Origin of the sequence: Evansella vedderi, from assembly GCF_030813435.1 — a bacterium.
GTDB lineage: Bacteria > Bacillota > Bacilli > Bacillales > Salisediminibacteriaceae > Evansella > Evansella vedderi.
In genome coordinates, this window is sequence record NZ_JAUSUG010000019.1 from 1 (window position 1) to 57,671 (window position 57,671).

A 57,671-nucleotide genomic window follows, 5' to 3' on the forward strand; every position below is an offset into this window, starting at 1 on the left:
TTTAAAAATTCATTGACGGGATATTCGATCGGTCGTATAAATACGACGTTCATATCCCACTTCGCTTGGCTTTTTGTTTAGTTTTCAAAGGTCAAAATGTCAATTTGTTGTTTTAGCGACAACTCTTATATTATATCAGGATAACATTTTGTTGTCAACAACTTTTTTTATTTCCTTTGCGACAAAATCTATTATATCAAATGATCTGGTTCTGCGCAACTTATTTCTTTTAGCTGAAAGCTAAAAATATAAAATTAATTTATCGCTTTTTAGCGACAAGAATTATCATAACACAAATAATAACAAACCGCAACATTTTTTTCAAAAGAATTATTTAGTTCCTTTCGTTAACGGCATGAATATACTATAGCACACTTTAGTAATTCCACGCAACTACTTTCTAAAAAAGTTATATAACCGTTAATTGTCCTCACCAACCACATATAATATTCCACAAATTCCGAACTTAAAAACATTCAATGAACAATTTTCTCAAGAGTTTTATCGTAAAATCAGAAGATTACCCAAAATTCATTTTCGTCTTAAATTGCTATTCCTAAACCTTTAACCTAAAAAGTCTTATATAAGCAAAAAAACAAGTTTCAAGGAGAAACTTGTTTTAGTAATATCAAAATTGTTCCGGAAACTCTTGCTGAGCACGATAAAGTAATTCTATCATAATCGTTTCATGAACGGCTAACTGCTCACTTTCCAGAATTCTTTTATATGCCTCCAATTTATTTCCTTCATTAAATAAGCATTTAAATTCTAAAATCTCATTCAGCCATTGTTCATGAAAGGATACATTTCCGTATAGCTCGTCTTTTGTTAACTCAAGTGCAATTTGAGCCATCTCCTTTGCTTCTTCAAGGTCAAACATTGTAAGTAAATAGGATAAACTTAAGTAACTCCTCTGCCGTTAAATTTTCACCAGTAATGTCATATAAGGTGTAATTAATTAACCACACGATAAATAATAAGATTGTTGTTCCTGTGAAATATGTAAAAATTAGAAAGATACTAAACCTTGTTTTTAATCGAAACAATTTCATTCTCCCTCTAATTAAACCAATAATGGAATATATAATGAAAGAAAACAAAATAGCTAGCCCTATTAATGAAACAACCGTTCCCCACATGGCACTTAGAAGGAGATAACTTCCCACTAGTATTAGAATTGTAAAAATGAAGCTAACTATTAATAAAGAAATAGAACGGATGACCCCCATCAAAAAACTCCTTCGTATTACGTTACAATCTTTTAATCTATTTTACCATTTTTTATCCAAATTTTTCCGAAACTATTTCTATTTAGTTGTATAATTAAGATACAAATAAGCGCCCATTGATAAATTTTTGCCAATGGACGCCTTTTTGTTTATTATTCTTTTGATTGAACACCTTCCTCTACCGACTGGACGATGATAAATCCTTCTCCGGAAAACTCCATTTGGAAAGACTCACCACTTCCTCGACCTAGTAAGGTGCGGTAGCTTATATCGGTTCTGATTTTAGGCTCTAAATGGCCAGACCAAGCAACAGTAGCCTGTGGGTCTGTCATAACGGGAATCCCCGGGCGAACAAGTAAAGTCAACGGTTCGTAGTGGGAAGTGATTGCTACCATTCCCCGTCCAGACAGGGTTATATTAAACAATCCCCCGGACATCATCCCAGCTATTTTTTTCATCATCTTAATATCCCAATCAATTCCTGGCTCAAAAGCTAACAAATCATTTCCATTAACCGTTATAGTATCATTATCTAATTCCAGTATGGAAATTTTTTTACCTTGGTCCGCTAAATATAATTCTCCATTCCCTTGGGCTTTCATTAATTGAATTCCTTCATTAGTGAAAGCCTTCTTTAGCATGCGGCCAACCCCATGCTCCAATATACCTTCCCTTTCAAATTTAATTCTTCCATTATATGCGACCATGGAACCCATTTTTGCCCAGACCTTATCTTTCAAATTCACCTCTAGAATTCTTGGCGTTTCTAACTCAAAAAACTCCGTACTCCGTTCATTCTGTACCGTCTGCCTTATAAATTCATCAATCGAATATTTACTCATCTTCCCTACTCCTCTCTTAAATTTACCTGATCAATTCTACGTTTAGTTTCAGGAAAAGTTTCATACCTTATGGATCTAAAAATGCAAAAGGAATAGTATACACCCGCCATTTATTTTTCCCCTCAAATGGGAAGTTTAAGGATTTTATTATTCTATTCGCAGTATATCTTGATTTAATGTTTAAAAAAGCCCTTAGTTGTTTGACGGTTATAGTACGTCCATAAATAAGAGCATAATCTTTTATAGCCTCAATATGAGTAATCTTGGATTCGAAATGACATTGATGATTGCTGCAGGTCCAAATACCTTTACTTCTAATCATAGGAATAGCCTGGCATTTAGGACAATGAACCCCCTTTTTTAGCTCTTCCTTTTGGATGTTGTATTTAGTTAGTAAATCTGGGATATGGGGAGTATGTTGTTTAAGTAGACAGCTTGTTAATCCGCGGAGATCTCTTTTGGAGAGCTTTTCATTATGGTGGATCTTTTCATATTGCTTAATTTTTTCATAAATTTGACTACTTTGGATTACCTTTTTGGAACATTCATCATAAGTTGGGGATCTGGAAATATGGGTATTGGAATTTGTATTTACAACGTGGGACTCAATAGGAATTTGGGCAAATTTGTTTTTGCGCAACCATCTATTCAGCTGAACAACCTGATTTTTCACCTGAATGATAGGATCAGCATAGGTTTTCTGATCACCATCGACCCGCTGTACAAGCTGTTTAATTACATCATCGAAATAAAGCTCCCCTCTCAAATTTTTAGCTTCGAGGTTTAATAGAAAATAAGGTGATACTAGCAAGGTATCCATTTGAAAAAAATATTTTCCGTCCGCCGTAAGCCGGAGACCGTGAAAAATGAGATAATCCTCCTCTGGTAAAAAACTCAAAATGTAGTCTAAAGACGCCTCACCTTTTTGTCCCGATAACCGTTTTCTTAAATCTTCCTCAAGCTTAGCTCTCATTGGATGGTGGTAGGGTAACCTGCGAAGAATAGCTTGAAGTTTACGAATGCTAAGAGGCATTGTACGGGGTTTTTTAATCAAAATAACACACTCCTTCTATTTTTTGTTTTAATTCGAGGTTTTAGGTTACGTTTCCTATAGAAATTTCCCCTAATTGTGAACAAAATTTGTCTTTTTTGAGGATTCCCTATAATTTTAGTTTTTCTATGTGCGATTTCGGGCTGTATATGTGCGATAAACTTAGTTCTATGTGCGATAACATATTTTCTATGTGCGATTTTCCACCTCCTATGTGCGATTCGATGAAATTAGTCAAAATTCGACCATAAAAGCCAAGTTTCCCGACTGACAATCCCTCCAACCGATTTTTCACAAAATTCTTGCTGGTGATGCTGGTCACATCCTCAGGCTCAACTCCATGATAAGATTTAGACCAATAGAGGATATAAGGGGGGCTAGCCATGAGCGAAATGATAAATAATCGTGAAGTGTTAACAACGGAAATAACGGAAAGACAGCAATTGTTAAAGCAAATTCTTAAGGAACTTCACTCTGGGGTGGATCCTGATGAAGTGAAGAAGCGTTATGATGGAAAAATAGATAAAATTTTGATAAGTGAACTTTCCAAAATGGAGCATGAGCTTATGCAGGAAGAAGGGATCAGTCCTGAAGAGGTTCGACGAGTTTGTTCGGTCCATACGGAATTTTTCAAGGAAGCTTTCGGGTTTGCTGAGACGAAAAAAGAAAAAACGGAGCCTCAATACCAGGTTGGTCATCCTGTACACACATTTTTTCTAGAAAATAAAGAAATAGCGAATCTCATCAATAACAGGTTAAAACCACATACGGATCAGTTTAAAGAAAAGGACAAAAAGGAAACCATCGAAAGCCTGTATACCGATTTAACTGACCTTTTGGAAATCGATAAACATTATAGTCGGAAGGAAAATCTACTCTTCCCTTATCTCGAAAAATACGGCATTAACGGTCCCTCCAAAATGATGTGGAGTATTGATGACTTTATTCGAGGGGCAATTAAAGACTTGAAAAAGCAGCTGGAAACTGGTCAATGGACGAAAGAGGAAGTAATCAAGTCCTTACAGTTCATCCATGATGAGGTCCTCCTAATGATTTTTAGAGAAGAAAATATTCTTCTGCCTATGTCCATAGAGAAACTTACGGAAGACGAGTGGATCAAAATTGCTAATGAGGAGCATGTAATTGGCTATACCTTTATTGATCCTCCTGCAAAGTGGGAGCCTCGACGTGCAGATTTTTCCGAAGAGGGTATCGTAAAGGATGGGACAATACAACTAGAAACTGGGGTATTGAAGGTGGAACAGCTGGAGCTGATGATGAATCATCTTCCTGTAGATATTACGTTTATAGATGAAAATGATGTTGTCCGCTATTTTTCACACGGGAAGGAACGTATTTTTCATCGTACGAAATCAGTCATTGGTCGAACCGTTCAGAACTGTCACCCGCCGCATAGTGCCCATATTGTAGAGGCATTACTAGACGACTTTAAGTCTGGAAAAAAAGAGTCGGAGGACTTTTGGATTCCGTTTAAAGATAAATATGTGTTGATCCGTTACTTTGCTGTTAGGGATGGAGAAGGTACTTACCGTGGCACACTAGAGTTTACGCAAAACATAAAGCCTATTCAAGAAATCACCGGAGAAAAACGATTGATGTCATAAAAGGAAAGAAGGAGTGCCCGTGGTTGGGCACTCCTCATTTTTTTCCCCCTATAATACCATCAATAATCCCATAATCTTTCGCTTCCTTGGCTGATAGGAAATAGTCCCTGTCCGTATCTCGATCTACTTTTTCCAAGGGCTGGCCGGTTCTTTCTGAAATAATCTCGTTGAGTTTTTCCCGGACCTTGAGAATGCGTCTTGCGGAAATTTCTATGTCGGAAGCCTGCCCACGGGCACCACCTAATGGTTGGTGGATCATGATCTCGCTGTTCTGGAGAGCGAAACGTTTTCCCTCTGTCCCTGCAAGAAGGAGCATAGCCCCCATGGATGCAGCGATCCCAGTACAAATGGTACTAACATCCGGCTTAATAAATTGCATCGTATCGTAGATGGCAAACCCTGCGGAGGTAGAGCCGCCAGGACTATTAATATAAAGAGAAATATCCTTTTCCGGGTCATCAGCAGCTAAAAATAGTAACTGAGCGACAATACTATTAGCCATATGATCATTGATTTCATCACTGACCATCACAATACGGTCCTTTAACAGCCTCGAATAAATATCATAGGAACGTTCCCCACGGTTGGATTGCTCAATAACATAAGGAATGGTATTCATTTTATTTTACCTCCCACATTCTTTTACATTTATGCTGCCATGGAGAGGGAACAATTATGGAAGGAGTGTGACTGTACAGATTTGTTCTGTTGCAATAGCAGACTTGGTTCAGATGACGCAGGCTTCAATAAGCTTGGAATGATTTTTATTAGCTTTGTTGGGTCCTGTTCTTTTAAGCATTTAGCGAGAACCTCAGGCAATATTTCTTCTAGCTCCTTTGTCCACTGCGATTGGACCTCCGTTATTGGTGCTAGATCTTCATAGAATTGAGTCTTCAATCTAACCCTTGCCCTTTTTAAAGCAGCTTTCACAGCTGGTTCCGTCATACGAAGGATGTGGGCAACTTCTGAAATCTTATATTGAAAGGCTTCCTTCAATGTAAAGACAATTAACTGTTTTGGGGTTAGCTTTTGTACAAGGTCTTGGACCAAGAAATTGGTCGCCTCCATATGGAATGCTCTATTCACTATTTGCTGCTCGGAGACCTCACCAATAACTTCTCTAGCCATTTTTCTTGATTGATCTACCCAATGGTTGTAAGCAATCCTCTTTAGGAGGGCTCCATTCAGTTCTTCCGGTACTTGCCCATATTGCTTTATCGCTTTGTAAATGGATTCCTGAGCTAAGTCTTCACCGCTCCATTTATCACGGGATAAAAAATGGCAGTAGCGGATCAATTGCTGATAAAGCTCCTTCATCTGGTTTTGGTTTAAGTTCTCCTGCTCTTGTACATTACGGTCACTTTTTTTCGTTATTTTAACAGACAATCTACTCACTCCTTTGTTCCTCTCACCTCTTAAACGATCGAGAGGCAAAAAAAGATATGGGGAAGGTTCATTTTTTTATTTAAAAGTGAATTTCTGTAACCTTATTATATGTTTTTAACATTTTATGTTAAACAATTGGCTCTTAATTGGGGGGAGATAATTTATATGTGCAATTCTAATGGGGCTATGTGCGATTTTGGCCCCTGTATGTGCTATTTCCACGCTTATATGTGCGATTATTAACCTCCTATGTGCGATCAGACCATTTTCGACAAAAAACAACAAAATACCACCAAATAAAATACGACTAACTTATAATAAGTTAGCCGTATTCCCAATTGCTTAAGGTAATACATTTCCTGCCGAACGGTAAAGTTCATACCATTCTTCCCTTGTTAACTCAATACCTGATGCTGCTGCAATAACCTTTAGTCTCTCAGGATTCATCGTTCCAACAACTGGCTGCATTTTTGCAGGGTGACGTAAAAGCCAGGCAATAGCTATGGTAGAATCAGTGACTCCGTATTTTTCAGCCATTTCCTGCAATTTAGCATTTACCTCTGGGAAATCAGCATTCCCTACAAACGACCCCTTTATCATTCCATATTGGAAAGGTGACCACGGTTGAATGGTAATGTTGTTCAACCGGCAGTATTCCAGTACCCCACTGTCACGAACAATGGATGGATCGTTCTGCATATTGACGTTCAAACCTGCATCAATCATTGGTGTATGCATAATACTTAATTGAAGCTGATTAACGATTAAATCCACATCCAAATATTTTTTCAACAATTCTATTTGCATTGGATTTTGGTTACTAACACCAAAATGACGGACCTTACCACTTTCCTTCAGTTGAGAGAAAGCTTCCGCAACTTCTTCCGGTTCCATTAGAGCATCTGGGCGGTGAAGAAGTAAAATGTCTATGTAATCGGTCTTTAATCGCTGCAAACTGCCATCTACTGAATTTAGAATATGCTCCTTAGAAAAATCAAAGAATCCCTTGCGAATACCACATTTCGTTTGGAGTATCATTTTTTCACGAACAGATGGAGTCATTCCCACGGCATCGGCAAAAACTTCTTCCGATTTCCCACCCCCATAAATATCTGCGTGGTCAAATAAATGGACCCCAACCTCCAAAGCGGTTTCAATAACATGGGCTGCCTCTTCATTCGAAAGGCTTGCCATCCGCATGCAGCCTAATGAGATTTCACCAACCTGTAAATCACTGTTACCTAACTTAATTTTCTTCATCTAAATGAATCCCTTTCTATGCCAATTTTTATTTAGGCTAGTTTTTCTCTAGATGCCACGCTCGTCGTTGGAGTCGCCGCCTTCCGCTTCTCCAAGCTTATTAAAAGCTTCACTAACTAAATGATCGGATGCCCCTATTTGTACACCGTTCTCTACTAAATGGCTTAAAAAAGCGGACAACTCCTCTTCTTCTTATTAGCTATCATCATAAGATATTGATTTGGCTAAAACAAATTATCTGCTCCGTTACTAGACGAATGTTAACACTCACAATGGAAACAATAAGTACGATATTTTATATACATATTATAGATCAAAGGAGAAATATCATGAGTTCTCAGAACTACCGTACAGAAAAAGATCCTTTAGGAAAAATTCCACTTCCTGAAAAGGCCTATTACGGATCTCAAACCCAACGTGCTCTAGATAACTTTCAAATTAGCGGTAGAAGATTTCCCCGTTCCTTTATCAAAGCCCAAGGGATCATTAAAGCTGCTGCTGCAAAAACAAATATGGAATTAGGCTTGCTTCCTGATGCCGTTGGACAAGCAATTATAACCGCATCAGAAGAAGTAATAGAAGGAAAATGGGATGAACACTTTGTTATTGATGTGTACCAAGCAGGAGCAGGAACCTCCCAGAACATGAATGCCAACGAAGTGATTGCGAACCGTGCTTCAGAAATCGCAGGTGGTGCAACTGATACTGGCCGAATTCATCCAAACGACCATGTAAATATGTCCCAATCCACGAATGATACCTTTCCATCAGCATTAAATATAGCTGCGGTAGAAAATATCGTCCATGGTTTGTTGCCTGCCTTATTTGAATTACAACAATCGCTCGAGAAGAAATCCGAAGAATTTAAAGATGTATTAAAAAGCGGACGGACACACCTACATGATGCTATTCCCATACGTTTAGGGCAGGAGTTCTACGGCTATGCAGGGACAATTAAGGAATGCTATGAGCAAATTAATCGAACAACAGACGCATTGTATGAACTTGGTTTAGGTGGAAAAGCCATTGGAACATTAGGAAATTTAGATCCTAATTATCCTCCGAAAATAATAAAGGAGATTAGCAGTCGAACGAACCTTCCTTTCCGGGAACCGGAAAACATGTTTAGCTTTATGCAAAATCGAAACGCTCCTATTCGTGTAATGATGGCCATGAAAGAATTGGCCGTTCATCTAATAAAGATAACCAGTGATTTGCGACTATTAAGCTCAGGTCCACGTACGGGGTTAGAGGAAATTACTCTCCCTTCTGTACAACCGGGTTCTACGATTATGCCAGGAAAGGTAAATCCGGCCATACTAGAAATGACTCATATGGTATGCTGTCAAATAATCGGTGCGGAAGCCTCTGTAACAACAGCTGGAACAGCAAGCCAATTGGAGATCAATGTGATGATGCCTGTTATAGCCCATACGTTTTTAGATTCCATTGAAATATTAACGAATGCCGTTGCCACACTAGTGGAGAAGTGTATCGCAGGGATACAAGCAAATGAAGATACGTGTAACCACTGGATGGAAGCAAGCCTTGCTTTAGTGACAGGGTTAAGTCCAATCCTTGGCTACGATAAAGCTTCACAAATTGGTATGCAAGCAGACGAAGAAAAGAAAACACTGAAGCAAGTCCTAGAAGAAAAAGGCATGTTGTCGAAAAAAATAGAGAAAGCCTTAGACCCAAAAGGATTCATATAATTAGGTGGTAGCTTTACAAGGAAATATTGTCCTATAAAGTTACCATCTATTCCATTTAATAACTTACTTTGTCCTTATTTAATAAAGGAAAATCAATATATCTAGATACTAATCGTTTCAGAAGAACGGTATCATGACTAATAATAATAATCCCTATATTACGATTTCTCACTATATCCATTACCCCATGCCAAATTTGTGCTTGGGTAATAGTATCAAGCATCGTTGTCATTTCATCAGCGATGAGAAACTGGGTACCGGGACCAAGGGCCCTTGCTATACAAAATCGCTGCAGCTCTCCCCCTGATAATTCATTCGGCCAACGTTGGAGCCAATTTTCCTGTATACCTAGTCGTTCCAGAAGTTCAACATCTAAATTCCCCGCTTCCTCTAATACTGCTTTCATAGGCCATTTTGGGTTGATTGCCTTTTCTGGATGTTGAAATACAAGCTGAATAGGATGATAACCTGTTTTTGGTAACGGGGCATCATTAAATAAAACTGTCCCGTTACTGGGCTTTTCATATCCTGCTAGTATCCTCGCTAATGTAGTTTTACCACACCCGCTTGGACCGGCTAGTCCTACCACTTCACCAGGTTGAACAGTAAGATTTATATCACGAAAAAGCCATTTTTTTCTCCTGTAACGAAAACTTACATTTCTAGCTTCAAGTTGCATGAATACACCTCACCATTCCATTTCGAAGTACTCTTTTTTCTGGCAAGTGTTCAAGGCATTCCGTTGTGGTCATGTCACATCTTGGTGCAAACAAACATCCCCTTGGCAATTCATCCCCTTTTGGTTGAGAACCTGGGATCGGGCGAAACTCATTTTGTGGCAGAGCTCTCCATAAAGCTTTAGAATAAGGATGTCTTAACCTTTCTCCACTACCAGTGAAGTCTTCAACTGGGGCAACTTCAACTGTTGTCCCAGCATAAAAGACTGCAATTTTATCTGCAACACTTAAGGCCGATTGAATGTCATGGGTAATGAACATAACAGCAGTTCCATTGTCTGCAAATGCCTTAAAAGAGGATAGTGCCTCCTTTACTACTGTTTGGTCTAGGCCAGGCGTTGGTTCATCGGCGATAATGAATTTTGCCTTATTGATTACTGCTGTTGATACAAGAATACGACGAGCCATTCCCCCAGATAACTGGAAGGGATACAGCTTCTCTACGTCGGTAGATAAATTATATTTCTCAAAAATCTCTTTTTGCGTTTTAAAAGAGTCTTTACCCTTTAACGCTCCCCTTACCTGTTTCTCCACTTCCATTAATGGATTTAAAAAATTTACTGACTGAGGGACAAAAGCTAGCTCCTTCCCACGTAATTTCTCTTGTAAAGAAGGGGTAAGTTCTTTACCATCATAATGGATTGTTCCACTAACATTTGCGTTTCTTGGTAAAATTCCAAGTATGGCATGTGCTAGCAAGCTTTTTCCGGAGCCGCTAGATCCTACAACAGCAACAATTTCTCCTGCGTTTATAGAAAAACTTAAATTATGAATCACCTTTACCTCTTTATGTTTGAATCCCTTTGTATACTGTTTAAAGGAAACGGATAAATCATCTACTTCTACTAGTGGCATTCTTTTCTCCCCCATAAGATTAATTTAGTCATGAGCCCGATGGGGATCCAATCTGGATCGTAGATGCTCACCAATGATATCGAACGACCGTACAACAAGTAATAAAGAAAGTCCTGGGAATATGGCGAGCCACCACATTTCTGTTGATAAATAACGCATTGACTCCGAGAGAATGATACCAATAGCTGGTTGGTGTGGAGATAAGCCCATCCCTATAAAAGTAATTGCCGCTTCGTGAAGAATAGCATGAGGAAACAGTAAGAATAAACCTACCATTAACTGTGGAGCAACATGGGGGAAGAGATGCTTCCTTCCAATAAACCATCGGGATTTCCCTAAGCGTTTCGATACTTCCACATATTCAGCAGACCTCAGCTGCATTACCTCTGCCCGAATCACGCGAGTTAAGCTTGGCCAATGGGTAAGGGCGAGTCCAATGACTACTCCTTTTATTCCTCCTCCTAAAGCAAAGGAGATTAACATTAACATAACTAAATGAGGAACACTTAAAAATAAATCCACTAACCATGAAATAATGCTGTCCACTACTTTCCCCATCGTTGCAGCCAGCATCCCTAAAATAAGAGCAATGGTTACACTCGCTGCAGCAGCCGTTAACCCCACACCAATACTTAAAGTCAGCCCTTTTAGGGTACGGGTAAGCATATCCCTGCCAAGCCAGTCTGTTCCAAAGGGATGGGCAAGGGATGGGCCTAGATTACGATTTCCTAAATCCGTTGCAATTCGTTCATTACTTAATACCAATCCCCCAAGAATAACACATAATAATAGAAGGGATACGATTACCAATGTCATAAAAGAGCGCTGTCTTCCATTTAATGAAATAAAAGGTTGTATACTAAACTTCACCATTTTCATCATACTACTCATATTGCTTCCCTCTCTTTAGTCCTCGGGTCCACAACAAGATAAATAAGATCCGCAAGAAGATTTCCAATGAACACAAATAAGGTACTAAAGATGACTAACCCTAGCAAGAGAGGCACATCTCCTCTTAAGCCAGCTTCCACAGTTGCTTGCCCCAATCCAGGATAGGAAAAGACCAGTTCCACTAGCACCGCTCCCCCAAACAATTCACCAAAAGCGGCAAACTGTAATGTGAGGGCTGGCAAGGCAATGTTACGAATTCCGTGTCTCCAAATTAATGAAAAACCTTTCTCCCCTCTTGCTCTTGCGAACAACACGTAATCACTTTGAAGGACATCTATAAGCTTCTGCCTCGTATGGAGTGCCACATTAACCACACCAACTATACTTAATGTAATTGCTGGTAAAATAAAATGTCTAACCCTGTCTATTACAGTTACCTCTTCTGTAAGGACACCAGCAGGAACTCCAAGCCCAATTGGCAGCCACCCTAACCCGACAGCAAAAATTAAGAGTAGGAGAATTCCTATCCAAAAGGCAGGTGTAGATGCCAATGTGTAGCAATAGAGTTTAATTAGTCTATCAATCCATGAATCTCTTTTTACTGCTGCAATAATTCCCAGTAAAAAACCAATTACACCAGAAAGAATCCAAGCTGCAAGCATTAGGGCAAAGGAATAAATAAATTTATCTTTAATGACATCTAATACAGGCTGCCTATATATCATAGATGTACCAAAATCCCCCCGCACAATCGCGGAGCTCCAGTGGTAAAACTGTTCCACTGGAGTTTTATCTAGACCCCAATGCTCGGCAATTTTTTCTCGCTGTTCTGGTCCAACCCTCATCATATCTGCACCAACATAAGCTTGAATAGGATCTACAGGTGACTTGTTTACAAGGAAAAAAGAAAGGATACAAACAGCAAATAAAAGGGAAGCAAGGCGAATAAATTTTTTTAGAAAAAGCAAAGGGAGGAGCAAGTTCTTACCTCCTACTCTTTCCATTTCCACTCTACTATATTGTCTGTAATAGGCCAACCGTGGGCGTGAGGCTGAATTTTTTGCTGGCCAATATCCAATTTCTCATTTACTAAGAACAGGTGATTAATATTCACAAGCCATGCCCAAGGGGAATCTCCCTTTGTACTAAAACCCGTTTTACCATCCCATTGGGCTTTTTTCCAATAGTTTATAGCTTCTTCTTCACTAGTGGCAGCTAATGCCTTCAGAAAATACTGGTCCACAGTTTCATTTGAATAATAGCCTGGGTTAAACCACTCTACACCCATCATTTCTCCGCTGTATACATGGTACATCTCTAAAGGATCATGACTTCCCCAGCCCATTAAAACAGCATTGGCGTGCATAGAGGATTGAATCTCATCCCAGCTCTTACCTTCCACAATTATATTAATTCCTAAAGGCTTGATCATATCAGCAACAGCAATAGCGAGAGATTGTCTCGTAGAATCACTTGCAGGATAAAGAAGGGTAAACTCTGCCTTTAAGGAATCCTTCTGGAGAATTCCATCACCGTTCACATCTTCCCATCCATCCTCTTCTAAAATGAGAGACGCCAGTTCCATATCATTGTCTACAATAACCGTATCTGGGTTCCACCAAGGAAGCTGATCAGCGATTGTATAGGCCGGTGTTCCGTGACTTTCTAAAACTCCTTCAACTAATGCTTGTCTATTAACAGCAATATTAATGGCTTTACGAATGGCAAGGTCTGCTGTTACGTCATTTCCGATAGCATGACCCTCTTCCGTTTGCTGCCCACTTGCTTTATATGGAAACATTATTCCCCGGTTATCCACACTATTGATAGATTCTAAGCGCATTCCTGGTACGTCTTGAAGACTAAAGGTCGCTGGAATAGAAGCCATATCCACCTGCCCAGACCTAGCTGCCCCGAAGGCAGCGTCTTCGTTTAAAAACAAGAATGTAACCTTTTGGAAAAAAGGAAGACTATTATAATAGTAAGGATTAGCTTCCACAATAATTTGCTGGCCTTTATCCCATTGCAAAAGCTTGTATGGTCCTGAACCAATCGGATTTTCAGCATAGGTTTCATCATAAGCATGTTCCGGAACTATCCCTAGTGTAATTAAAGAGTCAATAAAAGTAGATTGTGGTTTTTTCAAATGAAAATAAACGGTGTAGTCATCTTTCACCTCTATGCTGTCAAGAATCGTAAGGTCTAAAATAGATCCGTTCTTTAAAGCTGTTTCAAAAGTAAATTTCACATCTCTCGCAGTGAGAGCTTCTCCATCAGAAAATACTACATCATCCCGGAGTTCCACTGTCCATACGAGACCATCGCTGCTAATTTCGTAGTTTTCAGCCAAGTCCTTTTTCACAGCTAAGTTATGGTCCCGTTTTAGTAGTGTACTTTGAAACAGTGGGGAACCGTAGCGCCCCCAACCGGTAGTAGGATCAAAGCCTGTTTCCGGCTCCGCCCCAATTGCCAGAATTAATTCATCCCTTTTATTTTCTATTAATGATGCTTCACTCTCATTGGAGTCTCGTGAGCATCCGCTCACAAGAATAGCTGCAATGAATAGTAAAAAAATAAGGAAACGTGTGTTTTTCATTATGTGTCTCTCCTTGTACAATTTTATTTTCTTGTTTGACTTAACGAATGTAAGAATGTTATTTTTCAAGAATAATTCGACTATTCCTATAAATCTTAAAATATTGTATTTAGTATATACATAGAGAAATGGGTGAGTCAAAAGGTTGTTTAAACCTCTTCACCCACCCACTATTAATTATTATTGTTTCGATAATACTTCTTTAAAGTTTCTAACTACGTTTTCAACGGTAAACCCGTATTCCTCAAGGAGCTTACTAGCTGGTGCTGACGCTCCAAACTGGTCAATAGCAAGGACCGCTCCTCCATCGCCTACATATTCTCTCCATCCAAGGGAGGAACCCATTTCAATGGCAAGGCGTGCTTTAACATCTTTTGGTAATAGTTGTTCCTTATATTGTTGGGACTGTTTATTGAAACGGTCCCAGCTTGGCATACTAACAACTGATACGAATATATTTTCTTTCTCTAGTTCTTTTTGTGCTTCATAAGCTAGGGGCACTTCTGACCCGGAAGCAAGTAATATACCATCTGTATCTCCTTTTGCTTTAGAAACTACATAAGCCCCTTTCTTAACTCCCTCATAAACAACTTCTTTATCATTCGTCAATGTAGGTAAGTCTTGACGAGTTAATACTAGTGCCGTAGGAGTATCGGTGCTTTCAATGGCTAAACGCCATGCCGCCACTGTCTCATTGGCATCAGCTGGACGTATGATGGAAAGTCCCGGCATTGCCCGTAAAGATGCTAGCTGTTCAACCGGTTCATGTGTCGGACCATCCTCTCCAACAGCAATGCTGTCGTGTGTAAACACATAAATGACAGGAAGCTTCATTAATGCTGCTAAACGTATAGCCGGGCGCAAGTAATCAGAGAAAACAAAGAACGTAGCACCGAATACTTTTACCCCTCCGTGAATTGCCATTCCGTTAATAGCAGCACCCATGGCAAATTCCCTTACCCCAAACCATATATTTCGTGCTGCAAAATTATCGATACCATAGTTTTTTTCAGAGGTTAATAAAGTTTTATTTGAACCTGCTAAGTCAGCAGAACCACCGATTAATTGTGGAACAGCATTGGCAGCAGCATTTAGTGCTTTTCCAGAAGATGCTCTAGTAGCTAATGCTTCTCCTTCTTCAAAAACAGGTAGTGCATCCACCCAATTTTCAGGAAGCTCTCCTTTAATTGCTTTTTCAAATTGTTCTGCTAGTAGAGGATAAGCTTTTTTATACTGGCTAAACAGTTCATTCCATGCTTCCTCTTTTTGCTGTCCAAGATCGGATAACTCTCGGTAATGATCAGCTACTTCCTCCGGAACAAAAAATGGTTCTTGTTCATGCCAATGATACGCTTCTTTTGTTAATTTAACTTCGTCCTTCCCTAGTGGAGCACCATGGGAGGCAGATTTACCAGACTTATTAGGAGACCCGAAACCAATCACCGTTTTTACTTCAATTAAAGTAGGACGATTTAAATCAGCCTTCGCTTCTTGTATTGCTTGCTGAATAGACGATGTATCATTTCCATCCTCTACTCGAATAACCTGCCAGCCATATGCTTTAAAACGGTCTTCTACACTTTCGGAGAAAGATAAATTCAAATCTCCGTCTAAAGAAATATCGTTGGAATCATACATTACTACAAGACGTCCTAGCTTGAGGTGACCAGCAAGGGAAGCTGCTTCTGCTGACACTCCCTCCATTAAATCTCCATCACCGCAAATAGCGTAAGTAAAGTGATCTACAATATTAAATTTTTCCTTATTGTAGGTTTTCGCTAAATGTCTTTCTGCCATTGCCATACCAACAGCCATCGCGATTCCTTGTCCTAAAGGACCCGTTGTAGCTTCTACTCCAGGAGTGTGACCAAGTTCTGGATGTCCTGGTGTTTTACTCCCCCATTGGCGGAAGCTTTTTAAATCTTCCATTGTTACATCGTAACCAAATAGATGAAGCATACTGTACAATAACATGGAACCATGCCCAGCTGACAAAACAAAACGGTCTCGATTAAACCAATCTGGGTTTGCTGGATTATGGTTCATCTCCTTTGCCCATAGAGTATACGCCATCGGAGCTGCTCCCATTGGCATACCAGGGTGTCCAGAGTTCGCCTTTTCAATCCCATCGATAGATAATGTTCGAATCGTGTTAATAGCCATTTGTTCCAGTTGTTTTTCACTTAGTACCTTTTGCATAAAATGAAATCTCCCCTCGTTCACTTTTAATTATTTTTAAATGTAACTTTGTTATCTTGAAGTATAAGTAAGCCTGAATTTTTTTCACCCTCTACCCACTGGATCAGCACATCTGCAATTTTGTTAGCTAGAATTCGATCACTGGCAGTAGGGTGCATCCCACTACATTGCGCCTCATTAATTTGGGTTATTTTCCAGGACAGATCCAGTTGTGTAGCTTCTATTAATTCTTCTAATCGTGTTAATTCCGTCATATCATCAAAAATTAGTAAAGAGTGGTTTAGTCCTGCATCTATTTTTTCACGTAATATATGGGATAAACGATCTGGTGAATCCACATCTAAATAACGAATTACATCTCCCGCAGCATCGGCCACATCCTTTTCTAACAAACTCCCTGGCTTTCCAGGCAACTGAATACCAAAAAGACGGAACTGATCATACCTGCACGATGATACAGTATCTTCTACTTTAAAAATGTCTTCTATGGCTGCATTTAGTGCAGAATCGTATCCAAGAGATCTTGGAGACTCAGGTATTTCGTTATAGATGGATACAGGAATAAATAATATCTTTATATTATTTATATCCCTAAGCTGTTTGGAAAAACGAAGTGCCTCCTCTCCCCCCATTACAACGACTCCATCCAGTGAGGAAACTTGAATTTTATTTAATTTCTGTGCATCCTCCAAGGAAATACTACGAAGTAAATTTCCTCCAAGTTTTTTCCAATTGTACAAATCTTCTTCACCGAACGGTCTGATGGTTTCTTTTTCATCAAATCGATAAAACTTATGTTTATGAAGATTTTTTTTCACTATTTCATAGGTTAGTTGATTAACAATAGAAACACCTGCTTCTATTGTTATCAATCCAATTTTCACGATCAACTACCACCTTTTTGGCTCTATAATTTAGTCCTGCATAAAGACTTTATGTAGACATTTTATTAATTAATTTGTTTGATAAACAAATTAATTAATTGTAGAGTATCACTATTTTGTTTATTAGTCAATCCTAATCGGCCAATAGTTAAAATTCTCTTACTTTTTCTTCAAATAAATAAGGGTGAGTCAAAATGGTTGAAAACCATTCTTTGACCCACCCTATTAGAAATCCCTTTTAATTATCTAGCTATTCTCCTAATATATTAGGTAAAAATAAGGTAAGTTCTGGAACAAATGCAACGATAAATAAAATAACAAGCATTACTATATAAAATGGTAATAGACCTTTGGTAGATTCTTCAATAGATATTCTGCCGATTGCTGACCCAACAAACAAAACTGTACCAACTGGAGGAGTAATTAATCCAATGGCTAAACATAGAATTAAGACTACCCCAAAATGTACAGGGTCCATCCCTACCGCAGTTGCTACTGGTAATAAAATTGGCGTTGCAATTAAAATTAACGGTGCCATGTCCATGATCATTCCTAATGCTAATAGGATAATAACAATTAGTAAGATTGTTACGATATCATTTGGTGAAAGACTTATTAATGTGTTCGACACCATTGCAGGTACTTTTAATAAAGCCAACAGCCATCCAAATGCAGAAGATGCAGCAATTAAGAATAGTACCATGGAAAGGGTTTTAAATGTACGCTGTAAAATAACTCCCATTCTAGTGATCTTTATATCTCTATATACAAAGAAAGTAATGATAAATGCGTACAATGTTCCGATTGCAGCAGATTCAGTAACAGTAAAAAAACCGCTAATAATACCACCAAGAATAATGACTGCAGTAAAAAGACCTAACAAACCTTCCCATACAATTCTGGGAATATCTTTTGCTTGAACAGCTTCTCCTTTTGGATAGTTTCTTTTAACTGAAAGAATGTAGGTAATTACCATTAATGCAAAACCAAGTAACAACCCTGGAACTAGTCCTCCCATAAATAGAGCCCCAACGGATATACCACCAGCAGCTGTTGAGTAAATAATCATGTTATGACTTGGAGGAATCATAACTCCTTGAGCAGAACTAGAAATGGTTGTAGCAACAGCAAAATTGGAATCATAACCTTGCTTTTTCATCATAGGAATCATAACGGAACCTACAGACGATGTATCAGCGATAGCAGAACCTGAAATACCGCCAAAAAAGGTACTAGCCAATACATTCATCATTGCGAGACCGCCCCTGATCTTACCGATAATAACGTTAGATAAATTTATTAACCTTCGAGAAATTCCACCCTCATTCATTATTTCCCCTGCTAAAACAAAGAAAGGTATCGCCAATAAAGAAAAGGAATTTAATCCCCCTACCATTCTTTGCATAAGGGCAGCTAGATTTATATCCATATAAAGTCCTGTAATTAAGGAAGATAAAATAAGGGCAAGGGCAATTGGAACTCTAAACATAATTAATAGTAAAAAACTGCCTAATAAAATTAAAACATCCATTTTCTCACTCCTCGATTACGTCATCTAGCTTCTGATGCATCCCTTTTCTAAATAACAACTCTATTCCATTGAAAGTAACAAAGGCTCCCGCTATAGGAATGACAACATATAACATACTAGAAGGCATTCCTGTACCTGGCATCGTAGAAGTACTAGTCAAGACAGTAAATTGCCATCCGTAGTGAATCATAAGAATTCCAAATCCAATGACCAATATTTTTGCAAAATAATCGAATGCATCCTGTACTTTTTCAGGAAGCTTATTGACCACAAGACCAACACCAATATGGACTTTTTCTTTAAACCCGTAAGCAATACCTAAGAAGCTCACCCATACAAACAGTAAGCGTGAAACTTCCTCACTCCATGCAGGTGCCGTACCAAGAACTTGCCTAGAAAATACTTGATAAATAATAACCACTACCATTGCCGTTAGCAGCGTTAAGGAAGATACTAAAAGTATGCGGTCAAGACCGGTTTTGATCATTTTTACAACCTTCATCGTTGAATCCTCCTTCATATAAACAGGAAAGTGGGAATACATCCCACCTTCCACTTTCAATAAATATTTATTGTGTTAATCTTTCAATCCATTCTTCAAATTGAGCACCGTATTTGTCATAAACAGGTTGAACTGCTTCTCTCCATGGTGTAATATCATCCACTTCAATAAGCTCACTTCCTCCTTCAACAACTGCATTTTTAGCTTTCTCCGTTAGCTCAGCCCATGCTGCACGTTGGACAGCGACTGATTCTAATGCTGCTTCGCGGAAAATTTGTTGATCTTCTTCACTTAATTTGTCCCATAAGCTTTGTGATGCTAACAATACTTCAGGTGTTCCCTGGTAACCATTTACTGTAAAATATTTAGCAACTTGATAATGGTTGGTTGTGTAATAGCTCGGGAAGTTATTTTCCGCTCCATCAATTACGCCTGTTTGTAGTGCCGAATATACCTCACCAAACTCCATTGGTGTTGCTGAACCGCCTAGAGCTTCTACAATATCAATGGCAAGTTCAGATGACTGTACGCGAATTTGCAACCCTTTCATATCTTCTGGAGTGCGAATTGGACGCTCCGAATTATAGAAGCTTCTTTCTCCTGAGTCATAAAAGGCAAGTCCTACTAAATTAGATCCATCAAGTGTAGCCAAAAGATCTTGACCAACTTCCCCGTTTAGCTTTTCCCATTTTGCTTCTTCATCATCAAATAAGTATGGCATGGAAAGAACTCCAATTTGGTCGGAGAACTGCGTTAATGGAATAGCGTTAACACGTGCAAGCTCAATAGTCCCTAGCTGTACTTGCTCAAGGACCTGTGATTCTTGTCCTAATTGTCCACCTGCATATACTTCAATTTTATATCTACCGTTTGTCTTTTCTTCTACCAATCTAGCAAATTCTTTATTACCTATTGTAGTTGGATAATCTTCAGGGTGATTTTCAGCTAGTCTTAACGTTACCGTTTCGACAGCTTCTTCTGTCCCTTCCGATGTTTCTTCATCAGCGCTTCCGTTTCCATTATCAGTTTCAGTGTCATTTGCTGGTGAATCATTTCCTCCACATGCTACTAGCACGATTGCTGCTAAGAACAGCATGGATAATAAAGTAAGTAACCTTTTCTTCATCCTTTAATCCCCCTTGATAATTATTAATCTCAACATTATAGTTTGTTTGGCGAACAAACTATAATGTAAGTCTATTATAAATGTAACCGCTTTACCTTTTCAAGCTTTATTTTAAATTTTTAAAAAATATTATTTTTTTGATCCTAAATCTCTTTCCCTATCAATTCTGCTTGGATAATATATCGGTCCGGCGCATTACCAATAAAGTTAAATGGATAGCAGGTTGTTAAAGTTAATATTGCATTATCTTTTCTAACAATAACTGTACGATCTTCAGCATCCGTTATCCATATATCTTTTACTTCATATATATAATGTACACCATCATAAACAACGGTAATCTCGTCACCTTCTTTTACATCCCCTAACTCTCGAAATACAGTATCTCGATGGCCGCTTACTACTGTATGGCGAAGCTGGTCAGGCGTTGTTGTCCATTCACTAACATACATACCTACCCCTTGATCTAAAGTGTCGTCATCAGTACCCCAATACACGGAATAGGATTTTCCAATTACCGGTATACGAAGTTCTGCCATTTCCTCACCTTTGTAAAAACGACTCATTTCATCACTCATAATTGGAATGTCAGGGAACGAGATTTCCTCGCGGTTTTTATTTAATTGTTTGATAGGTTTTGCTTGCACTACAACTTCTTCTGCTGCTATATTTTTCACCGCTTTCCTACCTTCATACCATTGGAAACCACTGTAACCAGAAACACTTAACCCTATCACTATGACAACAATAAGGAGTTTATTCATATATCCTGCCCCATTTATTAATAGGATAGGGGGACCTAATTACAAGTTCCCCCTTCATATACATTTAGACTAACCCTATCGAGTCTACTTAGTTTCTAAACTTGTAGTGCACGCTTACGTCTATAGAACAACAAACCACCAATACCAGCTAGAGTGATTAAGAGTCCTATTAAAACCATATTAGGGTAATTAGTAGAAGTATCCGGAAGTCTACCCCCTACTTCATCACCTTTATTCTCTTTCTCATCTTTATCTTTTGCTACCTTTTTAGTGTCTTTTCCATCTTTTCTATCTTTTCCATCTTTTCCATCTTTTCCATCTTTTCCATCTTTACCGTCTTGGCCATCTTGACCATCTTTACCGTCTTGACCATCTTGGCCATCTTGACCATCTTGGCCATCTTGACCATCTTGACCATCTTGGCCATCTTGGCCGTCTTGACCATCTTGGCCATCTTGACCATCTTGGCCATCTTGATCCTCTTCATAGGAGAGACCAAATCCATACAAGTACTGATCACCAGCAGAGTTAGTATAAGCATAAGATGGATCTAGCTCATTATTAACGTATCCAGGAATATCTCCTGCAGCGTTTGCAATTGCTTCTGCACTTGAAGGAATCGTGAATGGTAATAAACCTGTTGGGTTATGATGGCCTCGGACTACATCCCATAATGCTTCAGCTTTAGTACCATAAGTTCCAATAACAGCTGCAGCATTTTCTTCAATTGACTCAAATAGCCATGGGCTTGTCAAATTAATAGCTGTAATTGTTGGAACTGTTTGTTGAATTTCTACGATTCTATCAACATCTTCAATGCCAGTTCCTGGCCCTACTGTGATCGTAACATTATTGTCCCACATAGCTTGAACTGGTTCTACCATCAGTAAAGCATGAGTTGCTTCTTCAAGATCCTGAGTTATTGTGATAGCACCATCATAAGTCTTAAATAATTCGATTAACCCTTTTGTTGCTTCAGTGTCATCATCCCTATGAGAGATCCTTTCAACGTAGAGTACAACTTCATCAGCAATATCATCACTTAATGGTAATATATTGTCCTCATTTTTCATTAGTGTAATAGCCTGACGGTGTGCTTCATCTGCTCTTTCTTGGGCTTCTGGTCGGTCTACAACTTCAAGTGCATTCAATGGATCTACGTAAGGGTTTTCAAATAAACCTAATTTAAACATATCTGTAAGTAAGCGAGATACAGCTTCATCAATTCTTTCTTCTGAAACTAATCCTTTTTCAACTGTTTCAACAATAATGTCTGGATTAGAATTTCCAGAAATAATATCTGTTCCTGCATTAATGGCTATTGCAAATCTTTCTACTTCTGGTAAATGTTCGAGACCAAAAGCTCTTCTATTAACGGCACTTGTATCAGAGTTAATATATCCTTTAAAGCCCCATTCTTCACGTAAAAGGTCATTGATAAAGGCTTTATTAAACGTAAACCCTACTTCTTCAAACTGCTGATTTTCACTAAACCAAGGCAGTCCTTGATCTGCACTTAGCTCATTACTTGGAAATGAGTAGTAAGGCATAAGTGAGCTAACACCAGCGTTAACAACTGCTTTAAAAGGTACGAGATGGTAATCTAGTAAACTTCCTGGAGTTGGGTATGGATTTCTTTGTCCTTCTGGGAAGTGCGGGTCAATACCATCTTCACGAGCCCCTCCACCTGGGAAGTGTTTTACTGTTTTAGCAATACTATGTGGACCAAGTTCTTCTCCTTGGAACCCTTTTACTAATGCTACCATCATATCTGCAGCAAGGTAAGGTTCTTCACCGAAAGTTTCCTCAATTCTAGACCATAACGGATCTGTTGCAAGGTCAGCAGTATATCCATAAATTTTGCGGATTCCCATCGCTCTCCATTCTTCCCTTGCAAATTCAGCAAACTCTCTTACAAGTCCTACATCACGTGTAGCTGCTAAACCTAATTGTCCAGGCCAATAAGAGTGTTGACCCGGCTCATCAACAACATCTGTATAATCAGTTGATGGATGGTTACGCGGGTTGGATGTAACCACTACTGGAATCCCCAGTGGTTCACTCTCTGCCAATTCTTGTAGCTGGTTCACATATTGTGCTACTATATCAGCCCTTTCCGTTGTACGGAAGATCGTATGTCGCATACCTCGATCGATGATTAAATTGTCATCATCAGCTACAAACTTTCCTGGTCCAAGATCATGATTCATTCGATGGGTATTAATGTTCATTAATGATGCTTTTTGTCTAAGAGTCATTTGTGATAGTAAGTCTTCGACACGCTCTTCAATTGGTAGTCTCCAGTCCTCGTAAGGATCAAGTACACCGTTACGATTTAAATCCTTGAAAGGTAGTCCATCGGAAGAAATAATGATGTCTTCATCCGCTATACCAAGTGTAACTTCACCACCGGCATTTAGGTAAATGATTTCATCGTAAGTAAAACTATTTTCTCCACCAGACTCACGCTGTTCAGGAGGAACGTAACCAAATTCTTCTCTCCAATCAGCACTAACGGACATGTACGGTACAAATAAGGACACAGCAAGAGTAGATACGATAACTTTTTTCATCTGTTTCTTAATTTTCGTTATTTTTTGTTTGTTAAAAAACTTCATCTCAACATTCCTCTCCTTTAATGGTTATTCTATTTATTACGAACTGATAGAACTAAAAATCGTCACCTCCTTAAAATTAAATGATGAGTTTTGTTTTATTAAAGAGATATTTCCCCTTTAAAACCCTTTAAAAGCTCGTAAAAGTCTTATTATCGTGATAAAGAGGAAACACTCATTTAAACCAACTAAAAACATACGAAAACTAGTATTTAATATTAAACCAATCCCATTTCCAACTATTATTGTTAATGATTTTTTTCAGTAAATTATAAATATACTGAAATATAATAATAGAACTGCAGAAAATATTTTTATTCTAACAATTAGTATTAGAAATTTAAATTCTGAGAAACTTAAATATTCCCAAAATATGTATTATAATAAAGTGATAGAGAATTAATACAACGAGAGATCATAGATTAAGATTATATAAAAAACTTTTTATTTTAAGCTATGTTAAACTTTGATGTTGATTTTCGCTGCAGATACTTGCTTTCCCCGGGCAACGCTTCAGCCGTTGCATTTCGAGGCCACTGAATAAGGACGTTTTTTCCCTTTTTCAGTGGCCTCGAAGCAATCAGCGAAGCCGTTGCAAGTTTTTAAAGCCTGCTATGAGTGGTTTTTTCATAGCCGGCGCGCAACGCGCGGAGCGATTGCTATTTTCTCGGCGAAAAATATAAGACTTTTTCAGTGGCCTCTTGCATTTCCCGCAGGAGTCTCGTATCTTCTGCTCAAATCAACAGTGTAAAAAAATCAACAGTATCCTTTAAACATAGGCTTATTTTAAAGAAAGAATTTTAAATCTAATTAAGATTTTATTAGATTCCATTAGTTTGTTTGAAAAACAAACAATCTATGACCTTATATTAAATGTAAACGCTTCATTTTTCAACTGTTTTTTTGTTTTTTTTACACTTTTTTAAAAAATCCTACTTGTTCGACAATTTAAGTGCTATTTATTGAATATTCAACTCCCTTCCTTCATACCACTGGCAACCACTGTAACATGAAAAGCCCTTTTTATAAAAATGTGTGAGGTTGTAGATGTGAAAATTTTATAAGTTTTAGAAGATAGATTTTATTAGGTTGTTCAAGCGTTTTTTGAATTAATTTTCCGAATAATATTAATCAGACTTTTATCCTGTTACTCTATTTTTAAAATTTCACATATTATACGTAGATTGTACTAAAATCAATAGTACTAAACACACAAAAGTTAAAATACATTTAAAGTTTCATGGCTAAATAAGTATTTTTTCTCATTTTAAATTTAAAATAAGATTTTGAATAAAAACAGCCTTCCTAACAACTTTTTCAAGTCCCTGGAAGGCTGTCCATTCTTTTATTTATCTGAAAGATCTGCAGCAATTTTTTCAAATTTTTTATCATCTAATGTGTAACCAAATTTAAAGATAAGGAAGCAGATAAGACATGCAATGGCTGGAAAGAGTACCATCATGACTTCAATTCCTATTAACGTATCAAGAGTTTGCTCTACATTAGGAACATAACCGATAACAGCTAGCCCCATTGCAGCGACAAACCCAGCGGCTGCTTGAGACATTTTCCTCATAAAACTGTACATTGAATAAGTTGTCCCTTCTTGTCTGACTCCCGTTTTCCACTCTCCATAATCAATAACGTCAGAGATAAATGCCCAAACGAGCATATTCGGAACCATTATACCTAACATACCGATAACTAAAAGGGTGAACACGGTTAAAGGAGTTGTTGGTAAAATAAATAAGAGAGCCATCGCAATCGTTCCAACTAAAAATCCAGCTAATGTAATTGTTTTCTTACCAAACTTCGCTGCTAACTTCGGTATAAAGAGGACGATGACTACTGTACCAACGATATTTAGTACATTGTATATTGGAAATAGCATTTGATTCCCTAAATTATAAGTGAAGTAAAAAAGTCCGACTGATTGGTTTATTAACATTGCCATTAAAATGAAAAAGGACATAATGGATAAGGCTAAAAACGGACCATTTTTCACTACTCGGGTAAACATTTTGAAGTTCATTTTTTCAGGCTTAGCTGATTCAACAGGTTTGATTCGCTCCTTCGTATTCTTATATGTCACAAAATAGCAAATTACAGCAACTACCCCGAACATAGCTACAACAGCAGGATAACCTATTTGTTCAGAAGGAAACAACGAAACAAGAGGAATGACTAGCACCCCAACTGCAAACATACCTACCATGGAACCTAATCCACGGAATGAAGATAAAGCAGAGCGATCCACTGGATTTCTAGTCATAACCGAAGCAAGTGACCCATAAGGAATATTTATTGCTGTATATGCCATACCGAACAAAATATAGGTAATATAGGCATAAATTAGTTTTCCAGTATAGGGAAAATCTGGTGTAATAAATAATAATACAGCCATCACCACTACTGGGATACCAGCCCATTTCATATAGGGTCTGAATCTTCCCTCTGGATTATTTCTACCATAGCGGTCAATTAATGCCCCCATCATTGGATCATTAACAGCATCCCAGATCCTCGCAACTAAAAACAATGTCCCTACCGCTGCAGCGGTTATCCCAAATACATCTGTATAGAAAACTAACAGGTACGTTGTCACCATCGCAAATGTTAAATTATTTGCCGTGTCCCCTATCGCATAGGATACTTTCTCTTTTAAACCTAACCTTTCTTCTGATTTATTGTTTTCTATATTTTCCATAGTAATTACCTCTTTCTGACTTTGCAATTAAATCTCCCCCTGACTTGCAATCGATTTCACAATTGAATTATACTAAATCAGTAGCATTTTCATTAGGATAATATTATCATTTTACGGACTTATAAAGCGCTTTATTTAAATCGCTTTCAAAGATCGTGGGGGGAGGAAATTAAAAATGGAACAACCATATCTTATCGAAGCCGCAATGAAAATATATCATTTAACAGATTTGAATACGTATTTAATTAATGGTGATGGGAAATTAACCTTTTACCATGAACAAATTACAATTCCCTCTTTCATGCCAGGAGCTGATCAGGAAGATATCTTTTACCTCCATAAACAAATGCTTCATAAAGATTATGATTTGTATTCCTATTCAAACAAATGGGGCTTAAACTATTTGGGATATTCCTTTATTTGTAAAGAAGGGAGTAAGTATGCTATTATTATCGGTCCTTATTTAGAACTAACAGTTAACGTTTACAACTTATCTAGAGAATATTTACTAAATAGTAACGAAAGTGAAGAGATACGGACTTTCTGTAATCAAACGAAACTTCTAAATGTAGAAAAAACCCTTAGCTTTGCTAGTGTTCTTCAACATTTTGACAGTATGATTGAAAAAGAAGTTTCAATGAAACACATTCGTTCACAATATAATGAAAGTACTCTATTTGAATCGGTAAATAAGGAAAGTACAGAAAAGATAGAGGTAATAAATTTACGGTATAAAGTTGAATCAGATTTCTTACATGCGGTGGAACAAGGAGATAAAGAAAATGCTATGAAATTAATAAAACATAAAGATCTTTTATTTTCCTTTTCTGACCGATTCCCTAGCCAACCACTGCGCAGAGTGAAGAATTTAGCAATTGTCTTAAATACATTGTTAAGAACAGCTGCAAAAAAAAGTAAGGTCCCTGCAATTATATTGCACCGAATATCAGAAAAATATGCTTTACTAATTGAATACTCGAACCAGTTGTCTGAATTAAAACAATTATACGATGAAATGATCGTCGAATATTGTGAAATTGTGAAAGCGAATTCCTTATCGAATTATTCTAAAGTAACGCAGCAAGTTATTGAATATCTCATGACGAATTATGACCAACAAATTAATATCGAAGAATTAGCCGAGCTTTGTTTTACACACCGAAGTCATTTATCACGCAAATTTAAACAAGAAACTGGCACGACAATAACCATGTATCAACAAAAGATTCGTATGGAAAAAGCAAAATATTTATTAAAGCACGAAAAAATGTCTATTGAAGAAATTGCCTGGACAGTTGGTTACGAAGACTCTTCTTATTTTACAAGAGTTTTTAAGAAAGAATTGGGAATAACCCCTTCACAATTCTTGAAAAAGTTAGCTACTCAGCAATAGATATAAAAAGAATTTAATTGTCATGAATAGTATTTACTTTACTCGACGTAAATACTTAAAGGGTTCTCCAAAGGCTAATAGTATACCTTTAGAGAACTCTTTTCTATTATGATTTATAACCAAATTCAGGAATTTCTTTCCAACGCTTACGTAATTCATGTGCTGCATATTTTGGCTTACGTTCCCTTGTAAAGATACCTTTTTTGTTTCCTTGTACCCTTAAAATTCCTTGGCTCGTTGCAAAGTCAGCGAAATTCCATACTTGCTCACCCACAAAGTTATCAAATTCATCAAAAACTTCATGGTTTACTCTAAGGTATTCCACTTGATATTCTTCCGTAAACATAACCGGGTCCACATCATGCATTCCGGCAACAGTATCTGCGCCATACTCTGTCATAATGATTGGTTTTCCTGGACAACGCTTATTCCATCCTTCAAACTCTTGTCGTAACTTCACTTTTGCAACATCAAAGTCCCCACCTTCAACATACCAGCCATAGTAGCGGTTTAATGCAAGAACATCTAGTAACTCTGCAATTTTATCCGTCTCTGGTGTCGACATTAAATGAGTGACAATCGTTACTGGTCTCTTTTGAGGATCAAGCTCTTTTGTTAATTCCACAAGAGGCTTGAAATATTCATAAGCTCCTTCTTCTTCCGAAGCTGGTTCATTGGCTACAGACCACATCACAACAGATGGATGGTTTTTATCCCGTTCAATAAGCTCTCGAATCACATCTTGATGATGTTCAAAGGTTCTTATCTCTTTCCATGTGTCTCGTTTTTCCGCTGATCCTAATAGTGTAGCTATAAAATTCAAATGGACCCCTACTGCTGGAGTTTCATCTATAACTACAAGACCTTCTCGATCGGCCAAACGCATAATTTCTTCGGAATAAGGATAGTGAGCAGTACGGAATGAGTTCGCCCCAATCCATTTCATTAAGTTGAAGTCCATGATATTTGCTGCTTCACTAATACCTCGTCCATGGATTGGAGTATCTTCATGCTTGCCAAAGCCTTTAAAATAAAAAGGCTTGTTGTTAATTAAAAACTTGCCGTCCTTTACTTCTACAGTTCTTACTCCGAAAGGCAGTTCGTAAATATCTACTGTTTTACCATCCTTCAACAGTTCAACTTTTAGTGTATATAAGTAAGCGTTTAATGGCTCCCATAATTTCACTTCAGGAATCGTAATGGTACCACGATCTCCTTCTCCTACTGCTATCACTGTATCCATTTCGTCTACTACACTCGCCTTAATGGTTACACTATCTCCAACTGTATCAACCTTATAATTCACCTGACCAATTGTATCTTCAAAATCAGTTACAATGGTAACATCCTTTACATATGTTTTAGGCGTTGTATAAATTTTTACTGGTCGATGTATTCCAGCATAATTGAAAAAGTCAAAGTTCGGGGTATTTCGTACTACTTTTCCAAGCTCGTCCACTTCTTTCTCCTGATAATCTCCAACTGGTAATGTGGAGTCATCAACGACATTATTTACAGCGACAGTTAATCTATTTTTCCCTTCAGTTAAATAGCTATTTATTTCTGCTTCAAATGGGGTAAAGCCACCTTTATGTTCCACAACAAGATCACCATTCACAAATACTTTCGCTGTATGTGTTGCAGAACCAAATCTTAAGACTACTCTTTCCTCTTTCAAATAGGTTGGTACAGAAAATTCACGTTCATACCAAATCCAGCCTACATGATTTCTAATCTCCCCAACAACGGCAATATCATTATAGGAGGAAGGAACTGCCATATTCATCGTTTCTGTTAATTTAGATGAATACCATTTTTCTTCCAACCCCTTTCCTTCATCTAGTTTAAAATTCCAAATTCCATTTAAATCAATAACTCCACGGGTATCTGTATTAATAGGATATAACATCATGACACTCCTTTTTTATTGTAAGTGTTTACATTTAAATTATAATCAACTCCCCCCATATATAAAAAGGATATTTGTATCAAAACTAGGATTTTAGTTGCACCTTCTACTAATTCCGCTTACAAAAAAGGCTATTACACTTCATTCCAATGGTAAACTTCCGTCTATACATAAAATGGGCAGGTATTCCGAAAACGAAAAAGAGTTCCCAAATTTCAACGGGAACTCTCCATTATCGCGTCTTATTCAGTTGATACCCCTTACTTACCTAAAAATACTCCTCTAAATAGCTTTGTAAATTATACTGCTTGTTTATTTTCCTGCTTTGCTTCACGTTTTACCTCTGCAATGGCAGCTTGAATTTCTTCCATCTTCTTCCCGTCTAAGTTATAGAACTTCATTGCAAGTAGTGAAATCGCCAAACCTACAGCTGGGATACCAAACATGAGTACTAATGTCATTATCAATAACGATGGTGTTAATGCTTCCCCAATTTGCGGTAATGTATCTGTATAACCGATTGTTGCTACTAAGAAACCAACTATAGCTGGGGCCAAAGATGATACCATTTTATCAACAAACGAGAAGAGTGTTGCTATCATCCCTGGTACATAATGACCAGTTTTGTATGTTTCATAATCAGATACGTCTGCAATCATCGGAATAACAATGGCACTTGATAGACCAGTTAATCCTTTAAGAAGTGCATATAAAATCAAGAATCCAATAGTAGTCAACCCAATGTTCGTAAGTGAAATGGTTGAAGGGTCAATAACTAAGAAATATCCTGTAAGCACAAGCGCAGAGATTAACCCACCCCAAGTTGCTCCTACTAACGCTCGCTTCAAACCTAATTTACCTGCATATTTTACTCCTAGGAACGTAATTAAAATGGTTGGAATAACAACGATGAATGATACTGTTCCACTTAATGCATAGTCACCAAGCAAGATTCCAAAGAACATAACGAATACTACTGGTTGGCGAAGCGCTAAGTTTGCCAACTTATCAGTGGACGCTGCAATTACTAACATTTGCAATGGACGGTTGCTTTTTAAAATTGGCCAATAATCACGGAATCTTACTTTTACTGACTTTTCAGCTAAACCAAAGAATTCTTTACGGTCTTTTGGTGCAATTGCTATAACAGCTAAAATTGTAAATAAACCTGAAAGAACAATAGCATAACCGTTTAATTCTGTGAATAACCCCATATTGAAGTCGCCGTGCTTTGCTATTAAATAAGATGCTACAAAAATTTGTCCTCCAGTAAATATTCCAACATTGTATGTTGCGTCAAAAATGGAGAAAAGGGGACGTTGTTTCGGGTCGTTCGTTAAAACCGTTTGTGCTGCTCTTGTTATCGCAGTTTGAAGTGTATAACCAACAATATAAATAGCATATATGAAAACAAAAAATATAAATTGCATTGATTCTGGTAATAAATGCGTTACATTATACATGATTAGAACAGTAGAAGCTAAAATAATATTACCTATAACCATCATCGGTCGGAACTTTCCGAATCTTGATTCGGTTTTATCAATAATAAATCCAAGGATTGGATCTGTTACTGCATCAAATGCCCGCATTGCTGCCAATATCGTACTTATCACAACTACTGAAAGTCCTGCGATTCCAGTCGCGTAGTATGATACAAAAGCCATAATAAATAAATATAAATTAGTTGCTGTGTTGTTTAATGCGAAAAAACCGATCTGCCACAATTTTGCTCTATGATACTGCTCTATACTATTCACTGCTGTGTTTGCCATTTTTAAATCCCCCTTTAATAGAGTAAATCATTATATAATTTTACAGATGACCTTAAGGAGGCGCTTTCAAAAGAAACAATCGTAATTTTTATGTCAGTAAAGTTTTCTTATTTATTACATTTTTATAACTAATTTGAAATTTTTGATTTGATCTCTATATTTTTGTAATAATCACTTCTTAATACCTATTATCCATTATTTAATAGATAACTCCATATTAAATATTTTCCTTATACTCATTTGTTGAGTTATGGAATCCTTCCCCCTTTAAGCCGTTAACCACTTTAATTTGTTCACCAAACAAATCATCTATAATTAAATACTAAATGTAAACGCTTTAAAAATCAAGGTTTTTTTCTCTTTTTTAACAGTAAAAAATGGTAACCTCCACACAAAGGATACTCCCCCTATTGTGTGGGGCATTTACGCGTTTATCGTGTGATTATAGTTCTCCCTATGGCCCGTTATATCTTCTTTAGGCGGAAAACCAAACATTCGGGAATATTCACTTATTTGATCATTCCAATTCCAGGGACAACAAAATTACATAGATTAGTAGAAAACTTAGGTGTAGTTGTCAATTATTTATTTAGAACAAAAGCGCAATGCGCCTGCCTATCGAAGCGGCAACGATCGGGCAGAAATTTTCTCGAGCCGATGGCGCATGAAGCTAGACGATTATTCAGCTACTGTTATCCACATTCAGAAAAAATATAATTTCCTAAACAACAAAAAGAGGCTGCCTTCAAATGAATTCTTTTTGAAGCAGCCTTTTTTTAACTTTATTTACTAATTGCAATTTTCAAATTTCTAAACAGCCTCTTTATCTGGCTGATTTTTAATTTCTGCAATAGCTTTTTGTATTTCTTCCATTTTCACATCATCTAGTGGATAGAACTTCATGGCAATTAATGAACAAATGTAACCTAACATCGGAATACCAAACATTAAGACTAATGTCATAATGAATAAAGAAGTCGTTAATGTTTCCCCTACTTGAGGAAGCTGATCACGATAACCTATTAGGGCTACCGCAAAACCAACTAGCGCTGGTGCAAGGGATGAGATTAATTTATCAACAAATGAGAAAATTGTTGCAATCATTCCAGGAACATAGCGACCAGTTTTATATGTTTCATAGTCTGAAGCATCCGCAATCATTGGAATAACCATATTTCCAGTTAACGCATTGAAACCCATAGCTAAACAATAAAGAACTAAAAAGGTAATCGTTATAAATCCAAGATTAGATAAAGAGATTTGCTGTGTATCAATCATTAACAAGTAAGCAACAACAACTCCAAATGTAATCAATGCTGCCCACGTTCCCATTACAAACGAACGTTTCAAACCAATTTTTCTTGCTTTTCCGATCCCAAAGAATGTTATTAAAAGCATTGGAACTAATGTAATTAACCCGATCGTACCACTTAACGCGTAATCTCCTAGCATAATACCAAAGAACATAACCCCAACTGCACCTTGTCTTACCATAGAGTTGGCTAATTTATCTGTTGATGCTGCAACAATTAGCATTTGTAATGCGCGATTCCCTTTAATCACTGGCCAATAATCACGGAAACTCGTTTTCACATTTTTGTCAACTAATCCATAATACTCTTTACGGTCTTTCCCTTTAATTGCTATAACTGCGAATACTGTAAAAACTGCTGAAAGAATGATAGCATAATACTTTAGTTCGGTAAATAACCCTAAATTAAATCCACCGTGTTTTGTTACGAGATACATGGCAACAAACATTTGCGCTACAGTAAATAGTATACTGTTATACGTTGCATCAAAAATTCCAAAAAGTGGTCGTTGTTTCGGACTATTTGTTAATACAGTTTGTGCTGCTCTCGTACAAGCCGTTTGAAACGTATATCCAATAATATGAATGAAATAAATACCTAAGAAAAAGATAAACTGCAGTGCATCAGGTAAAAGGTGTGTAACTGTAAACATCACGTAAAGGCTTCCCGCTAAAATGATGTTTCCAATAATCATTAGCGGACCAAACTTCCCAAATCTTGATTCGGTCTTATCAATGATATAACCAATGAATGGATCAGTTATCCCGTCAAATACTCGCATGAATGTTATAATTGTACTAACGACAACAACTGTTAGTCCTGCTACCCCTGTTGCATAATAAGAAACAAAGAACATTACAAAGAAATAAATATTTGTTGCTGTGTTGTTTAAAGCAAAACAACCAATTTGCCACAGTTTCGCCGTATGGTACTTCTCATCATTATTCATTGCTAAAGTTGTCATTATTTTGTCCCCCTTAAAATTATAATTCCCTTTTTTTAGTGAATGCGTTTCCAATCAATTTATTAGTTTGTTCGTCAGACAAACAATCTAGTAATTTAATATTATATGTAAGCGTTATAAAAATCAATCTTTTTTTTTTGGAAAAAATATACTATGATAACTTCTAGAAAATAGCTATGGAATATATACTTTTACATCCATTAGTAAGTAAAGCATTGTAAAGCAAAAATTAGTCATGGATCAGCACAGAAAGTTTTATTAAATACTTTTCATATCCTTTAACAGATAACTCATCTAGTAATATATCCTCATAAAAAAATCCTTTCAAAACTAGATCATTATCTTTCGCATATTTTACTAACCTATTGTAGGTTTTCTCAATACTAGGATAACCTTCATCATGATAGGCAACCAGATAAGTTCCTTTTTGTATTTTATGATTGGCAAATTTTGATTCATCTACTTTTGTATAAAGATAGTCATACTTAACATTTTCTCCATTTAATACGTTTTCGGCACGTCTCATCCATCCTTCAGAGGTGGACGAAATAATATTATGTCCTTCTAAATATTTGTAGTGTAGCTGTATAGAGTCGTAGATGTTTTTATCGTTTGTTAGGGGTTTTGATTCAGTAACAACTATGAATTCATCCTCCTCTTTATATTCAATAATAATATCCATTGTATTTACTTCCATTGCTTCTTTAGTAACATTTATTTTGTCTACAACCAATTTCTTCATTTTTTTGAGTCGATTTATTTTAGCTGTAAGAGCTTTTTCTTCTTTTTCAAGTAAATGAAGAAGCCTTTTCGGTGATCTATTATCAAGAAATTTTTTGATATCCTTTAATGGCATATCTAATTCTTTCAGTACAAGAATGACATTAAAAACATCTGCTTGATAAATTGAATAGTACCGATAGCCGTTAGAAGTAATAATTTCTGGGGAAAAATACCAACCTTATCATAATAAAGTAAAGTATCTTTACTAATATCCATTAATTTCGCAAATTGGCCCGTCGTTAAGTGAACTTGTGGGTTTAAGTTCATAAAATCTTCGCCTCTCCTCTAAATATCGAGTCACTTTTAAAAGTAATGATACACTTTTCTATTTCGAATTATAAAGATGGCACAAACGATAATCGATAGGAATTCGGCTAATGGAATAGCTATCCAAATTCCATTCACTCCAATTATTATTGGCAGTATCAATAATGCAATTAACACGAATACCAATGTTCTTAGTAATGAGATTATAGCTGAAAGCTTCCCATTGGATATGGCAGTAAACAACATCGAAGTAAAAATGTTTAACCCCATGAATAAAAAGCCAATGCAGAATATCCGAAATCCATCTATAGCTATGTTATATACATCGCTCCCCTTTTCTACCATAAATTGGATCAAAAGAGGTCCTAGCCAAAGGGAGAAGCCAAACACAATAACGGAACTAACGCCAATAAATAGCATGCTAATCTTAAAAATACGCTTTAATTGATTGATATTTTGACTTCCATAATTATAGCTTATGATTGGAGCAATACCAACGGAGTATCCCATAAAAATAGGAGTTAGAAAAAACATAACATAAAGCATGATCGTGATAGCAGCAACTCCTTCTACTCCTATAAATTTTAGCATTAAAAGGTTAAAAGCAATGATTACGACTGATAAGGAAAGATTTGTAACCATTTCAGAGGAACCATTGATACAGCTGTTTAGGAGGACTTTCCATTCAACCTTTGGTCTAGTAAAGCGAATCTGGTTTTTCTTAACTAATAAAAAGTACACGATTCCAATAAGTGCTGGGATTGCAATTCCTATCGCAGTTGCAATGGCAGCTCCTACCATTCCCATTTTCATTACAACAATGAATACATAATCCAAAACAATGTTTGCACTTCCACCGATAAGGGTGATGACCAAACTTAACTTAGGTTTTCCTGCTGTCACAAAAAGGGTTTGCAACATAGCTTGGATAATAATCAACGGGCTCATCGCTAATATGATCTTTGCATATATGTACGTGTAAACGAACAGTTGATCACTGGCTCCAGCTCCAATCAGCTCTAACAATGGCCGAATAAATAATAATCCATAACTCATGATTAAAAGACCAAGGACACCCCCACATAATACGATAAAAGTAAAGTTACTTCTTGCTTCCTCGTATTTATTTTCACCCATTTTCTTTGCAATAATGGCGCTACCCCCTGTCCCAAGCATTAAAGCAACGGCAAATATTAATGCATAAATAGGCATGAAAATATTAACTGCGGACAACGCAGTAGAACTTACATATCGTGCTACAAAGATACCATCAACCATTGTATAAATAGAAACAAATACCATTACTCCAATCGTTGGAGCTGCGTATGCTAGTAATGACTTCATTGTATGTTCTTTTTCGATTCCTTTTGAAATAGCCATTATGTTCATCTCCAGTAGTGTAATATCCATTACTCACATCCTAAAGGATGGAGTTACACCACAGTCAAGAGAAAAATTCAAGCAAAAACACATGCAATTTCACATAGGAAACCACATGTGTTTTTTATTGAACATCCACTTTTAAAATCTCTTATTCATACGAAAGACCGAACCCAAAGCTATATATATTACCGTTTTCTGATTTGTAAGCATAAGAAGATCCTTTTGCATATCCAGGAACATCTCCTGCACTATTATCAAGGGCTTCCTGGTTTGCAGGAAGTGTAAATGGCATTTTTCCTGCTGGATTATACTTCCCACGAAGAATATCAACTAACGGTTCATATTTTATACCAAAAGTACTTAATACAGCTGCAGCTTTTGGTTCAATTTCATCAATAAGCCAAGGGTTTGTCATATTTATTGTTAAGATAGTTGGGACCTTTTCTTCAATTGCCTTTATTTTCTTAACATCAATGCCTGTATCTGGTCCTAAAGCAACAGTTAGAGGGGCATCTGGACGATCAGGAACAGTATTTGGAACAGCAAATAGAAGTGCATGAGTTGCATTGTTAATATCATCTGTTATGTTTATAGCAGTATCATAATTAGCAATGGATTCCTTAAGCTGTTTTGTCTGTTTATCCGCATCAACCTTTGTAAATACCTCAACATATAATTTTACCTCTTTAATATTTTCATCGTTTAATGGTAATACACTGTCATTTCGTAATAAAACTATTGATTTCCGATGTGCATCATCTGCCTTTTGCTGAGAAACAGGATCTTTTGCTATAATCTGAGCTTGTTCAGGCTCGACATACGGGTTTTCAAATAGCCCCAGTTCCATCATCTCTGTTAATAAATGGGTAACTGACTGGTCAAGTATTTCTTCGGATACTAAACCTTTTTTTACAGTATTAATTAAGGTAGAAGGATCTGCTTCATCAGAAAAGATATTTACACCAGCTTTCAACGCTTTTGCATATCTTTCCTCTACTGATAAATCCTCTACTCCCCAAGGCATCATATTTATAATCCCTGTATCAGAGTTTATGTAGCCATTAAATCCAAGCTCTTCACGCAAAATATCATGTATAATCTCTTTGTTAAAGGCAAAACCAACTTCTTCAAACGATTGACCGTCTTTTAATTGAGGCTTACTATACTCATTACTTGGATACGAATAGTAAGGCATTATAGAAGTAGTTCCAGCTTTAATAGCTGCTTTAAAAGCGGGTATATGATATTTATACAAACTTCCAGGTGTAGGATAAGGATTAAAACTTCCCCATTTATAGTGGGGATCATGTCCCTTATGACGCGCTCCACCACCAGGGAAGTGCTTTGTTGTCATAGAAACACTATTAGGTCCTAGCTTTTCTCCTTGGAATCCTCTTATCATAGCAGTGATTAATTCAGATACTAATTCAGTATCTTCACCAAATGTACCGTTATAACGCATCCATAGAGGGTCAGTTGCAATATCAGCCATATATCCATACGCTTTATGAATACCGGATGCTCTCCATTCTTTTGCCGCCATTTCTGAAAATTCTTTAACTATCTCTGCATCTCCAGTTGCAGCAAGCCCTAGTTCACCAGGCCACAGTGAAAATTCACCTGCAGCTTCCATAAAGCCTTGAGCTATATTACCTTTATGATTTCTTGGGTTTGAAACCATTACAACAGGAATTCCTAATCTTGTACTTTCTGCTACTTCCTGAATTTTGTTTGTCCAAAGGGCTAAATCATGTGCAGAAGGGTTGTCACGAATAACAAAATAACGCAAATTTAATTCTTTAATTCCTTTTGTTGTCCCAGCTTTTTGCAAGATTGGTTTTTCTAGTTCATACGTCTCATCGCCAGGCTTGGCAAAAAAATTGTGTTTAATAATCAATTCCGTTTCGTTTAACAGACCGCTTTCATCTGTCTCAGAAGGCCCATCATATCCAAAAAATTTTATTGCCTTACTATTAGGCATAAATTGGGAAGAAATAGTCATTAACCCTGCCTTTTCTTCTAAAGACATCCTAGACAATAAATCTTTTACACGTTCTTCAATTGGTAGCTCCCAATTTTCATAGGGATCTAATACACCATTACCGTTTAAATCACGAAATTCTTTCCCATTAATCGTTAAAGTATTTTTTATACGGCTTTCTACTTTTGGATTTCCCACTTTTTCAGTCATTAACTCTCCTCCTGCTCGTTCTCATTAGATACTTTCTTAATATATTATTTTAAAATATGAGTATCCCCTTTACTCAGTATTCGTTTACTCAAATAAATTATAGTTCTTCTTGATGTTGATGAGCTCTGCGCGAATTTGCTTTCCGCGGGCAACGCTTTAGCCTCCTCGTTCCTGCGGGGTCTTCTGTCTCTTCCTCTGCTAGTAACCTGTCGAGACAACTCGAAGCTAAGTCGTGAAGTAAACGCTCGAAGCAATCAGCGAAGCCGTTGCAAGTTTTTAAAGCCTGCTATGAGTGGTTTTTTCATAGCAGGCGCGCAACGCGCGGAGCGATTGCTATTTTCTCAGCGAAAAATATATGACTTTTTCAGTGGCCTCGTTGCTTTCCCGCTGGAGTCTCATTCGCTCCGAGCTCATCAACATCTGTATTAGCATGAATTATAATCTTTCTGAGTTAATGGCAAACTCATTTTTAAAAATTTCTGGCTTCGTGTTTCTATAAGATTTAAAGATACATTTAATTTAACCTATTGTAAAAGTTTTAAAAGTTCAAATTGCAACTCAATTAGACTTCATGCTATTACAAGAGAAAATAAGCTACAGTAATCCCAATTCCCCCTAATAGAAAAGCAAATGGTAAATTATCTAAGGTAATTCGATATGGGTTTTCCTTTAAATTCATGGAAGTTAAAGTGACTAATAAGCCGTAGGTTCCTACTGTTAATGTAGCAACAGCGCTTGTAATAAAAACGATGGCAACACTAATTGGATTAAGAACTCCATATAAAGGGCTGATTAATCCTCCTAAAATTCCAATAGTAGCAATAGGGTGAACTCCAAACATACTTAAAGCAATAAAAATTATGAGTATAATCAAAAATAAGACCATAGGATAATCCCCAAAATATAATAATGGTCCTTGCAATTGATTTATAAAGGAAGAGCCATCAAGGGTACCTGCAAAAAAGGAAAGGGAAACAAACAGGACAATAAAATTGTGCATGTTATTCGTTTTTATTTTCCAATTGTTCCAGCCATGCTTCCAAAACCTTCGTCCCCTTTTAAGGAAGATTGCCCACAGTAAAGCAAAGGGAAAAATAAGTAATGTCACCGTTAAGATAAAGTCTAGCTGAAAGAGATTTCCTAAAAAAATCACCAATATTAAAAATAGAACGAGAGCACTTATAAAATGAATGAGCTTCCTTACAATAACTTTTCTATCCGTCTTTATACATACTGCAGAATTTAATATTTCGTAAGGATATTTTTTAAACTGATAGAAGCCCCATAAGGAATCTATGATAAAAGTAATAGCTGAAATAAAAAACAGCCAAAATAGCACCGATACAAAAGTTACACCCGTTGTAAAGATGGAAACGGCGATCATTATTTCTAAAGGGCTCCACATTAATGCTAAGGAATAACCTCTTATTACCGCTTTATTAATAAATGCATTCCTAACTAATTTTTCTTGAGCGGCTAAGTTGCCTTTTAAGACTTCCTGTGAGATGGAGACAGCTGATAAATTTAGGAACGCTGCTAAAGTTAAGGTTGAAGCAGAGCTACGAGGATAAAGACTCCCTAAATTGGATACATTTAATTTCAAGAGTTCGTTTAATGTACGTTCAAATCCCCCAGTTTTCACAACACTATTCATCCACGGCAGCATGGCCAAAAGCGTTAATAGGGAGAGATTGGAAGTTAACATAGGAGGGATAACAGCGATCGATTGCCCCGATTTTACAAATAATAGTGTACCTAATAATAGAAAGAAACACCCCATTATCCGAAATAACTTGGAAGCACCAATAAAAGCAATAAATAACATAATAATTGCAAATATCCCTAATATGTAATTTAACCTAGCATTTCCTATGAATAAATTAACAATATTCCCAACAAAGATAATAGAATAGAAGATATAAATATGTTGCAAATAATTTTGTAATTTCATGGTTTACCTCTGTACTTATTTAGGTTCTCATTTTATTTGTTTATCAAACAAATAAAATGAGAACCTAATCTAATCATAGACCTCTAACCTTATAATTGCAAGAAAGAAACTAAAATTATATTATAAAAACATCCTCCCTATAGGAACCAGGATGGATGTTTTTCTTTTTGAATTTGCATGTATAACTCTACTTCGTTTTTGGGAGCCACTCTCCGTATTTCGGAAGACTATTTGTCTGTGTAAATTCATCCACTTCACGAAGTGCTTCTAAAATTTTTGGCATATCTAACGACTGGACAACTTCATTTATTGCCTCAACACCTTTTTCTGCAAGTACTTCCCTTTCTTCCTCCGTCCTTATTAATGGTGTATAAGCATGATCTGCTGGCTTGTCAAAATAGAAACCTACGGATCCAGATTGATAAGCAAGATGAGAAAGCTTAGAGGAAGGATGACCGCCCATTTTTTTCATACACTCTTCTAAATCATAGCTAACTGATTCCGATTCTGGTACGTTTAATGGAACATCTTCCAACCGTCCCATTACGGAATAACAGCCTACAAGCATTTCATTTATTTTATCAAATGGATTTTTTGGCGGATTTTTTTGCACGTTACTTATAGCGGTAATCATATCCATATAAAGTACAGGTGCTTTAGTCTTATCAAAGAAATCCCTTACCATGGAACTGACAGTAAGATATGCCGGGCCATGTAAGCTTACATACACTTGGCGTCTAAATCCTTGATTCAACAGGGATTGGGCAAGTTTATCTAAATAAGCCATTCCATCTGCAATGCTCATCTGTATGGTTCCGCGGCCAACAGGGGTTGCTCCAGCATAGAAATACGGCAAGTTATGAAGTACTAAACCATCTGTAGCCTCCGCCATTTTCAATGCAAAAGCCTCTGCAAGAACCGTTTCACAATCAAGTGGCAAGGCTCCGTGTGTTTCAATTGTACCAACAGGAATATAAATAAGATCATTTCTCTCTAAGTAATCTTCCACTTCACCGTTTGTTAATTTCGTTAAAAAACGTGAGCGGATCTCTTTCTGACATATACAACCACTCCTCTATTATTCTATCGTTATGGATAGTTCAGCTTTATGAACTTCTCCAGGTTGAAGCTTCAGACCTCCACCTAGATTAAGTTCATTAAAGGAACCATTCCAAGGTTCCAAACATATAAATTCTTTTTCTGGTATGGACCAGAGAACTAAATGTTTAAAGTTAGAATCAAAATGAAGGCTGACTTTTCTTCCAGTAGTCTTGTCCTCAAAACTAGCAGGTGATTTCATTCCACTTAAAAACAGGCTACTTGGAGAACCTGCAGGCATCACTACATTCCCATCTAGGCCTTTCATTTGATTATCTTCCAAAGAAAAATAAGTTTGTGCATCTATATAAAATATCAATTGTTCTAAGGTTGACATTTGAAAATATGGATGAAAGCCATAATTAAAAGGCATGGTCTCCTTAGAAAGATTCTCGTACTCTTGTTGTACTGTTAATGTTCTTCCACTTAGTCGATAAGTGAATTTCAAGCTAAACTCATAAGGGAATGCTTTTTTTGTTTCATTATTAGATATAAGTTCAACAACAAGTTCATTATTTATCTCATCTAAAGAAGTCACTTTCCACGGTTGAATATGTGCAATTCCGTGGATCTCCATTGGGTAATACCTTCCTTTTAGATACAACCGATCGTCCGCAAGGGGACCACAAATGGGAAATAATATTGGCATGGCACTTTTCGGTCTTTCGTCTGACAGTAAATTTCCCTCGTCAATATAAAGATATTCCGCGCCATTTAATGAAAAACCTGTGATCATCCCCCCTTTTTCTGGCGTTATTCTAACCTGGGTATTCGCAGCTTCATCTCTCAAATAAAAATGAGACAATTGTGGTATTAATGTTTTCATAGATTACTAAAACTCCTTTAATAGTTGTCTCAAAAGACTTGACTATTGTTAGTCACTTTGGGACATACACTATTGTTTATTACTATCCTCTCATGCTCCTCTTCTTTCCTTCAAAACTGTTTACATTTCATTTGTTCTTTGTTGGTTCAAGTGATAAATAACACCAGTACCAATGACCATTAATAGAAAAGCTACAATAGGTAGACCAGTAAATAAGCGGTAAATATTTTCTGCGACTTGAGGTGTTTGGGAAGCAGCACCTGAAACAAAACCAACCCAGCCTAGTGCATAAGCACCAATAGCCGAACCAATACCCATGCCTATTTTTCTAGAGAAAGAGTATATGGAATACATCGTTCCATCATATCTTCTACCTTCTTTTAGCTCAGAATAATCCAGACAGTCTGCAACAAGTGCCCAAACAATCAAGGTGAATACGTTCAATTTATAAACAACAATCTATGAAAAAGAGCCTTAAAAAAAGCTTACCAAATCCTTTTGTTTAGGAACTAGCAAGATTTAATTCGTATATTGTTGTTTATATTCTTTTGGCGTTAGTCCTTCTTCTTTTAAGAAGATCGTAGAAAAGTACTGCGGGGTATTAAAGCCTATAATGATAGCAATTTCTGTCATCGACAATTTTGTTTGGGTTAGTAAATCCTTCGCTTCCTTTATTCTCTTTTTATTTCGATAATGGCTGATTGTAATCCCATGCTCTTTCTTAAAGGCACGCATTAAATGGGAAGGGTGAACATAGAGCTTTCGTGCAATTTCCTCAATGGATATATTCTCTGAAAAATACATATCAATATAATCTTTTACTTTATCAACTGCAGAAGCTTTCTCTTCTTTTTTGCGAATGGAAAGATCAGAATAATCATCTAACATATTTTCGTGAATCTTTTCCAATTGGGAGAGGGTTTCAGAATGCTCAATTAATATGGCATATTTCTCTGTCATATAATGTGCTTGCCAAGGGGCAAGTCCACCCTTTTCAGCAAAATAACCATATAGTGTATTATGTGACAGTAAAATATTTTTATAGGAACGTAATTTATTTTTGGTCCTTTTTAAAATGCCTAGTGTATCTTCATCTGTATGTTGTATCCAACCTTCTATAAAATCATGAATAGTTTTTTTTCTCCCCTCTCAATTGCTTCAAACAATCGTTCCCTACCTTTATGAGCAGACTTGATAAATTCCCTTCTATTACTATCGTTTATTAAATGTACGACCATTGTCCCAACTTTTACTTTTTTCTCCATGAAAACCAGCTCCAAATTGTAAGTAACCTTTTAAGCTAAGGATTCAATCTTTTCCATACTTGTTCATATACTTTTTTTAATGGGATCTGATTCCGTTCGGCAATTTGCTTGCACTCTTCAAATTCCGGGGACCGTTGAATAACTTGTCCATTATGTATTCCTTCTTTTACTGTCACTGTTCCCCAATCCGTCTCTACCTTTGTAAATTGGCGCTCTGCACGATGGACTGTTAATGGATAATAACGGACCCCTAGCGTAGTCGTTTCTGTAAGTAATATTTCTTTCATCTTATCTACTTTTTCTAAAGAGCATAATAATTGCAGCAACGTTCCTGGCCGGTTTTTCTTCATATAAATAGGGGTGTAAAACACATCATTTGCCCCAGCATCAAATAATAAGTCCATCACATAGCCTAGCCATTCCCCAGGGATATCATCAAGATTCACTTCCATTTTCACCATGTGATTATCTGTATGCTCATCATTTGGCGGAGGGTAAAAGGGCATTTAGAACACTCCTCTCTATGTATCGCTTTATTATTCCTTATTAACTAATTTATTAATCAACGCTGCATTATAGCCGCCACCAAAACCGTTATCAATATTCACAACACTAATACCAGAGGCACAGGAATTTAACATCGTCAGTAATGCGGATAGACCGTTGAAGTTAGCACCATAACCTATACTGGTAGGAACGGCAATAACTGGATGGGAAACAAGACCGCCCACTACACTTGGAAGAGCCCCCTCCATACCTGCTACTACAACTGATGCAGTGGCATTTTGAATTTCTTCAATATTATCAAACAGACGATGAATGCCAGCTACACCTACATCATAAATTCGACGAACCTCACAGCCTAATACTTCTGCCGTAATAGCTGCCTCTTCTGCCACATTCAAGTCCGATGTGCCAGCACAAACGACAGCAATATATCCTTTACCTTTTTCTTTAGGCTGATTTTCCTGTAACCAATATAACACCCGTGCGCCTTCATTATAAGTGAACTCGGGGTGTTGTTGAATAATAGTTTCTGCCTTATCTTTAGTAATACGTGTAACTAGTACATTATTATTTTTTCCTTTAATAGCTTCCATTATCGAAAGGATATGTTCTGCTGTTTTTCCTTCGCCATAAATAATCTCAGGGAAACCTTGACGTTTTTTTCGATGATGATCGACCTTGGCAAACCCCAAATTTTCATACGTTGCTAATTTTGCCTTTGCCTCTTCTATGGATAAAGTTCCTTCTTGAACTTGCTTTAATATGTCTTCCATTTCCTACCCTACACCTCGCCTTTCAAAAATGAGGCTGGGACAATAGTATTTTTACCAATAAGAAATCCGAACAAACTAGATGTAGGTGCAATCTACACGCTTCGGAAATATACTTCCCTAAGGTAGTGCATTGTTCGTATTTCCGATTAAACACTTTAGTTATGTCCCAGCCTCATTTTTTACGTGAAATATTTTTCTATATCTTTGCCTATATTTTCATACTTTATATAAAGTGTCATATATTTTTCATGGTTTTCCATGTTCGGTTTGACGATACTTTCAATATGGATAGAATCTCTTATTTCTTCAAAAGATTGTTTTTTTCCAACACCCACTAACGCAGTCCAAGCTGCTCCCCATGCTGCACTATGGTGAGTATCTGTAAGATAAATTTCTTTTCCAAAAACATCTGCCAGAATTTGTACCCATAAAGAAGACCTAGCTAGACCTCCATTTACAAAAATCTTTTTCGGTTCCCCGGCCAGTTTCTCTAAAGATTTTCCAATTTGATAAATATTATACGTGATTCCTTCGAGAACTGCTCTAACGAGATGCTCCTTTTTATGGGCAACACTTAAACCAAAAAAGTTCCCTTTCGCATGTTGATTCCATAATGGTGCTCTTTCCCCATTAATATAAGGATGAAACACAACTCCTTCTGCTCCAACTTCCACTTTCTCTGCACCTGCTAAAAATTCATCGTGAGAACCTTTAAACTCCATCATTTCTTTTAACCATTGAATGGTAATCCCACCGTTGTTCGTAGGTCCGCCAATAATAGAAGTGTTATCTGTAAAAGCGTAACTGAATGTTTCTTGTGTTTCATTAATTTGAGAGCCAGTAATAAACTGCCTAATCGCACCGCTTGTCCCAACAGAAATTGCTACTTCACCAGGGGAAATGGCACCGCTCCCAAGGTTTGCTAGTTGACCATCCGCTGCCCCTAATACAAAAGGAACATCCGAAGGGATACCTATTTCATCACTAATGGAAGGTTTTAGAGGAGATATAACTTCTGTAGGAGGGACTATAACAGCAAGTTGCTCTCTGGTAATTCCTGCCATATTCAAGACCTCTGCGTCCCAATCATAGGTTGTTAAATTAAATAAGCCAGTTGCTGATGCCATCGAATAATCAATCACTCGTTTCCCAAACCACTTATCGATTAAAAATTCTTTCATGGACATGAAGTAACTTGCCTTTTCATATGGCTCAAACCCTGTCTCCTTCATCCATAATAGTTTCATAAAAGGAGTCATAGGATGGATGGGTGTTCCTGTCCTCATGTAAATGTCTTTTCCATTCGTTTTTGCTAACTTCTCTGCCTGTTCACTGCTTCTACCATCTGCCCAAATAAACATCTTCGAGAGCGGGTTACCATTTTCATCTAAACAAATTAACGAGTGCATAGCACTAGAAAAACCTACTGACAAAAGTTCCCCATGTTGAACCTTTCCCGTTTCCAAAACTCTTTTTAATGCAACCCTAGCAGAATGTTCAATTTCTTCAGGATCCTGTTCAACCCAATTTAGCTTTGGATAATAAGAAGTAATTAACTCTTCTACCTCTGCTAGTAATTTTCCTTTTGAATCAAACAGAACTGCTTTTACACTCGTTGTTCCTAAATCCAGTCCAATCACTAATTCCCTTAACATAACTAATCTTCCTTTAGTAACATATTTTATCTTCTAGTTAGTCTTGTTAAAATCGACCCTTGAGTGGTCTACTCAAAGGTCATATACATTATCATTTTATTAGATCGTTTTTTCGTCACGTTCTAGACTTTTAAGATAATACTTTATTCATGCTGCCGCTCTTGTAGCCCATTAAATCTAGTGTTATATATTTGTAACCATAGGATTGAAGTGTTTTTGAAATTTGGTCGTGGGTGTTTAAAACAACACCCATATCCTTCGGCTCCACTTCAATTCTAGCAATGTCATTGTGTGTTCTTACCCTTACCTGACGAATACCCAAAGACTTTAAGTAAGCTTCTGACTTTTCTACTTTCGTTAACTTCTCTTGGGTAATTTTCTCCCCATAAGCTATACGGGAGGATAAACAGGCAAAAGATGGTTTATCCCACGTTGGCAAATTTCTTTCCTTGGAAAGCTCTCTAATTTCTTCCTTAAACAAGTTGGCTTCCTGCAACGGTCCGCGGACACCTTTTTCCTTTGCTGCTTTCATACCAGGACGATATTCGCTTAAGTCATCGGCAATGACACCATAGACAACATTTTGAAATCCCTTTTCTTCCATGATTGGAATTAGATGCTCAAATAAGCTGTTTTTACAAAAATAACAACGGTTCTTATCATTATCCGTATAACCTGGAATGGCCAACTCTGACGTTTCCACCACTTGATGTTCAACACCAATCAAACGAGCCAGTTCCTTTGCTTCCTCTAATTCAGTGGTAGGATAAGTTTCGGAGTCTGCTGTTACTGCTAATACGTTCTCATAACCTAATGTATCAACTGCAGCTTTGAGTAAAAATGTACTGTCCACCCCTCCTGAAAAAGCTACCACTACCTGTTCCATTTCCCGGAGAATCGACGTTAATTTATCATACTTCTCCTTGACCATGTCTGATCTCCTCTCTCCGTGAAATTTTTTCATTCACTTCTATCTATATGCTGTTTCTATATGGTCATACTTCCAAATCCACCGTCTACACGAAGAAAGGTACCAGTAACAAATCCTGAAGCTTTGTCTGATGCTAAATAAACGGCTGCTCCTTGGAGCTCTTCAGGCTCACCAAAACGATTCATTGGTGTGTGATTCATAATGGATTCAATACGGTCCTTACTTAAGATCTTACGGTTTTGTTCCGCTGGAAAGAAACCAGGAATAATGGCATTTACGCGAATCCCATATGGGGCAAATTCCTTTGCCAAAAATTGAGTGACACTGTTAACTCCAGCTTTTGATGCAGAATAAGTAAATACTTTTGACAACGGTGTCGTGGAAGAAACGGAGGAAATATTAATTATACTTCCCTTTCTTTCTTGCTCCACCATCCGCTTAGCAAAGGTTTGAATCGTAAATACTAAACCTTTTAAATTCACATCCATAATATCATCCCATTCTTCCATTTCCAATTCAAAGAACGGAGTAGCACTATTTTTTCCAGGTGCGTTTAAAAGGATATCCCATCCACCAGACCATGCTTCAATTTCACTCGCCAGCTTTTCAATAGATTCACGGGAGCTAACATCACCTTGAAAGGATTTTGCCTCACCGCCATTTTCAATAATTTCTTTTGTTACAGCTTCCGCTTTTTCCATATTTCGGCCTACGATAGCAATCTTCGCCCCTTGTGCTGCTAGGCCTTTAGCAATAGAAGCTCCTAATACACTATTTCCACCAATTGCAACCGCCGTTTTTCCCGTTAAATCAAATAAGTTTCCCATCCTTATTCTCCCCTTTGTTTATTTTAAATTTCCTTCTTGATCAAAAGGTATTTCATATAGATCAGAACTAATTTCTAGATTGCTATTTGATTTTGCTTCATCCAGTAATACTTCTGAAACTTCTATTTCACTAATTTCTAATGTGTTTTTAATACGAACCATCTTTACTTTTGTAAAATCTAAAATATTACATGTTTTAATTGCCGCTTGGATAGCTTGTAAATCGTTTGGCAGTGTTGTGGCAATATGAGTTGGCCCAACAACGGTAGAAGTTAACCCATTTGCGTAAGTTTTATCACGATCCATTTTATCTACGAGGCGCTGCGTTGTGAAATCTGCAGTACCTACTCCGTTTGCATTTCCTTCCGTTTCTTCCGTTAGGTCGAGGACTACCATTTTTGTTACATCAGGACCGCCATAGGCATATGGTGTAGGATAACGGCCCGTAATGTTTGGATCCATTCCATCCCCACTTATGTTTTTACCTATTTCATCAATAACTAGGACATCAATTTTATCGAAGTAGATTTTCGGCAAAAGCTCTTTCGCCAATTTCTGAAGCTCCATTTCCTTCTCTTCAATCTCTTCTGGTATTAAGGCTTGGATCTTTGCTACCTTATCAAAAGCGTTTTCTACAGATGCTACAGCGAAAAGGATAGGCATTTTTTCCATCGTTATTTTAGCCATCGCTGGAACATGCTCAGCCATATGTTTAAACCCTAATTGATGACAAGCCTCTGCCCCTTTTTGTTTCCCCAAACCGATACTGATCATCTTCATAATGCCGCTTTCCACAGGACCACGGAATGCTGTATGCGGTTTCACTCTGTTAATAATAACAATTCCATCTGCTTTGGATGAAATTTTGTCAACATATACTGGCAATCCGTTTTCCAATTCACCCACTTTAATAACTTCCATAGAAGAACGGATTTCGGCATTAACGCTCTCTTCCGTCACACCAAGATGCTCCAATACTGCTTTCTGTCCTTCATCCGTTGCACCACCGTGGCTTCCCATACAGGGAACAATAAAAGGCTTTGCTCCTAAGTCCTGCAAAAATTTTACGGTGACAGCGGTCATTTCAACAAGTCTGTCCATCCCTCTACTGCCAACAGCAATAGCAATTTCCATCCCTGGTTTCACAGTATTCTTAATCTTCTCCACATTTAATTCTTCTAATAAAGAAGCACCCAAGTCATCAATCTTTCCACTATCAAATTTCTGCTTCACTTTTGCCATCCTTGGGACAGGGATATCCTTTAATAATTCTTGAATAATACCCACAGGTTAAGCTCACAACCTTTCTATTTTTTTACTAAATATTTAAATCTTAGTTATTATCCATTCATTATAATACCCTTTAAAATCCTGTTTAACAAAATTACATAAGCTAAAACATCTACATTAATTTGTTTAATAAACAAATTAATGATTTAAGGATATCATTCTAGATACCCTATGTCAAATAGAACATTTAATGAAACTATTCAAAATGGAGGGTGTTATTTGGTTTAAATTGGAAAAGAACTGTCCCTCTACTTACTATTTATTAAGTATGGAACAGTTCATTTATTTATCTTTGTGATACTACAATTGCTTGTTCTTGCGCTCTTAAACATAACTCAGCGGCTTTAAATGCATGAGCCTGTGTCATCGCATTCTCCGTACGGTGAATACAATCTAATATGAGTTGTCCAAAAAACGGAAAACCTACTTTTCCAGATAACTCATAATGTTTCTCTCCATCTTTATTCACTAAGAATAAATGATCGCCAGTAGCTTCTCTTGCAACATCTATATATTTACGGATTTCAATTGTTCCTTCTGTTCCAATAATAAATGTACGTCCATCTCCCCATGTACGTAATCCATCTGGGGTAAACCAATCTACACGAAAATACTGTGTAGCACCATTGTCACCTCGTAAGGTGGCATCTCCGTAGTCTTCTAACTCTGGATAATCTGGATTATTGTAATTTGCTACTTTACTGTGTAAGATCTCCGCATCGGCACATCCTGCATAATATAAGAATTGTTCTATTTGGTGACTCCCAATATCACAAAGGATACCACCGTATTGTTCTTTATTAAAAAACCAATCAGGACGGCTTGGTGCATTTAGACGGTGTGGTCCAAATCCCGTGACTTGAATAACACGACCAATTGCTCCTTCTTTAATAAGGTCCCCGGCAAAAACAGCTCCCTCCACATGCAAACGTTCACTAAAATACACCATATACTTTTGTCCAGTTTCTTCCACAACCTGTTTTGCTTCTTCCAGCTGAGCCATCGTTGTAAAAGGTGTCTTATCCGTAAAATAATCTTTACCAGCTTTCATCACTTTTACACCAAGGGGCCCACGTTCCGATGGAATTGCTGCTGCAGCAATTAACTTTATAGATTCGTCATCTAGGATTTGATCTAGTGATTCCGCTTTTTGAACACCAGGAAATGTCTTAATGAAGTCTTCCACTTTTTTTTCGTCGGGATCATACACCCATTTTAGTGTCGCCCCCGCTTCCACTAAACCGTTGCACATTCCATATATATGCCCATGGTCAAGGGCAACTGCTGCAAATGGAAATTCCCCTTCCTTTACTACAGGATTCGGCTTTCCCTTCGGTGCATAATTCATACCATCTTTACTACTCATAAACAAACCCACTCCTTGCATACTGTTCGAATATTACTATATTAAAACCAATCCCCGTAGCCTAAATTCCTTAAGTGATCTCCTGATATTTTTAAACAATCAAAAGGATCTTTCCCATACGTATCATCTTGCTCGATCAAGAAATACTCTACACCACTTTCAAGCCCAGCATCGATAATTCCTTTTAGATCTAGGTTACCTTCACCAAGTTCAGCAAATTCAATAAGGTTCGTAAATTTACCAAAGAAAGCTTTCATGTCTTTTAAATCATCTTCTTTTATATCTAACTTTCCGATTCGGTAATCTTTTAAATGTAATAGGGAAATACGACTTTTATATTGTTTAATCATCTCAATTGGATTTTCACCGGCTCTTTGAATCCAATGAACATCTAATTCAAAACCTAATTTCTTCGTATTATTTTTCATAAGGTCTAATAAGTACTCCCCATCATACTTTTGAAATTCAATATGGTGAGTATGATAATAGAGTTCAATATCGTGTTCGGCTAAACGTTCTGCTAGTGCTTCCGCTCTATCAATAAATGCCATGATTTGGTCTTTATCGCCCATAATGTTTAATGGAAGCATTCCAATACGCAAATAGTTGCAGTTGAGTGTTTTACAGTCGTTCACGATCTTATCGAAATCATCTGTTAAGTTTTCTGCTTTCATTCCAGGAAGCATCGGTTCAACTGGAGCAGACATTGCTGCTATCGTGATATTAAAATCTTCACTAGCCCTTTTAAGCTCAGCTACATTTTCTTCTGTCATCGGAATTTGGGAAACTTCGACTGCACTGTACCCTAGTTCACTTAATTGCTTCATCACTTCATAAACACCGAGCTCTTCCACTTTCTTTTTAAGCATCATCATTTGAACGCCAATTTTACCTTGTGTCATTGATATACCTCCATCTTAATTTCTTTTTTAATTTCTGACGATCTACGAATGGCACTGATCATTTCCATTGATTTTTGAGCATCCCTTGCATGGATATAGTCATTAGAACTCTCTTCAATACAACCATAAAAATGATTAATCAACTTTGCGTGACTAGCACCATAGTAGAACTTTGCTCCAGGTAATTTAGCATCTTCTATTATTTCTTCTTTTTTCCCGTCAGCTAAGGCCTTTGTTAAAACACTGTCTTTTATGGTCAATTTCCCTTTTTCTAAAAGAACTTGAAATTCTACTGAGGAGTTTGCTGCATTCGTAGTTGTTGCAAAAAACAACCCTGTAGCACCATTGGAATATTTAATATGAGCAATCGCTGTGTCTTCTACTTCATACCCGTAATCAACCAAATTTTCAATAGACCCTCTAATAGACTTAATTTCTCCGCCAATTAATTGCATTAAGTCTAATGTGTGAATCGATTGATTGATCATTACTCCTCCGCCGGCATATTTCATTAACCCACGCCATGGCTTTACATCGTAATAGGATTTCGGACGGTGCCAAGTAACTAATCCTTTGACACCTGTAACCTCACCAAACTCTCCACTTGCAACTAACTCTAGCAGCTTTTCTACCGTTTCATTAAATCTATTTTGTAAACAAACACATATTTTTACGTCTTTATGTTGCTCTTCCAAGTCGACTAAAGCCATTCCCTCTTCGGCATTTCGAGCTAACGGTTTTTCTAAAAATACATGTACTCCTTTTTCAACACAAGCCTTCGTTGCTCGGTAATGGAGATAATGGGGCAAACAAATATGAACGCAATCTAATGATTCTTTCTCTAACATATCATGATAATCAGTATAAAAAGCTGCCCCTTCAACAGTACCTTCTAACGATAAGTCCGTATCACATACGGCAACTAATTTGGCATTTGGGTTATTTTGAATAGCTGGTATGTGTATCTTCGAAATATCGCCAAGTCCTATAACAGCTACATTCAGCATAAGACTCCCCCTTTTTGAGAACGAACTCATTAGCCTGATCGGCAAATGAGTTCGTTTCCATCTTTCCTTATTTATTAACTAGACTACCTTTTTCTTCTTCTATTTTTTTGTTTAATTCAGCAAGGTAAAGATCTTCATCAATTGGCAGCTCCACTTCTTTTCCTAACCAGCTAGACAAATGAATGGCGTTTGCCAAGTGCACTCCATGAATTCCATCACTACCTGGTGCAATAAGCGGGGTACCATCTACTATATTTGCAGCGAAGTTTTCCAGTACAGCAATGTGCTGTCCACCCCAAACACTTTCAAACTCTAAAACTTCCTCATCATAAATTTCGCCAGGACCACTACCCATAAATATTTTCATCACGTCTTGCATACTCATCGTTGCACTCATCTCAGATTCCGGCTGCTTCAAACGTTTAATATTAACTTTCTTACTATCATCTACAACAATTTTTCCTTTATCCCCAAGAATCTCAAAACGATCTGTTCCCATTACATCGTGTGTACATGTTATAAATACACCTGTTGCGCCATTTCCATAGTCAAGAATGGTTGTTACTTCATCCTCAACTGGAATGTCTCGTTGATAGCCGTATTTTACGTTAGAATATACCTTCTTAGGCATACCGCAAATCCATTGAAGGAGGTCGAGTTGATGTGGAGCTTGGTTTACAAGAACACCTCCACCTTCTCCTTCCCATGTTGCTCTCCAAGCACTTTGGTTATAGTACCCTTGTGGTCTCCACCATGTAGTTATAATCCAGTTGGTACGACGGATGGCACCAATTTCTCCGTTATCAATGATTTCTTTTACTTTTCGATATAACTCATTTGTTCTTTGGTTAAAGAAAATTCCAAATGTCAATTCTGGTTTCGTTGCTGCAAACGCATTTAACTCTTTTACTTGCTTTGTGTAAACACCAGCTGGTTTTTCCACTAAAGCATGAACATCCCTTTTTAATGCTTCGATCCCCATTTCTGGGTGCAGATAGTGAGGAACACATGTTACAACTGCATCCACATCTCCGCTTTCTAACATGTCAATATAGTTCTCGTAAAAGGGAACATCTGGATATTTTTCGCTAGCTGTCGCCTTCTTTTCTGGATCAATATCACAAATGGCACCAATTTCCATGTTTTTAACTTTTCCTTCTGAAATAAAACCAGCATACGCACTGCCTTGTGCACCTAGACCGATAATACCTAATCTAACTTTTTTCATGAATTACCCTCCTTAAATTATCACCAGCGTCGTTTATTGAATTTCCTAAAAAGAAAAATTTAACCGCTTCCAATGTTACTAAAATAAACAGACGCTATTTTTCATTTAAATATAGTGTAGTGCTATTTCACTTTTATCTTACATATAAAAAGGCTTAATTTCATTATCTAAAAATACTTATATTTTCACCAAAATTGTCTGTAAGTGCTTTTTGAAAAGTAATATTTTAAGACTTTCGTTTGTTTTTTTATCCAATTACTTGTTTTTTCTGCTCTATTACAACTTCTTTAGCCACCGTTTTCCTATTTTTTAAAGAAATAATTAAAAAGCCAATTACGACAAGAAATGTACTAATTGCAAGGAACTGGTAAATAAATCTAACTGTTGGATTTGCAAATAAAATCCCAATACTGTCTAAAATAATTGGTGATAAAAACTGACCTAAGAACAGCATACTTGTCACAACCGCCATTGCCTGAACCGTTTGTGTTCTAGGTACTTGTCGTGAAACTTGATCAAACACGGTAGGTATAATTCCTCCAACACCAAATCCCATAACTCCAACACCGATGCCTATCATAACAACATGATTCGACATGCCGATAATAAAAAAACCTATTGAAAGGAGGAAAATATTTGTCACCATATAATAACTCTTTAAAAATGCGGTAGTACGTTTTAAGAGAACCCCCGCTACAAAACCTGCCATTGTACTAATAGAGATAACAATTCCAGCATTCCTTGAATCCCCAATTCCTTCCTGCAGCATAAAAAAAGCCATATTCGAAGGAATGGAAAAGAACGCCAAAATAATAAACAACATCCCTGCACCATATAAATATATTTTTTTCGGTAATCGTGCTTTTACTCCATCGCGTTTATTCTGGCTTTCCTGTACCTGAGGCAAATATAGAAATACAATGATCATTGCTACAATTACTAGAATGTATACGCCAAAGGTGGCTCTCCAACTTATAGAAGCCAGTATTCCTGACATTATGAACAAAACAACCCCACCTAGGTTGTTTGCAGCACTTACCAGTCCCATTGTCGCGGTTCTTTCTTCTCCATCAAAAAAGTCAGCAACAAGTGAGGTGGCAATGGGCATGATCAATCCTACACCAATCCCTAGTATCGCTCGGAAAAACAAAAGCAATTCCATCGTTGAAACGAGTCCACCACCTATTCCCCCAATCAAATAAAAAATCATACCCACGTAAAGAATATGTTTCTTTGTATATCTACTGGTAAGATAACTAGAGACAAATATAAACGGTATGATCATTATTGACGGTAGTGATAGGATTAATTTTACTGTTGTTTCACTTGAATCCGGAAAAGCTAGGGCAATGTTCCCTAGAGCAGGGGATACTGCAGCCCCCGCCATAACAGTTATCAGAGAAACGGAAAGAATCGCTGCCTTTATTAGTCTTTTATTCATCTCTCAAACTCCTGTCACACTGTTTCACTAGTTACTTATTTAGGTATATTTTTTAACTCAAACTAATGAACGTGAGAAAATGTAGTAAATACTTATCCAAGGATGGAAAACGAACCTCCTCTTTTCCCCCTATAATTCATCTTATATAGGTTAGATTTATAATGCATTACCTCAAATGGTTTAAATATAACGTAAAATTGACTGTAAGTGCTTTCATTTTATGTTTTTGCTTCATTTGCACTGATTTTATTAAATACCCTTAAAGTCAACACCATTATGAAATAAGCCCCTAAGCTGATACCGAAGAAAAACAACAATCCTGGAATTAAGTTAAACACGAAATACACTAAAATCAGTATTAGAACCATCGAAATTGTTATATGTAGATTTGTTAATCCTAGTAAAATTGCATATTTGAATTGTTGGAGGAGTGATAATTCGTAATGTACGAATACGGGGATAAGATATAAGAGCAAAATTAAATAAAGTATTGCAATAAATATTTGACTGCTTGTAAGCAATAAATAAGCGAAATTCCATTCATTAATAAAGCTAATAAATTGGAAATTAATGTACAAAACGTAGCCGATAATCATAGCAAATAGCCCGATAATGTTTCCATGTATAAAGTTTTTCTTATATGCCGAAAAAAACGTTCTAAATACAGGGATTGACATTTCTTTCATCATCCATTTCCTTATTACGGTATATAAAGCGATTGTAGCTGGCATGAATCCAAAAACAATCAATCCTATGACAGAAAATAAGATCCACAGTAAATTGACATACGCCAGTCTCATTATCCATTCGCATACTTTATAAATTCCTCCTGCTAATCCGCCTAATTGCATTTTATTACCTCGTTTCTTCGTTTCTTTATAAGTTCTATAAAATATTCCAATACAGATAAGGTAAGAGGCTGGGACATGCTAATGTATTGAACTGGAAATACGAAAAATGCACTACCTTAGGGGAGGAAATATACAAGCTACTGTCTCTTCCTCTAAAAGCTAATGCTTCGAAGCATATCTGTCGAGACAACTCGAAGCATTAGCAGTGAAGTAACGCTCGTTCCTGCGGGAGCAAAGGCAAAGGTGAGGCCCCACAGTGGGAGCCAGGATGGCAACATTACGCCGTTGCCCACAACGAGGACCTGAGACGCTTCCTCGAGTAGTTTGCGTCGAGTAATCGCAGACACAGGACATAGGCAACGACGTAATTTGCGAGGAGACTCACCAGCCGCCCGCGGAAAGCGAAGTATATCTCCGTAAGTATTATCCTTTTACACCACTGCTCGCCATTCCTTCAATGACATATCTCTGACCTAAAATAAATGCCAAAATCAGAGGGAAAATTGCCGAAACAGTTCCAGCCATTGTCAAACTGTACATAATGCCGCTCTCCGATGCAAATTTAGCAATGTATATTTGAATGGTTGATAAATGATCAGATCTTAAGAAAATAAGCGGCCCTTGGTAATCATTCCAAGTAAATATAAAAACTAAAATAGCATAAGTAGCTATACCCGGTAACACCATAGGAGTAATAATTCTTGTAAATATGGTGAAATGTCCTGCTCCATCAATTTTTGCAGAATGGATATAATCATCAGGTATACTTATATAAAATTGTCTTAATAAAAAAGTTCCAAATACACTAAAGCTATTTAATAGAATTAAACCCATATGTGTGTCAAATAAATTTAAATATTGATAGATAATAAACTGAGGAACTAATATAGCTTGTGCTGGTATCATAAACGTAGCTAATATTAATAGGAAAAGAATATCCCGACCTTTAAATTGAATTTTCGAAAAACCATAAGCAGCCATTGAGGAAAAGGTGACTGCTATTACCGTTGTAATAACGGTAACTTTAATGGAATTCCAATACGCTAATAGGAATTCTCCTGTCCAAACAGCCGTATAATTTTCCCACATAAAGACACTTGGAATCCATTGTATTGGGTACGAAAATACTTCTGCTTCAGGTTTCAAGGACGCTGATAGCATCCAAATGAACGGAATAAGGAAAATAATTCCTCCTACAATCATAAACATTGTTGTTATTAATTTATATATGTTCCATTTCATCTTATTGTTGCCTCCCTTCTT

50 protein-coding genes are annotated in these 57,671 nt (G+C 37.0%); 3 read left to right on the forward strand and 47 right to left on the reverse strand.

Annotated elements, in window-relative coordinates; genetic code table 11:
• Positions 1 to 628: 628 nt before the first annotated feature.
• From J2S74_RS20010 to J2S74_RS20025, 4 genes are all read right to left on the reverse strand, one after another.
• On the reverse strand, positions 629 to 880 hold the full coding sequence (locus tag J2S74_RS20010) for a hypothetical protein (RefSeq protein WP_307329201.1): 252 nt from the start codon (positions 878 to 880) through the stop codon (positions 629 to 631).
• Positions 873 to 1,229 carry a hypothetical protein gene (locus J2S74_RS20015; RefSeq protein ID WP_307329205.1) on the reverse strand — a complete coding sequence of 119 codons (357 nt, stop codon included), beginning with the start codon at positions 1,227 to 1,229 and terminating at the stop codon, positions 873 to 875. Before J2S74_RS20015 ends, J2S74_RS20010 begins: the two co-directional genes overlap by 8 nt.
• Before the next feature lie 152 nt (positions 1,230 to 1,381).
• Positions 1,382 to 2,071 carry an AIM24 family protein gene (locus J2S74_RS20020; protein ID WP_307329208.1) on the reverse strand — a complete coding sequence of 230 codons (690 nt, stop codon included), beginning with the start codon at positions 2,069 to 2,071 and terminating at the stop codon, positions 1,382 to 1,384.
• A gap of 67 nt (positions 2,072 to 2,138) precedes the next feature.
• Positions 2,139 to 3,125, reverse strand: coding sequence for a nuclease-related domain-containing protein (locus J2S74_RS20025; RefSeq protein WP_307329210.1), 987 nt, complete (start codon positions 3,123 to 3,125; stop codon positions 2,139 to 2,141).
• 380 nt (positions 3,126 to 3,505) lie between these two features.
• Between J2S74_RS20025 and J2S74_RS20030 the strand changes: the two genes are divergently transcribed.
• Entirely contained in the window at positions 3,506 to 4,747 is a 1,242-nt protein-coding gene (locus J2S74_RS20030; protein WP_307329212.1) for a DUF438 domain-containing protein, read from the forward strand.
• Between the two features lie 34 nt (positions 4,748 to 4,781).
• Here J2S74_RS20030 and clpP read toward each other — a convergent pair whose 3' ends face one another.
• From clpP to J2S74_RS20050, 4 genes are all read right to left on the reverse strand, one after another.
• Positions 4,782 to 5,366, reverse strand: coding sequence for an ATP-dependent Clp endopeptidase proteolytic subunit ClpP (clpP, locus tag J2S74_RS20035; RefSeq protein WP_307329216.1), 585 nt, complete (start codon positions 5,364 to 5,366; stop codon positions 4,782 to 4,784).
• A 29-nt stretch (positions 5,367 to 5,395) separates the two neighbouring features.
• Positions 5,396 to 6,133 carry a sigma factor-like helix-turn-helix DNA-binding protein gene (locus tag J2S74_RS20040; protein WP_307329221.1) on the reverse strand — a complete coding sequence of 246 codons (738 nt, stop codon included), beginning with the start codon at positions 6,131 to 6,133 and terminating at the stop codon, positions 5,396 to 5,398.
• A 342-nt stretch (positions 6,134 to 6,475) separates the two neighbouring features.
• Positions 6,476 to 7,393: an aldo/keto reductase gene (locus J2S74_RS20045; protein ID WP_307329224.1), complete on the reverse strand. Its 918-nt coding sequence runs from the start codon at positions 7,391 to 7,393 to the stop codon at positions 6,476 to 6,478.
• A 48-nt stretch (positions 7,394 to 7,441) separates the two neighbouring features.
• The gene (locus J2S74_RS20050; protein ID WP_307329226.1) at positions 7,442 to 7,573 is read right to left on the reverse strand and encodes a VOC family protein; all 132 of its coding nucleotides are present in this window, start codon (positions 7,571 to 7,573) and stop codon (positions 7,442 to 7,444) included.
• A gap of 149 nt (positions 7,574 to 7,722) precedes the next feature.
• Here J2S74_RS20050 and J2S74_RS20055 point away from each other — a divergent pair, with 149 nt between their 5' ends.
• Positions 7,723 to 9,105 (forward strand): class II fumarate hydratase, encoded by a 1,383-nt coding sequence (locus J2S74_RS20055; protein ID WP_307329229.1) that lies wholly within the window; start codon positions 7,723 to 7,725, stop codon positions 9,103 to 9,105.
• Between the two features lie 55 nt (positions 9,106 to 9,160).
• On the opposite strand, the gene J2S74_RS20060 is transcribed toward J2S74_RS20055, so the two are convergent.
• The 13 genes from J2S74_RS20060 to J2S74_RS20120 all read right to left on the reverse strand — a co-directional run bounded on the left by J2S74_RS20060 (position 9,161) and on the right by J2S74_RS20120 (position 26,539).
• Positions 9,161 to 9,784, reverse strand: coding sequence for an ABC transporter ATP-binding protein (locus J2S74_RS20060; protein ID WP_307329232.1), 624 nt, complete (start codon positions 9,782 to 9,784; stop codon positions 9,161 to 9,163).
• Positions 9,774 to 10,697, reverse strand: a complete 924-nt coding sequence (locus J2S74_RS20065) for an ABC transporter ATP-binding protein (protein WP_307329234.1) — start codon at positions 10,695 to 10,697, stop codon at positions 9,774 to 9,776. Before J2S74_RS20065 ends, J2S74_RS20060 begins: the two co-directional genes overlap by 11 nt.
• A gap of 24 nt (positions 10,698 to 10,721) precedes the next feature.
• A complete protein-coding gene (locus J2S74_RS20070) occupies positions 10,722 to 11,579 on the reverse strand; it encodes an ABC transporter permease (RefSeq protein ID WP_370876045.1) in 858 nt (285 codons plus the stop codon).
• A 5-nt stretch (positions 11,580 to 11,584) separates the two neighbouring features.
• Positions 11,585 to 12,592: an ABC transporter permease gene (locus J2S74_RS20075; RefSeq protein WP_307329239.1), complete on the reverse strand. Its 1,008-nt coding sequence runs from the start codon at positions 12,590 to 12,592 to the stop codon at positions 11,585 to 11,587.
• Positions 12,580 to 14,184 (reverse strand): ABC transporter substrate-binding protein, encoded by a 1,605-nt coding sequence (locus J2S74_RS20080; protein ID WP_307329242.1) that lies wholly within the window; start codon positions 14,182 to 14,184, stop codon positions 12,580 to 12,582. Before J2S74_RS20080 ends, J2S74_RS20075 begins: the two co-directional genes overlap by 13 nt.
• A 180-nt stretch (positions 14,185 to 14,364) precedes the next feature.
• Positions 14,365 to 16,383: a transketolase gene (gene tkt, locus J2S74_RS20085; RefSeq protein WP_307329245.1), complete on the reverse strand. Its 2,019-nt coding sequence runs from the start codon at positions 16,381 to 16,383 to the stop codon at positions 14,365 to 14,367.
• Between the two features lie 26 nt (positions 16,384 to 16,409).
• Complete coding sequence (locus J2S74_RS20090) at positions 16,410 to 17,267, reverse strand: 6-phosphofructokinase (protein ID WP_307329248.1); 858 nt, start codon at positions 17,265 to 17,267, stop codon at positions 16,410 to 16,412.
• Positions 17,268 to 17,517: 250 nt separating this feature from the next.
• The gene (locus J2S74_RS20095) at positions 17,518 to 18,798 is read right to left on the reverse strand and encodes a TRAP transporter large permease (RefSeq protein ID WP_307329251.1); all 1,281 of its coding nucleotides are present in this window, start codon (positions 18,796 to 18,798) and stop codon (positions 17,518 to 17,520) included.
• Between the two features lie 4 nt (positions 18,799 to 18,802).
• A complete protein-coding gene (locus J2S74_RS20100) occupies positions 18,803 to 19,300 on the reverse strand; it encodes a TRAP transporter small permease (protein ID WP_307329255.1) in 498 nt (165 codons plus the stop codon).
• 67 nt (positions 19,301 to 19,367) lie between these two features.
• Positions 19,368 to 20,426, reverse strand: a complete 1,059-nt coding sequence (locus J2S74_RS20105) for a TRAP transporter substrate-binding protein (protein ID WP_307329258.1) — start codon at positions 20,424 to 20,426, stop codon at positions 19,368 to 19,370.
• 143 nt (positions 20,427 to 20,569) lie between these two features.
• On the reverse strand, positions 20,570 to 21,190 hold the full coding sequence (gene srtD, locus J2S74_RS20110; protein ID WP_307329260.1) for a class D sortase, LPxTATN-specific: 621 nt from the start codon (positions 21,188 to 21,190) through the stop codon (positions 20,570 to 20,572).
• Between the two features lie 95 nt (positions 21,191 to 21,285).
• Positions 21,286 to 23,808, reverse strand: a complete 2,523-nt coding sequence (locus tag J2S74_RS20115) for a glycoside hydrolase family 3 N-terminal domain-containing protein (RefSeq protein ID WP_307329263.1) — start codon at positions 23,806 to 23,808, stop codon at positions 21,286 to 21,288.
• 1,342 nt (positions 23,809 to 25,150) lie between these two features.
• Positions 25,151 to 26,539: a glycoside-pentoside-hexuronide (GPH):cation symporter gene (locus J2S74_RS20120; protein WP_307329267.1), complete on the reverse strand. Its 1,389-nt coding sequence runs from the start codon at positions 26,537 to 26,539 to the stop codon at positions 25,151 to 25,153.
• A 148-nt stretch (positions 26,540 to 26,687) separates the two neighbouring features.
• On the opposite strand from J2S74_RS20120, the gene J2S74_RS20125 reads away from it, so the two are divergent.
• Positions 26,688 to 27,905, forward strand: a complete 1,218-nt coding sequence (locus J2S74_RS20125) for a helix-turn-helix domain-containing protein (protein WP_307329269.1) — start codon at positions 26,688 to 26,690, stop codon at positions 27,903 to 27,905.
• A gap of 106 nt (positions 27,906 to 28,011) precedes the next feature.
• Here the strand turns inward: J2S74_RS20125 and uidA are convergent, their stop codons facing one another.
• From uidA to J2S74_RS20255, 26 genes are all read right to left on the reverse strand, one after another.
• Complete coding sequence (uidA, locus tag J2S74_RS20130; protein WP_307329272.1) at positions 28,012 to 29,814, reverse strand: beta-glucuronidase; 1,803 nt, start codon at positions 29,812 to 29,814, stop codon at positions 28,012 to 28,014.
• A gap of 299 nt (positions 29,815 to 30,113) precedes the next feature.
• Positions 30,114 to 31,589, reverse strand: coding sequence for an MFS transporter (locus tag J2S74_RS20135; protein WP_307329275.1), 1,476 nt, complete (start codon positions 31,587 to 31,589; stop codon positions 30,114 to 30,116).
• Positions 31,590 to 32,399: 810 nt separating this feature from the next.
• On the reverse strand, positions 32,400 to 33,866 hold the full coding sequence (locus J2S74_RS20140; protein ID WP_307329278.1) for an MFS transporter: 1,467 nt from the start codon (positions 33,864 to 33,866) through the stop codon (positions 32,400 to 32,402).
• Positions 33,867 to 34,095: 229 nt separating this feature from the next.
• Positions 34,096 to 34,806: a GyrI-like domain-containing protein gene (locus J2S74_RS20145; protein WP_307329480.1), complete on the reverse strand. Its 711-nt coding sequence runs from the start codon at positions 34,804 to 34,806 to the stop codon at positions 34,096 to 34,098.
• Positions 34,734 to 34,916 (reverse strand): MerR family DNA-binding transcriptional regulator, encoded by a 183-nt coding sequence (locus tag J2S74_RS20150; protein ID WP_307329280.1) that lies wholly within the window; start codon positions 34,914 to 34,916, stop codon positions 34,734 to 34,736. The genes J2S74_RS20145 and J2S74_RS20150 overlap by 73 nt, the downstream gene beginning before the upstream one ends.
• A gap of 36 nt (positions 34,917 to 34,952) precedes the next feature.
• Complete coding sequence (locus J2S74_RS20155) at positions 34,953 to 36,326, reverse strand: MATE family efflux transporter (RefSeq protein WP_307329282.1); 1,374 nt, start codon at positions 36,324 to 36,326, stop codon at positions 34,953 to 34,955.
• 121 nt (positions 36,327 to 36,447) lie between these two features.
• Positions 36,448 to 38,490, reverse strand: a complete 2,043-nt coding sequence (locus J2S74_RS20160; RefSeq protein WP_307329285.1) for a glycoside hydrolase family 3 protein — start codon at positions 38,488 to 38,490, stop codon at positions 36,448 to 36,450.
• A gap of 577 nt (positions 38,491 to 39,067) precedes the next feature.
• Entirely contained in the window at positions 39,068 to 40,441 is a 1,374-nt protein-coding gene (locus J2S74_RS20165) for a hypothetical protein (RefSeq protein ID WP_307329288.1), read from the reverse strand.
• A 187-nt stretch (positions 40,442 to 40,628) separates the two neighbouring features.
• Complete coding sequence (locus J2S74_RS20170) at positions 40,629 to 41,504, reverse strand: creatininase family protein (RefSeq protein ID WP_307329482.1); 876 nt, start codon at positions 41,502 to 41,504, stop codon at positions 40,629 to 40,631.
• A gap of 15 nt (positions 41,505 to 41,519) precedes the next feature.
• On the reverse strand, positions 41,520 to 42,365 hold the full coding sequence (locus J2S74_RS20175; protein ID WP_307329293.1) for an aldose epimerase family protein: 846 nt from the start codon (positions 42,363 to 42,365) through the stop codon (positions 41,520 to 41,522).
• 120 nt (positions 42,366 to 42,485) lie between these two features.
• The gene (locus J2S74_RS20180; RefSeq protein WP_307329295.1) at positions 42,486 to 42,794 is read right to left on the reverse strand and encodes an MFS transporter; all 309 of its coding nucleotides are present in this window, start codon (positions 42,792 to 42,794) and stop codon (positions 42,486 to 42,488) included.
• Positions 42,795 to 42,884: 90 nt separating this feature from the next.
• The gene (locus J2S74_RS20185) at positions 42,885 to 43,325 is read right to left on the reverse strand and encodes a helix-turn-helix domain-containing protein (RefSeq protein ID WP_307329298.1); all 441 of its coding nucleotides are present in this window, start codon (positions 43,323 to 43,325) and stop codon (positions 42,885 to 42,887) included.
• 155 nt (positions 43,326 to 43,480) lie between these two features.
• Positions 43,481 to 43,630, reverse strand: a complete 150-nt coding sequence (locus tag J2S74_RS20190; protein ID WP_307329301.1) for a hypothetical protein — start codon at positions 43,628 to 43,630, stop codon at positions 43,481 to 43,483.
• Between the two features lie 35 nt (positions 43,631 to 43,665).
• Positions 43,666 to 44,136 (reverse strand): nickel pincer cofactor biosynthesis protein LarC2, encoded by a 471-nt coding sequence (larC2, locus tag J2S74_RS20195; protein ID WP_307329304.1) that lies wholly within the window; start codon positions 44,134 to 44,136, stop codon positions 43,666 to 43,668.
• Between the two features lie 30 nt (positions 44,137 to 44,166).
• Positions 44,167 to 44,910, reverse strand: coding sequence for a nickel pincer cofactor biosynthesis protein LarB (gene larB / locus J2S74_RS20200; protein WP_307329307.1), 744 nt, complete (start codon positions 44,908 to 44,910; stop codon positions 44,167 to 44,169).
• A gap of 179 nt (positions 44,911 to 45,089) precedes the next feature.
• Positions 45,090 to 46,565, reverse strand: coding sequence for a gluconokinase (locus tag J2S74_RS20205; protein WP_307329309.1), 1,476 nt, complete (start codon positions 46,563 to 46,565; stop codon positions 45,090 to 45,092).
• A gap of 130 nt (positions 46,566 to 46,695) precedes the next feature.
• Positions 46,696 to 47,496 carry an ATP-dependent sacrificial sulfur transferase LarE gene (gene larE, locus J2S74_RS20210; RefSeq protein WP_307329311.1) on the reverse strand — a complete coding sequence of 267 codons (801 nt, stop codon included), beginning with the start codon at positions 47,494 to 47,496 and terminating at the stop codon, positions 46,696 to 46,698.
• Between the two features lie 56 nt (positions 47,497 to 47,552).
• Entirely contained in the window at positions 47,553 to 48,323 is a 771-nt protein-coding gene (locus tag J2S74_RS20215; RefSeq protein ID WP_307329314.1) for an SDR family oxidoreductase, read from the reverse strand.
• A gap of 18 nt (positions 48,324 to 48,341) precedes the next feature.
• Complete coding sequence (locus J2S74_RS20220) at positions 48,342 to 49,610, reverse strand: nickel pincer cofactor-dependent isomerase, group 22 (RefSeq protein ID WP_307329316.1); 1,269 nt, start codon at positions 49,608 to 49,610, stop codon at positions 48,342 to 48,344.
• Between the two features lie 289 nt (positions 49,611 to 49,899).
• Positions 49,900 to 50,979, reverse strand: a complete 1,080-nt coding sequence (locus tag J2S74_RS20225) for a Gfo/Idh/MocA family protein (RefSeq protein ID WP_307329319.1) — start codon at positions 50,977 to 50,979, stop codon at positions 49,900 to 49,902.
• A 41-nt stretch (positions 50,980 to 51,020) separates the two neighbouring features.
• Positions 51,021 to 51,881, reverse strand: a complete 861-nt coding sequence (locus tag J2S74_RS20230) for a sugar phosphate isomerase/epimerase family protein (protein ID WP_307329322.1) — start codon at positions 51,879 to 51,881, stop codon at positions 51,021 to 51,023.
• Positions 51,878 to 52,888, reverse strand: a complete 1,011-nt coding sequence (locus tag J2S74_RS20235; RefSeq protein WP_307329325.1) for a Gfo/Idh/MocA family protein — start codon at positions 52,886 to 52,888, stop codon at positions 51,878 to 51,880. The genes J2S74_RS20230 and J2S74_RS20235 overlap by 4 nt, the downstream gene beginning before the upstream one ends.
• Before the next feature lie 67 nt (positions 52,889 to 52,955).
• On the reverse strand, positions 52,956 to 54,116 hold the full coding sequence (locus J2S74_RS20240) for a Gfo/Idh/MocA family protein (protein WP_307329327.1): 1,161 nt from the start codon (positions 54,114 to 54,116) through the stop codon (positions 52,956 to 52,958).
• A gap of 247 nt (positions 54,117 to 54,363) precedes the next feature.
• The gene (locus tag J2S74_RS20245) at positions 54,364 to 55,557 is read right to left on the reverse strand and encodes an MFS transporter (protein ID WP_307329330.1); all 1,194 of its coding nucleotides are present in this window, start codon (positions 55,555 to 55,557) and stop codon (positions 54,364 to 54,366) included.
• A gap of 218 nt (positions 55,558 to 55,775) precedes the next feature.
• Positions 55,776 to 56,408, reverse strand: a complete 633-nt coding sequence (locus J2S74_RS20250) for a YesL family protein (protein WP_307329333.1) — start codon at positions 56,406 to 56,408, stop codon at positions 55,776 to 55,778.
• Between the two features lie 423 nt (positions 56,409 to 56,831).
• Entirely contained in the window at positions 56,832 to 57,650 is an 819-nt protein-coding gene (locus J2S74_RS20255) for a carbohydrate ABC transporter permease (protein WP_307329336.1), read from the reverse strand.
• Between the last annotated feature and the right edge of the window lie 21 nt (positions 57,651 to 57,671).

Excerpts from the sequence above, each read along its gene's own strand:
- J2S74_RS20135 (WP_307329275.1), bottom strand. The coding sequence starts at position 31,589 with ATGGCAAACACAGCAGTGAATAGTATAGAGCAGTATCATAGAGCAAAA.
- J2S74_RS20105 (WP_307329258.1), bottom strand. The coding sequence starts at position 20,426 with ATGAAGAAAAGGTTACTTACTTTATTATCCATGCTGTTCTTAGCAGCA.
- J2S74_RS20100 (WP_307329255.1), bottom strand. The coding sequence starts at position 19,300 with ATGAAGGTTGTAAAAATGATCAAAACCGGTCTTGACCGCATACTTTTA.
- uidA (WP_307329272.1), bottom strand. The coding sequence starts at position 29,814 with ATGTTATATCCTATTAATACAGATACCCGTGGAGTTATTGATTTAAAT.
- J2S74_RS20010 (WP_307329201.1), bottom strand. The coding sequence starts at position 880 with ATGTTTGACCTTGAAGAAGCAAAGGAGATGGCTCAAATTGCACTTGAG.
- J2S74_RS20240 (WP_307329327.1), bottom strand. The coding sequence starts at position 54,116 with ATGAAAAAAGTTAGATTAGGTATTATCGGTCTAGGTGCACAAGGCAGT.
- J2S74_RS20235 (WP_307329325.1), bottom strand. The coding sequence starts at position 52,888 with ATGCTGAATGTAGCTGTTATAGGACTTGGCGATATTTCGAAGATACAC.
- larE (WP_307329311.1), bottom strand. The coding sequence starts at position 47,496 with ATGGTCAAGGAGAAGTATGATAAATTAACGTCGATTCTCCGGGAAATG.
- J2S74_RS20095 (WP_307329251.1), bottom strand. The coding sequence starts at position 18,798 with ATGGATGTTTTAATTTTATTAGGCAGTTTTTTACTATTAATTATGTTT.
- srtD (WP_307329260.1), bottom strand. The coding sequence starts at position 21,190 with ATGAATAAACTCCTTATTGTTGTCATAGTGATAGGGTTAAGTGTTTCT.
- J2S74_RS20080 (WP_307329242.1), bottom strand. The coding sequence starts at position 14,184 with ATGAAAAACACACGTTTCCTTATTTTTTTACTATTCATTGCAGCTATT.
- J2S74_RS20165 (WP_307329288.1), bottom strand. The coding sequence starts at position 40,441 with ATGAAATTACAAAATTATTTGCAACATATTTATATCTTCTATTCTATT.
- J2S74_RS20065 (WP_307329234.1), bottom strand. The coding sequence starts at position 10,697 with ATGCCACTAGTAGAAGTAGATGATTTATCCGTTTCCTTTAAACAGTAT.
- tkt (WP_307329245.1), bottom strand. The coding sequence starts at position 16,383 with ATGCAAAAGGTACTAAGTGAAAAACAACTGGAACAAATGGCTATTAAC.
- J2S74_RS20045 (WP_307329224.1), bottom strand. The coding sequence starts at position 7,393 with ATGAAGAAAATTAAGTTAGGTAACAGTGATTTACAGGTTGGTGAAATC.
- J2S74_RS20115 (WP_307329263.1), bottom strand. The coding sequence starts at position 23,808 with ATGAAGTTTTTTAACAAACAAAAAATAACGAAAATTAAGAAACAGATG.
- J2S74_RS20125 (WP_307329269.1), top strand. The coding sequence starts at position 26,688 with ATGGAACAACCATATCTTATCGAAGCCGCAATGAAAATATATCATTTA.
- J2S74_RS20070 (WP_370876045.1), bottom strand. The coding sequence starts at position 11,579 with ATGATGAAAATGGTGAAGTTTAGTATACAACCTTTTATTTCATTAAAT.
- larC2 (WP_307329304.1), bottom strand. The coding sequence starts at position 44,136 with ATGCCCTTTTACCCTCCGCCAAATGATGAGCATACAGATAATCACATG.
- J2S74_RS20060 (WP_307329232.1), bottom strand. The coding sequence starts at position 9,784 with ATGCAACTTGAAGCTAGAAATGTAAGTTTTCGTTACAGGAGAAAAAAA.
- J2S74_RS20205 (WP_307329309.1), bottom strand. The coding sequence starts at position 46,565 with ATGTTAAGGGAATTAGTGATTGGACTGGATTTAGGAACAACGAGTGTA.
- J2S74_RS20075 (WP_307329239.1), bottom strand. The coding sequence starts at position 12,592 with ATGGAAAGAGTAGGAGGTAAGAACTTGCTCCTCCCTTTGCTTTTTCTA.
- J2S74_RS20020 (WP_307329208.1), bottom strand. The coding sequence starts at position 2,071 with ATGAGTAAATATTCGATTGATGAATTTATAAGGCAGACGGTACAGAAT.
- J2S74_RS20230 (WP_307329322.1), bottom strand. The coding sequence starts at position 51,881 with ATGACACAAGGTAAAATTGGCGTTCAAATGATGATGCTTAAAAAGAAA.
- J2S74_RS20190 (WP_307329301.1), bottom strand. The coding sequence starts at position 43,630 with ATGGAGAAAAAAGTAAAAGTTGGGACAATGGTCGTACATTTAATAAAC.
- J2S74_RS20245 (WP_307329330.1), bottom strand. The coding sequence starts at position 55,557 with ATGAATAAAAGACTAATAAAGGCAGCGATTCTTTCCGTTTCTCTGATA.
- J2S74_RS20140 (WP_307329278.1), bottom strand. The coding sequence starts at position 33,866 with ATGACAACTTTAGCAATGAATAATGATGAGAAGTACCATACGGCGAAA.
- J2S74_RS20225 (WP_307329319.1), bottom strand. The coding sequence starts at position 50,979 with ATGAGTAGTAAAGATGGTATGAATTATGCACCGAAGGGAAAGCCGAAT.
- J2S74_RS20015 (WP_307329205.1), bottom strand. The coding sequence starts at position 1,229 with ATGGGGGTCATCCGTTCTATTTCTTTATTAATAGTTAGCTTCATTTTT.
- J2S74_RS20055 (WP_307329229.1), top strand. The coding sequence starts at position 7,723 with ATGAGTTCTCAGAACTACCGTACAGAAAAAGATCCTTTAGGAAAAATT.
- J2S74_RS20155 (WP_307329282.1), bottom strand. The coding sequence starts at position 36,326 with ATGGATATTACACTACTGGAGATGAACATAATGGCTATTTCAAAAGGA.
- J2S74_RS20175 (WP_307329293.1), bottom strand. The coding sequence starts at position 42,365 with ATGAAAACATTAATACCACAATTGTCTCATTTTTATTTGAGAGATGAA.
- J2S74_RS20250 (WP_307329333.1), bottom strand. The coding sequence starts at position 56,408 with ATGCAATTAGGCGGATTAGCAGGAGGAATTTATAAAGTATGCGAATGG.
- J2S74_RS20150 (WP_307329280.1), bottom strand. The coding sequence starts at position 34,916 with ATGAACTTAAACCCACAAGTTCACTTAACGACGGGCCAATTTGCGAAA.
- J2S74_RS20030 (WP_307329212.1), top strand. The coding sequence starts at position 3,506 with ATGAGCGAAATGATAAATAATCGTGAAGTGTTAACAACGGAAATAACG.
- J2S74_RS20215 (WP_307329314.1), bottom strand. The coding sequence starts at position 48,323 with ATGGGAAACTTATTTGATTTAACGGGAAAAACGGCGGTTGCAATTGGT.
- clpP (WP_307329216.1), bottom strand. The coding sequence starts at position 5,366 with ATGAATACCATTCCTTATGTTATTGAGCAATCCAACCGTGGGGAACGT.
- larB (WP_307329307.1), bottom strand. The coding sequence starts at position 44,910 with ATGGAAGACATATTAAAGCAAGTTCAAGAAGGAACTTTATCCATAGAA.
- J2S74_RS20255 (WP_307329336.1), bottom strand. The coding sequence starts at position 57,650 with ATGAAATGGAACATATATAAATTAATAACAACAATGTTTATGATTGTA.
- J2S74_RS20185 (WP_307329298.1), bottom strand. The coding sequence starts at position 43,325 with ATGACAGAGAAATATGCCATATTAATTGAGCATTCTGAAACCCTCTCC.
- J2S74_RS20160 (WP_307329285.1), bottom strand. The coding sequence starts at position 38,490 with ATGACTGAAAAAGTGGGAAATCCAAAAGTAGAAAGCCGTATAAAAAAT.